The sequence below is a fragment of the Streptosporangium sp. NPDC002524 genome, from assembly GCF_040295985.1.
Classification (GTDB): Bacteria; Actinomycetota; Actinomycetes; order Streptosporangiales; family Streptosporangiaceae; genus Streptosporangium.
Map to the genome: position 1 here is coordinate 115344 of NZ_JBEOWK010000015.1, position 57211 is coordinate 172554.

Here is a 57211-nt window from a genome sequence, read left to right on the forward strand (position 1 = left end):
GCGGCAAGCCCTACATCTGGGGAGGCACGGGGCCCGCCGGTTACGACTGCTCGGGGATCATCTACATGGCCTACCGGAGCGTCGGCCTGACCATCCCGCGCACCACGTTCGGCCAGTGGCCGTTCGGCGTCGAGATTCCCGAGGGGGAGGAGCAGGCGGGGGACCTCGTCTTCTTCAACTCCGGGCCAGGAACCGGCCCAGACCGTCCCGGGCACGTGGGAATGGTGGTCTCTCCGGGCAAGATGGTCGAAGCGAGATGCCGGTTGTGCGGGCCGATCAAGGTCACCACCTACCGGGAGCGCACCGGGATCGTGGGATTCACCCGGCCGTTGCAACATCCCCAGATCCTCGCGCAACTCAAATCGCGGGAGCAGGGCTGACAGAATCGGGAGCCATGGAAAAGGTCGTTGTGGGCGCAGCCATCGTCGACGGTGACGGGAAACTGCTCGCCGCCCAGCGTGCCGACCCTCCCGAGCTGGCCGGAGGGTGGGAGCTTCCCGGGGGGAAGGTCGATCCAGGCGAGGACGAGCACACGGCACTCGTCAGGGAGTGCCAGGAGGAGCTCGGCGTACTGATCGAGGTGGGCGAGCGCGTCGGCGGCGACTGGGCGCTCGCCGGCGGTTACGTCCTGCGGGTCTGGCTCGCGGTGGTCGCCCAGGGCAAGCCCGAGGCGAGGGAGCACCTGGATCTGCGCTGGCTGGGCGCGGACGAGCTCTACGACGTCGCGTGGCTCCCCGCGGACCTTCCAATCGTCCGGGCGGTACAAGGTCGTCTCAACGATGGGCAAGGTCGGTTCAATAAGGATTGATCGACTCCGCAACGTGACATAACTGCTACTGGACGTGGCGATGTCGCGTGTCCGTACCCGGGGAACGGAGATATGCGGTGACCGTATGGTGGCGAAATGCTGGGTTAGTGTCCGCTGTTGGAGCGGGGGTGCTCGTCCTCGGAGCCTCGGGGGTGTACGCCGTCCAGATGGACGGGCAGGCCGCGCCGCCGCTCGACCTGGCGGCCGCCGCCGACTCCGGCACGTGGGCGCCGGGAAGCCGTGCCGATCGGACGATCACGTGGGCGCCGGGAAGCCGTGCCGGCCGGGCGATCGCGTCGGCGCCGGGAAGCCGTGCCGGCCGGGCGATCCGCTTCCGCATCCGCCTGCAAGGGCCGGGCGCCGACGCGCGGCTGGCGGTCCTGACGACCCCCGCCGAGGCTCTCGCGGGCATCGAGTGCCCTGAGGAGACCAGGTCCTCGGCGCCCGTGCCCAAGGGGGCGGGGGTGTGCGTGATCGGCGCCCTGCCCGCCCAGGGCGGCTCCGTCGACGTGCTGCTCGCCGTGCCGCGGCACCCGCGGGACGTCACGGTGACCGCCCTGGCCCGGATGAGCGGGCCCGACGGTGAGACGGTGAGGCAGCAGGCCCAGAGCACGATCAGAAGTTCCGACGCGGCGATGCGGCCGGGCGGGGGTGTCGCCGGGGGGCTGGAGACGCTGGAGCACGCCCGCGCCGCGCGGGAGGACAGGTCCGCGATCGACCGCGCGGTGGGGGCGCCAGGTGCCGCCAGCATGGTCCTCAGGGTTCCCCAGACGGCCGGGGAGGCCGGGGGTGCCCCTCTAGCCGCACCGGGCAGCCCGGAGGCCGTGGAGGCCGCAGAGGCGCGGAGGGCCGAGGAACGCACGTCGGCGTTCCTGCTCGATCTTCTCGGAAAGGCGTTCGTCCCGCCGCCCGCGAGGCCGGGCGCCGCGGGTACGGAGGCGAACGGCGCCGCCGCGCTTCCGGTCCCGGCGACCTCCGCGCTGCCCGCCGGGCCGCGGGTGCCGCCGAGGGCCGCCGCGCAGGGGAGCCCGCGATCGGGCGCCCTTCCCGGGCGGGCACTTCCTGGACAGGGGCTTCCTGGACGGGTGCCTCCCGGGCAGACGATCCCAGGACAGACGGTCCCCGGACAGACGATCCCCGGACAGACGGTCCCCGGACAGGCGGTCCCCGGGCAGGCGCTTCCCGGGGACGCGGGAGCGACGGGAGGCCCGGCGGACTCGCACGAGACGCGGATCACCGCGCAGGGCGGGCGTCAGGAGGCCGGTTCGACCGCCGCCGCTCCGGTGGCCCCCGCCCCCGTCCGGGTGCCGGGCGCGGCCACCGTCCCCGCCCCCGCTCGGGGGCCGGGCGCGGCATCGGCTCCCGGCCGTCCCGCTGGTCCGGTCACCCCCGGTCTTCCGCCGGAGGGGGCCCGGCTCCCAGGGGGGACGATGCTTCCCGACGGTGTCGCGGCTCCTGGCATCGCGCCCGGGGCCGGTGCCGGTGTGCCCGGTCAGGGACAGGTCGCCGTACCGCCGGCGGGAGTGCCCGCACCTCTCGCCCTCCAGGGACAGAACGGTAGGAACCACTCGGCCGTGGAGTCGCAGGCGGGTCACAAGGCGGCCGGACGGAAGGCGCGCGAGCAACGGCACGCGGCCGGCCGGCCCGGTGCGCGCGGGCAGAAGGGCCGGTCCGCTCTCCGGCACGCGGGTCCCGGCCAGCCGGGAGTCGCCCAGCCGGGAGTCGGCCTGCCGATGACCGGCCTGCCCGGGATGCCTGGAGTGCCCGGGACGCCTGGGATGCCTGGAGTGCCGCAGCCGGTTCCGGGGCAGGCGGGCCTGCAGGCGCTGGGGCCGGTCCAGCCGGGAGGCGGGCGGAAGGCCGGTCGTCCCGGAGCGCGCCGGCCGGTGGTCGGGCCGATGGTTCCCGGTTATCCGGGAGTCGTCCGGCAGCCCGCCGTGCCCGGACAGGGCGTGGGCCGGCCGATGATGCCCGGTTATCCGGGGATCGGGCAGCCGGGGATGGCGCCGGGCATGGGACAGCCCGCTATGCCGCAGGCAGGAGCGGGCGGGCCGATGGGCGCGCCCCTGCCTCCCGCCCAGCCGGGAGTGCCCCAGCCGGGAGCGGGCCAGCCGGGCATGCCTCCGGGCGGGGCACCGGCGCCGGGCATGCCTCCGGGCGGGCCGCAGCTGCCGGGCGCGGGGATTCCGGGCGCGCAGGGTCCCGGGATGCCGCCGGCCTCGATGGGGATGGCGGGGGCAGGCCAGATGCCCGGCCTCGTGAACGGCCTCCAGCTGCCGCAGGCGGGCGCCTTCCCCGCCGCGCAGGTGCCGCTGCAGGACCCACGCCCGCAGGGCGCGCCCCTCCCGCAGGACCTCGACGGCCCGAACGGACAGGTCCAGCCGGTCGCGGAGTCAAGCCCCCTGCTGACAGGGGTCACGGGTCTCCCCGCGGTGGGAGCGGGGGTGGGGACCCTCCTCGGTCTCCTGTGGCTGCAGCGGAGGATCCAGCGCCGTCGCCGGTCACGACACGTTTTGTAAAACGCGGTTTACTGTTACTTTTGCCCAACTAGTATTTCTTTGACGTGTTCAGGGTTGATTGCGCGGAGGGCACCGGTGACGCGAGTACGGCACAGGGCGGCTGTCTCCGCCGTTGTGATGTCCTTGGGACTCAGCGGCGTCGCCCTGCTCGCCCTGGCACCGCTCACCGGATCCTCCGCGGCCGGCGCGACCGTCAGGGTGATGGCCGTCAACCCCACGCAGATCGAGGGATGTGACGTCGACCCGGCGGGCCCCTGCGAGGAGGAGCCCACGCCGATCGTCACGGTCACGGTCACCGAGGACCCCCAGGGCGGTGGCGGTGGCTCCGGGGAGACGGCCGTGCCGCAGAAGACCGTGACCACGACGATCACGGTCCCGGCGTCGCCGAAGGCCAAGCCTCCCAAGACGTCCTCGACCCCGCCGCCGCCTCCGCCCGCGCAGGAGACGGCGGTCGTGCAGCCACCCCCGCAGGTCCAGACCACCCCGCCCCCGGTGACCCCGCCCGCCGACACCGGCCTGCCGGAGAACAACGAGCCCCAGTTCCCGGCGACCACCCCCGACCCGAACCAGCTTCCCGCGGTCCAGCCGACACCGTCCGACACCGCGACGCTCGACGAGAGCGCCTCCGGTTCCTCCGTGTACGAGATCCGCAACGCGGGTTCCGAGTTCGACGGGGCCACGCTGAGCCGCCAGCTCGGCATCCCGGCGCTGATCCTGGTGCTGCTGGTGCTGTTCGCCGTGCTGATCTTCGAGGGCAGGCTGCGCCGCCTGGCGCACGCCGCGGCCGTCCGCCGGGCCGGTCCGCGCGGGATGGGCCGCGACCCGATGGACCCGATGGCCTACCCCGGAGGCCCCGGCTACGGCCCCGGCCCCTACCAGGGCGGTACGGCCTACGCGCCGATCATCAGCTTCGTGCCCATGCAGATGTACGCCCCGGTCTACCCGGAGGGCTACACGCCCGAGCAGTATCCCCAGGGCTACGACCAGACGACGGCGTACCTGCCCGCGCCCGGCTACGAGCAGCAGCAGCCGGTCGCCGGCCACGGTGACCCGTACGACCCGCGGACCGGCCACGTGCAGCCGGGGCGGCCCGGGCAGGCGCCCTACGGCCCGGCGGTCCAGGACGGCTCGCCCGCCGCCTTCCAGAGCACCCCGGGGTCCGGTCCCGAGCCCGGCGAGGGGCGCCTTCCGCAGGGGCCTCCGGAGTTCCCGGGGGCGCCGTTCCCGCAGGAGCCTGCCCGGGGCAACGTGGGGGGCGACGGCCTGCGCGACGACTTCCGGTCGTTCGGTCCCACCGGTCCCGCTTCCGACCTCGGTCAGGGTCCCTCGGCGGATCGGCCCCTCCAGGGCGGTCCCCAGGAGGGCTCCACGCCGTTCGGCCGGGAACCGCAGGGCGACCGGAGCGGATCGGAGCGTCCCGCGACGGAGGGGAAGCCCTCAGGGCCCGAGTCGCAGGGCGACCCCGCCCAGGGCCCCGGCGAGACGGGCTCCGGTGAGCGGCCTTCCGCGGAGCCGACCCCGACGGCGGTCTACCCGCTCCCCGGCCAGGACACCGGCAAGAAGAAGCGCGGCCTCTTCCGCCGTTCCACCTGACCCTGACCGTCCTGGAGAGTGATCTCCCGGGCCCCGGCCGTGACGGAACGGAAAGCGAGGGCCTCAGCGCCGCGCCAGAGTCTCAGCGTCGCGGACAGCACGAGGACACCTACGTCGTACGAGCGCGTCGTCGCGGTCGCCGTGCCGGGCAGGCCCGCGAGATCACCCGTTCCCGGCGGAGACCGGGGCGAGGACGGCGGCCCCGGCGATCGTGGTTCCGGTGGCGGTGCCGAGCAGGCCGACGAGGTCGGGAACGATCCAGTGTCGGCGTGATACAGGTGGGCCGGTTTGGGCAGAGGGCGCGGGCATGACTTCTTCCGGAAAGATCATCTACCCTTCTCGCACCAGGACGGCGAGCCTCTTCTTCTCTGGGGCCTCTCTGTCCTAGAGAGGGTAGGAAGAGGGGACCGCCATGTCGACGGAGCGGGAAAGCCGCATAGAGATGATCATGGCTATGTCCGACCAGGGAAGCCTGACGGCCATGCGAGCGGTGCTGCTCCACGTCGGCGTGGCCGGTCGGGCCGGACTCAACGTGACCGACTTCAACTGCCTGGCCGTCCTCGACAGGGAGGGCCCCCTCACTCCGCACGACCTCGCCGTACGGATAGGGCTGACGCGCGGCGGCGCCATCACCGCGGTCGTGGACCGCCTGCAGAAGGCGGGGTACGTGCACCGCGGCCGGGCCGCCGTCGACCGGCGCCGCGTCCTCGTCGAACTGCTGCGCGAGGGGCCCTACCGCGCGCTGCAGGAGATCCTGGCGGACGTCAACCGGGCCTACGCCGACCTCGTCGAGAGCTACGGCGACGCGGAGCTGGTGATCATCCACGACTTCGCCGTCCGCGCCAACGAGATCATGCGGAAGCAGACGCAGCGGCTGTGGCGTAACTGAGAGCGGCGACGCGAGGGAACGACGGACGCCACGAGGGAGCGACGGCACGTACGAGAGAACGGCGACGGCGGAAACGGCCACACGAAGGAACGGCCACACGAAGGAACGAAGACGCGAGGAAACAAAGGGGAAACACGGCGGCGCCGCCCCCGGGAGAGCCCGTGGGCGGCGCCGCCGTGAGAGGTGAGAAGGCTCAGGTCTTCGAGCTGGAGCGCTTGAAGATCTTGTTGCCCAGCCAGACCAGCGGATCGTACTTCCGGTCGACGACGCGCTCCTTCATCGGGATCAGCGCGTTGTCGGTGATCTTGATGTGCTCGGGGCAGACCTCGGTGCAGCACTTGGTGATGTTGCAGTAGCCGAGACCGTGCTCCTCCTGGGCGGAGTCCTTGCGGTCGGCCACGTCGTACGGGTGCATGTCCAGCTCGGCGATCCGCATCAGGAAGCGCGGACCGGCGAAGTTGGTCTTGTTCTCCTCGTGGTCACGGATGACGTGACAGACGTTGTTGCACATGAAGCACTCGATGCACTTGCGGAACTCCTGGGACCGCTCGACGTCGATCTGCTGCATGCGGTACTCGCCCGGCTTCACGTCGGCCGGAGGGGTGAAGGACGGGATCTCCCTGGCCTTCTGGTAGTTGAAAGACACGTCCGTGACCAGGTCCTTGATCACCGGGAACGTCCGCATGGGCGTCACGGTGATCGTCTCCTCCTCGGTGAAGGTGGACATCCGGGTCATGCACCCGAGCTTCGGCCTGCCGTTGATCTCCATCGAGCAGGAGCCGCACTTGCCCGCCTTGCAGTTCCAGCGGACGGCCAGGTCGGGGGCCTGGGTGGCCTGCAGCCGGTGGATGATGTCGAGGACGACCTCGCCCTCGTTCACCTCGACCGTGAAGTCCTCGAGCTTGCCCTCGCCGCCCTCGCCCCGCCATACGCGGAACTTCGCCTTGTAACTCATGGTTACTCCTTGGCCAGCGCGTCAAAGGCGGCCAGCTCTTCCTCGGTGATGTACTTCTTCAGCTCGTCGCGGTCGAACAGCTCGATGAGGTCGTCCCGCATCGTCGGCTGCACCTGCTCCCGCACCGTGACACCGGAACCGTCCGGGGTGAGGGCGCAGAGCAGGATCTTGGTCCGCCACTCGGGGGACATGCCGGGGAAGTCGTCGCGCGTGTGACCGCCGCGGCTCTCCTGGCGCAGCAGCGCCGCCTTCGCCACGCACTCCGAGACCAGGAGCATGTTGCGCAGGTCGAGGGCGAGGTGCCAGCCCGGGTTGTAGATGCGGCTGCCGGCCGCGCCGACGCCCTGGGCCCGCTCCTTGAGCTTCTCCACCGCCTCCAGCGCCTCGGAGACCTCCTCGGCCTTGCGGATGATGCCGACCAGCTCGTTCATCGTCCGCTGCAGCTCGTGGTGGACCTCGTACGGGTTCTCGCCCGCGCGCTCCAGCGGGGCCAGCGCCTCCGCGCTCGCCTCGGCCACGGTCTCCTCGGAGATCTTCGGCCGGGCCGCCAGGCCGTCCACGTACGAGGCCGCTCCCGCTCCCGCGCGGCGGCCGAACACCAGCAGGTCCGACAGCGAGTTGCCGCCCAGCCGGTTGGAGCCGTGCATGCCGCCGGAGACCTCACCGGCCGCGAACAGGCCGGGCACGCCCGCCGCGCCGGTGTCGGCGTCGACCTCGACGCCGCCCATGATGTAGTGGCAGGTCGGGCCGACCTGCATCGCCTCCTTGGTGATGTCGACGTCCGCCAGCTCCTTGAACTGGTGGTGCATCGACGGCAGCCGCTTGATGATCTCGGCGGCCGGGAGGCGGGTGGAGACGTCGAGATAGACGCCGCCCTGGGGTGATCCGCGGCCCGCCTTCACCTCGGAGTTGATGGCCCGCGCGACCTCGTCGCGGGGGAGCAGCTCCGGAGGGCGGCGGTTGTTGGCCTGGTCGGTGTACCAGCGGTCGCCCTCCTCCTCGGTGGTGGCGTACTTGTCCTTGAAGACTTCGGGGATGTAGTCGAACATGAAGCGCTTGCCCTCGGAGTTTCGCAGCACCCCGCCGTCGCCCCGGACGGACTCGGTGACGAGGATGCCCCGCACCGAGGGCGGCCAGACCATCCCGGTCGGATGGAACTGGATGAACTCCATGTTGATCAGCTTCGCGCCGGCGAGCAGGGCGAGCGCGTGGCCGTCGCCGGTGTACTCCCACGAGTTGGACGTGACCACGTACGACTTGCCGATGCCGCCGGTGGCCAGCACGATCGCGGGGGCGTCGAACAGGATGAGCTTGCCGTTCTCCCGCCAGTAGCCGAAGGCCCCGGAGATCGCCCCGCTCTCGCCGGGCCCGTCCTCCTTGAGCAGGCGGGTGACCGTGCACTCCTGGAAGACCTTGATGTACGCCTCGGCGTCGCCGTGGAGCCTCTCGTCCTCCTGCTGGAGCGCGACCACCCGCTGCTGCAGGGTGCGGATCAGCTCCAGGCCGGTGCGGTCGCCGACGTGGGCCAGCCGCGGGTACTCGTGCCCGCCGAAGTTACGCTGGCTGATCTTGCCGTCCTTGGTGCGGTCGAACAGCGCGCCCCACGCCTCCAGCTCCCAGACCCGGTCGGGGGCCTCCTTGGCGTGCAGCTCGGCCATCCTCCAGTTGTTGAGGAACTTGCCGCCGCGCATGGTGTCGCGGAAGTGCACCATCCAGTTGTCGTCGCTGTTGACGTTGCCCATGGCGGCCGCCGCGCCGCCCTCGGCCATGACCGTGTGCGCCTTGCCGAACAACGACTTGCAGACGATCGCCGTCCGCTTGCCCTGCTGGCGGGCCTCGATGGCCGCCCGCAGACCCGCACCGCCGGCGCCGATGACGACGACGTCGTATTCGTGACGCTCGATTTCCACTGGAGATCCTTATGCGAACGAGAAGGCGATGATGCCCTTGGCGACCAGGCGCACGTACAGGTCGGCGCCCATGACGGAGAACATGGAGATCAGCGCGAGCTGCGAGTGCCTGGCGTTGAGCTTGGAGACGAAGCCCCAGGCCCGGTAGCGGATCGGGTGCTTGGAGAAGTGGTTCAGGCGCCCGGCCGTGATGTGCCGGCAGGAGTGGCACGACAGTGTGTACAGGTTGATCAGGACCGCGTTGACGATCAGGATCCAGGTGCCCAGACCGGCGGGCTTCTCGATCAGCGCCTTCACCGCGTCGTAGGCGAGGATGAGGCCGACGACGATCGCCGCGTAGAAGAAGTAGCGGTGGATGTTCTGCAGGATCAGCGGGAACCGCGACTCACCGGAGTACTTCTTGTGCGGCTCGTTCACCCCGCAGGCCGGGGGCGAGAGCCAGAACCCCCGGTAGTAGGCCTTGCGGTAGTAGTAACACGTGAAGCGGAACCCCGCGGGCAGGCCGAGGATCAGCAGGCCGGGAGGCAGGGTGTACCAGTCGCCGAAGGGCGCGAGGCCGAACAGCCGCGCGTCCGGCGGGCAGCTCGTCGCCAGACAGGGCGACGCGAACGGCGCGTGATACGGCGATACGAAGTAGTTTGTATCAAAGATCGCCCACGTGGCGTAGACGAGGAATGCCGTGAAAATGAGGAAAGTGACCAGCGGATAGCGCCACCACTGGTCGGTTCGCAGAGTGCGCTCCTTGATCTGCGCACGTTGCCTTCTGGCCGGGCTCTCGGCCGTTGTCTGGGTCATCGAGACCTCTCCACCTCCCGCGGACCCCGCTCGCCCAGGGGTCCGGGTTGTTTCAGTTGTGCCGCGCGTCCGGGGCATCGTCGCGCCGGCTCACACGTGCGCGCGCATGTTGGTGGGGGATACGTTACGACGACGTCTAGGGGTTGTGTGCAAGGGGTCTCTCACAATTTCACTGACCCGGTGTGATTCCTGTCACGTTCGCTTGGCAGGACCCCCTCGCCTGCGCCGTCTCACGAGGTGGACGATCACAGGGAGGTCTCGGGGGGCCGCAGGCACGGATGGGGCGGATGGGCAACCCCTGTTTTTCCGGCCCCCGCGGGCCGTCAGTAGTGCTGGCCGGAGTTGGGCAGCTTGACGACGGTCACGAAGAAGTCGTCGATCCGCCGGACCACGCTGATGAACTGATCGAAGTCGACCGGCTTGGAGACGTAGGCGTTGGCGTGCAGGTTGTAGCTGCGCAGGATGTCCTCCTCGGACTCCGACGTGGTCAGCACGACCACCGGGATCCCGCGGAGCTTCTCGTCGGCCTTTATGTCCTGGAGCACCTCACGGCCGTCCTTGCGGGGCAGGTTGAGGTCGAGCAGGATCAGGTCGGGCCGGGGCACGTCGGCGTACTCGCCCTCCTTGCGCAGGAAGGCCATGGCCTGCTCGCCGTCGTTGACCACGTGCAGCTTGTTGCGGACCTTGTTGAGCTCGAACGCCTCCCGCGTCAGCAGGACGTCGCCCGGGTCGTCCTCGACCAGGAGCACGTCGATCCAGCGCAGGTCGTTCATCGGTTCCTCCAGCGTGAAGACCCCGGCCTCCGGGCCGGGAAGAAGCGGCACGGTGCCGCGCGATTCGGTGAGGTGTCATGCGGTGACGGCAACCGGGGCACCGCATGATCGAGGCGTATGAGTGAGAGGCATATGAGTGTGACGTGTCCGGCGGTGGCGCCGGACACGTCACCGCGTGAGTGACCTGCGGCACCCCCGCCGCCGGACCGGTGGCGAGGTGGGACGCCCGCGCGGCCGGTACGGGGCCTCGAAGGAGTTCTCTTCCAGCGGGAACCGGCGGTGGAGCGGGAACTCTCACGGGTGACCGTGGGAATCCCCTCCCTTCGCCGAGGGGAGGTCGTCGGCCGCGTCTCCCGTCGGAAGGGTCCAGCGGAAGGTCGTGCCCGATGTGACGGTCCCTCCGACGTTCGCGGCGGGTCCGGTGCCGTCGCCGTTCGCGGTGGGCTCGGTGCCCTCGCCGTTCCCGGTGGGCTCGGTCCCTTGGCCGTTCCCGACGGCTTCGGTGCCGTCTCCGTTGTCCACCCAGATGCGGCCGCCGTGGTACTCGACGATCTTCTTGCAGAGCGCCAGCCCGATGCCCGTGCCCGCGTAGACGTCCCGCCCGTGCAGGCGCTGGAAGATCAGGAAGATGCGGTCGGTGTACTTGCTGTCGATGCCGATGCCGTTGTCGGTGCAGGAGAACTCCCACATCTCCCCGGCGCGCCGCACCCCGATGTGGATCACCGGCGGCTCCTGCGAGTGGAACTTGATCGCGTTGCCGACGAGGTTCTGGAAGAGCTGGGTGAGCTGCGCCCGGTTGCCGTACACCTCGGGCAGCTCGTCGTGGGTCACCGTCGCCTCGGTGTCCTCGATGGTCGCGCCGAGGTTGTTCAGCGCGGCCTTGAGCGGCAGGGTGGCGTCGATCCTGCTGCGCTCGCCGCCCATCCTGCCGACCCGGGAGAAGTCGAGCAGGTCGTTGATCAGCATCTGCATGCGCTTGGCGCCGTCGACGGAGAAGGCGATGTACTGCTTGGCGCGCTCGTCGAGCTGGTCGCCGTAGCGCTGCTCCAGCATCTGGGTGAAACTCGCCACCTTGCGCAGCGGCTCCTGCAGGTCGTGGCTGGCCACGTAGGCGAACTGCTCCAGCTCGCCGTTGGAGCGCTTCAGCTCCGCCGCCTGGTTCTCCAGCTTGCGCTGCGTCTCCGAGGACCGGCGCCACTCGGCGAGGATGCGGCGGCGCATCGCGTCGACGTGGCCCGACAGCTCGGACAGCTCGGCCGGGCGCTCCACCCTGAGCTTGTGGTCGAAATCCCCCTGGGCGACCGCGCGCACCTGCTGGTTCAGCTCGGCCAGCGGGCGGAGCACGGCGTAGCGCACGATGAGCACCGCGACGATCCCGGCCACGGCCAGCGCCGAGGCCACGCCGATGAGCGCGGCGTAGAGGGCCTGCCAGCCGAGGTCGAGCCGGACGACACCGGCCTCGTGCAGCCGGTTCAGGTGGTTCTGGAGACCGGTGAGGGACTGGCGGACGTCGTTGAACCGGGTGGCGTTGATGTTGGCGTTCTGCCGGGAGGCGTCGTTCTTCAGGGTCGGCACGGCGGCGATGACCGTCTCGGCGTAGTCGCGCCGCCAGGCCTCTCCCGCGGCCTTCAGCCGGGCCACCTCGGCACTGACCGCCTGCCGCTCCGGGATCCGGGGGAGCAGCGCGACGAGCGTGCCCACCGCGCTTTCCTCCGCGGCGACCGCGTTCCGGTAGTCCCGCAGGGAGGCTTCCTCGTTGGTCCTGCCGTACGTCCGCACCGCGCTCTCCTGCGAGGTCAGCGCGTTGGAGATCTCCAGGAGGCGCAGCGCGGCCGGGTCGACGACGTCGACCAGCGTCTCCCTCGCCTCCCGGGTCTCCTCGATCGACTTGATCGTGACGACGGCGGAGATCATGAAGACCAGCGCGATGCCCACCCCGGCGAGCGTGAACCAGCGCCCCACCGGAAGGTTCCCGAACCCCTTCGAGGGGGTGAACGCGGGCAGGGGGCGGGGGCTGGGACCGTGGCCCGAGCGCTCCGAGGGATCCAGGTGGTCCGGGTGGTCCGTGCGGCCGGTCATCGGTTTTCGCTCCGGGAGATGAGCACGGTCGCCAGGTCGTCGCTGAGCGCGTCGCGGTTCAGCTCGATGACGCGTTCGATGAGCCGGTCGAGCTCGATCCCGCCCTGCTCCTGGACGAGCCTGAGCAGGCCCTCGGTGCCGAGCAGGTCGGGCCCGCCGCCCACGGTGGCCTCGATCAGGCCGTCGGTGTAGAGGAGCAGCGACCAGTCGGCGCCGAGCGGGACGTCGATCGCCGACCACCGGACGTCCTGGAAGATCCCCAGCGGGGGGCCGGAGGGGGTGCCGGGCACCACGCCGATCACGCCGTCGCGGATCAGCAGCGGCGGCGGGTGGCCGACCACGTGCATCCGCGCCGCGCTGAGCGCGGGGTCGATCGTGACGATGCACAGGGTGGTGAAGATCTCCGCGGACTTGCGCTCCAGGCGGAGCACCGCCTCCAGGGTGGAGAGCAGCTCGTTGCCGGTGTGCCCGGCCAGGACCAGGGTCCGCCAGGCGATCCTGAGCGCCACGCCCAGCGCGGCCTCGTCGGGGCCGTGCCCGCACACGTCTCCGACCACCACGTGGACGGCGCCGTCGGGGCTCTGCACGGTGTCCCAGAAGTCACCGGCGAGCAGGGCGCGCCTGCGTCCCGGCAGGTAGCGGGCCTGATGCTCCAGGACCCCCGGGGCCAGCAGCGGGACCGGCAGCAGCCCGCGTTCGAGGCGGGAGTTCTCCTTGGTGAGCAGCTCGGCCTCGACCAGCCTGCGCTGGGCCAGGTCGGCGCGCTTGCGCTCTATCGAGTAACGGATCGCCCGCGCCAGCAGGCGGGCCTCCACGTCCTGCTTGACCAGGAAGTCCTGGGCCCCGGCGGCGACGGCCTCCACGCCGACGTGGGTGTCGTTCAGGCCGGTCAGCACGAGCACGGCGGCGTGCGGCGCCATCGAGAGCACCTGCTCCAGCGCCTCCAGGCCGGACGCGTCGGGCAGGGAGAGGTCGACGAGCACGCACTGCACGTCCTCGGTGAGACGCTCCCGGCTCTCGGCCATGCTGCGCACCCAAATGATCTTGGGTGGGTTGTCCGCCTCGCTGAGCAGCTCCTCCACGAGGAAGGCGTCGCCCGCGTCGTCCTCGATGAGGAGGAGCGTGAGCGTTTCATTGGCGGGGGCGGTCACTGACGCCTCTTCGTGGGATCGGGAGAACCTGTCGACGCTACGTAGAATAGTGTGACACCGGGACTTAGAGGGTGTTGATCAGTTCCTGTGATCCACGTGGCCGATATCGTGACCCGCCGCACGTCGGGAACGCGCCACGGCGGCCACCGGACACCGGTCCGCCCGTCGGGCGTCCAACGGCCACCAGCCCCGGCCGTACGGCCCGCGAACTCCCGGCTCCGGCCCTTCTGGGCGTACGCAGGCGTTGCCCGGCATCCGGCCCGCGGGCTCTGGGCGTCACGCGTGGCGGGCGCCCGCGTCACGGTGACGGTTTCCGCTATTTTTGCCCTTTTTTATCCGTCTTTGTCTGCCAGGTCTCGGTGATCAGCTCTCGGTGATCGGCTCTCGGTTGTCAGGTCTTGATGATCGGGTCTCGGTGATCAGGTCTCGGTGATCAGGTCGAGGCCCTGGGGGAGGCTGCCGTCGCGGGCGGCCTCGGTGAGGAAGAGGAGCAGGGTCGAGCGGAAGGCCTGGGCGGCGCGGGTGGGCTGGACGTCCTTGCGGTGCGCGATGGCTATGGTGCGGCGCAGCCCGGGGGGCGCCAGCGGCGTCCCGGCCAGTCCCGGGCGGCCGTCCAGCACCATCGAGGGGACCAGCGCGATCCCCAGCCCGGCCTCCACGAAGCGCAGCACGGCGTCCATCTCGCCGCCCTCCACCGCGAACCTGGGCTCGAACCCGGCCTGCCTGCACGCGCTGAGCGTCGCCTCCCGCAGGTCGTACCCGCGCCGGAACATCACCATCGGCCGCCGCCGCAACTCCTCGATGCGCACGTACGGCCGGCGGGCGTGATCGGCCGACGGGGAGGCGACGACGAGGTTCTCCCGCAGGATCTCCTCGGTGACGAGGGCGGGGTCGTCGCTGTGCAGCGGCATGATGATCAGCGCCAGGTCGAGCTGGCCGCGGGCGAGGGTACGGACCAGGTCGCGGGAGCCGCCCTCCTCCACGAACAGCTCGATGCCGGGGTAGGCGTGGTGGAACCTGGCCAGCGCGTCGGCGAGCAGCCCGGCGCAGAGCGAGGGGGTCGCGCCCAGCCTGACCCGCCCCCTGCGCAGGCCCGCGAGCTCGCCGACCTCGCTCCTGGCGGTCTCGGCGTCGGCCAGCATCCTGCGGGCCAGCGGCAGCAGCGCCTCGCCCGCCGGGGTCAGCGTGACGTTGCCCCGGGCGCGGCTGAACAGCGGCGCGCCGAGCTCGGCCTCCAGGGCCTTGATCTGCTTGCTCAGCGAGGGCTGGGCGACGCGCATCCCCTCGGCGGCCTGGGTGAAGTGCCGGGCCTCGGCGACCGCCACGAAGTAGGCGAGTTGCTGGAGCTGCACGTTTCCCTAGCGTAGAGGCTCCTTCGCGCGAGGCTCACCGGTACGCGCGTCGCCGGGGTGCGCGTCGCCGGGCGGACGGGGTCCTGGGCGCCGAGGATCCGGGCGGACGGAGTCCCGGGTGCTGAGTCCGGGCGGACTAAGTCCCAGGCACCGAGGATCCGGGTGGACGGAGTCCCGGGCACCGAGGGGCCGGGCGGATCGAGTCCCGGGTGCTGAGGATCTTGGATGTCCGGGGGCCGTAGCGCAGGGGCCGTCCGGTCTCGGATCCGGGGCGGGCGGTGGGGTGCGAGACGATGTGAGGCTGGCATCGGAAGGCTGTGAGATTGCTCGCACCGCGCCGGGGCCGCGGTCCCCCAAGTCGCAGGAGCGCAGAGTTAATAGCCACAGGCTATGGAAACCACATCCACGATGACTTGGACGCCGGTAAATCCTCCTACCTAGCGTGACAAACGTGACTGCCACGATTGAGCGCGGATCCGCCACCGCGCCGGTGAAACCCCCGGCGGACGCCCCCGTGAAGCCGAAACGGCCCACGCGGCGGGGCGGCTTCCTGAGCTCCTCCAACGGCAAGAAGGCCGTGATGGCCGTCACGGGTGCCCTGATGGTGCTCTTCCTTGTCGGCCACATGGCGGGAAACCTCAAGAGCTTCTTCGGCGCGGAGTCCTTCAACTCCTACGCGGCCTTCCTGCGGACCATGGGGGAGCCGATCCTCCCGCACCGCGTCCTGCTGACCGTCGTCGAGATCGGGCTGGTCGTCGCGGTCGGGCTGCACATGTGGGCGGCGATCTCCCTGGCCCGGCGGGCGCGCAAGGCCCGTCCGGTCAAGTACGCGGCCAGGCGGAAGTCCCGGGCGGACGGCTACGCGGTCCACACCATGCGCTACGGCGGCGTCGTCATCGTGCTGTTCGTGGTCTACCACCTGCTGGACCTGACGTTCGGCGTGGCCAACCCGGCGGGCGCGGCCTCCACCCCGTACGAGCGCCTGGTCGAGGGCTTCGCGCCGTCCCGCTGGTGGGTCACCCTGTTCTACGTGCTCGCGGTCGTCATGGTCGGCCTGCACCTGCGCCACGGCCTGTGGAGCGCCTTCCAGACGCTCGGCCTGGCGGGCCGCCGCAGCTACCGCGCGCTGAGGGCCGCCGCCACGGGCCTGTCGGCGCTGCTGGTCGTCGGCTTCCTCGCGGTCCCGGCCGCGGTCGTCCTCGGAGTGATCAAGTGAGCGGGGCCCGGCGTGACGGGCGCGACGGACACGACGGCGGCGTACGAGAAGCGGATCTTCCGCGTGGTGAACGAGGAGCGGATCTTCCGCGTGGTGAGCGAGGAGCGGATTTTCCGCGTGGTGAGCGAGGAGCGGTGAGCGGGTCATGACCACGGGATACACAGAGGGCACGCCGATCCGCGACACCAAGGCCCCCGAGGGCCCGATCGAGGATCGCTGGGAGAAGCGCAAGTTCGGCGCCAAGCTGGTCAACCCGGCCAACAAGCGCAAGCTCAACGTTATCGTCGTGGGCACGGGGCTGGCGGGCGGCTCGGCCGCCGCGACCCTCGGCGAGCTGGGCTACAACGTCAAGTCCTTCTGCTACCAGGACACGCCCCGGCGCGCGCACTCCATCGCGGCCCAGGGCGGCATCAACGCGGCCAAGAACTACCGGGGCGACGGCGACTCGATCTACCGGCTGTTCTACGACACGGTCAAGGGCGGCGACTTCCGCGCCCGCGAGTCCAACGTCTACCGGCTCGCCCAGGTCAGCGTGAACATCATCGACCAGGCCGTGGCGCAGGGCGTGCCCTTCGCCCGCGAGTACGGCGGCCTGCTCGACACCCGTTCCTTCGGCGGCGCGCAGGTCTCCCGTACCTTCTACGCCAGGGGCCAGACGGGCCAGCAGCTGCTGCTCGGCGCGTACCAGGCGCTGGAGCGGCAGATCGCGGCCGGGACCGTCGAGATGCACACCCGGCACGAGATGCTCGACCTGATCGTCTCCGACGGCCGGGCGCGCGGCGTCATCGTCCGCGACATGGTCACCGGCGAGATCGAGCGGCACCTGGCCGACGCGGTCGTGCTGGCCAGTGGCGGGTACGGCAACGTGTTCTTCCTGTCGACCAACGCCAAGGGCTGCAACACCACGGCGATCTGGCGGGCGCACCGGCGCGGCGCGATGTTCGCCAACCCCTGCTACACCCAGATCCACCCGACCTGCATCCCGGTCAGCGGCGACTACCAGTCGAAGCTGACCCTGATGTCGGAGTCGCTGCGCAACGACGGCCGCGTGTGGGTGCCGCTGGAGCGGGGAGACGCCCGCCCGGCCTCGGAGATCCCCGAGGAGGAGCGCGACTACTACCTGGAGCGCATCTACCCGGCGTTCGGCAACCTGGTCCCGCGCGACATCGCCTCCCGCGCCGCCAAGAACGTCTGCGACGAGGGGCGCGGCGTCGGCCCCGGCGGGCTGGGCGTCTACCTCGACTTCGCCGACGCGATCCGCCGCCTGGGCCGCGACGCGGTGGAGAAGAAGTACGGCAACCTCTTCGAGATGTACGAGCGCATCACCGGCGAGGACCCCTACGCCCAGCCGATGCGCATCTACCCGGCCGTCCACTACACGATGGGCGGCCTGTGGGTGGACTACGACCTGCAGTCCACGATCCCCGGCCTGTTCGTGATCGGCGAGGCCAACTTCTCCGACCACGGCGCCAACCGCCTCGGCGCGTCCGCGCTGATGCAGGGCCTGGCCGACGGCTACTTCGTGCTGCCGACCACGATCGGCGACTACCTCGCGAACGGCCCGTACGGCGAGGTCGACGAGGAGGCCGTGGCCGAGGCCGAGGTCGCGGTGCGCGAGAAGATCGCCAGGCTGCTGTCGAACGACGGCGACCGCACCGCCGACTCCTACCACCGCGAGCTGGGCAAGCTCATGTGGGACTACTGCGGCATGGAGCGCACCGAGGAGTCGCTGCGCAAGGCCCTGGAGCGGATCCCCGAGCTGCGCGAGGAGTTCTGGCGCAACGTGAAGGTCTCCGGCGAGGCCGGGGAGCTCAACCAGGCGCTGGAGCGGGCCGGGCGGGTGGCCGACTTCTTCGACCTGGCCGAGCTGATGTGTATCGACGCGCTGCACCGCACCGAGTCGTGCGGCGGCCACTTCCGCGCCGAGTCGCAGGACGCCGACGGCGAGGCCCTGCGCGACGACGAGCACTTCGCCTACGTCGCCGCCTGGGAGTACGGGGAGCAGGGCCCGATCCTGCACAAGGAAGATCTCGACTACGAGTACGTCAAGATGAGCCAGCGGAGCTACAAGTGAGCGCACCCGACGTAGTGAGCGAAGTGGCTCGCGAGGAACGAGCGATCCGCGCAGCGAATGAGGAGCGGTAAGCGAACCATGGGTATGAATCTCACACTCAAGGTCTGGCGGCAGCGGGGTCCCGAGGACAAGGGCCGCATGGTCACCTACCGGGTCGAGGACGTGTCCCCGGACATGTCCTTCCTGGAGATGCTCGACGTCCTCAACGAGCGGCTCATCCTGGAGGGCGACGACCCGGTCGCCTTCGACCACGACTGCCGCGAGGGCATCTGCGGCATGTGCGGCATGGTCATCAACGGTGTCGCGCACGGCGAGCAGGTGGCGACCACCACCTGCCAGCTGCACATGCGGCACTTCGAGGACAACGCGGTCATCACCATCGAGCCGTGGCGCGCCGCGCCCTTCCCGGTGGTGAAGGACCTGGTCGTGGACCGCTCGGCGTTCGACCGCATCATCCAGGCGGGCGGATTCGTCTCCGTCCCGGCTGGTTCGGCCCCCGACGCGCACAGCGTCCCGGTGAAGAAGGCCGACGCCGACTCGGCGTTCGACGCGGCCACCTGCATCGGCTGCGGCGCCTGCGTCGCCGCCTGCCCGAACGGCTCGGCCTCCCTCTTCACCGCCGCCAAGATCACTCACCTGGGCCTGCTGCCGCAGGGCCAGCCCGAGCGCGACTCCCGCGCACTGGCCATGGTCGAGCAGATGGACGCGGAGGGCTTCGGCGGCTGCACCAACACCGGCGAGTGCACGGCGGTCTGCCCCAAGGGCATCCCGCTGGACACCATCGCCCAGATGAACCACGACTACCTGCGAGCCGCCAAGTAGCGGCAGCGCCCGGATCGGCGTTCCCCGCCCTTCCCGCGCCCTTCCCGCGCCCTTCCCGCCCTGCGCGCGGTGGGCGGGGGCGTTCGTCCGGGTCGACGTCCCTCACGCCACGGGCGGGGCGCCGTCCGCGCGGCGGGCGGGAGCGTCGTCCGCGCCAACGTCATTCACGCCGACGTCATTCACGCCACGGGCGGGAGCGCCCGCCGCGTGGAAGGCGCGCCGGTAGGCCGCGGGTGAGGTGCCGAGCGTCGAGCGCAGATGCTGGCGGAGCGAGTTGGCCGTACCGAACCCGGCCCGCTGGGCGACGTGGTCGATCGGCAGGTCGCTGGTCTCCAGCAACCGCCTGGCCAGCTCCACGCGCTGGGCGGTCAGCCAGCTGCCGGGCGTCACGCCGACCTCGGCGCGGAAGCGCCTGGTGAAGGTGCGCACGCTCGTCCGGGCGTGGGCGGCGAGCTCCGGCAGCGGCAGCGGCCGGTGCAGCCGTTCCAGCGCCCAGGCGCGGGTGGGGGCGGTGGTGGCCGAGGACGGCCCGGGGACGGGGTGTTCGACGACCTGGGCCTGATCCCCGTCGCGCCAGGGCGGGACGACGCAGCGGCGGGCCACCTGGCTCGCCACCGCGCTGCCGTGGTCGCGGCGTACCAGGTGCAGGCACAGGTCCACTCCCGCCGCGACCCCCGCCGAGGTGAGGACGTCGCCGCCGTCCACGAACAGCACGTTCCGTTCGACCCTCACCCGGGGGAAGGCCCGCTGGAAGTGCTCGGCCTCCCTCCAGTGCGTGGTGGCGGACCGGCCGTCGAGGAGCCCCGCGGCCGCCAGTACGTACGAGGCCGTGCAGATCGCCACGATCCGGGTGCCCGGCCGGACGAGCGCGAGGGCCTCCGCCAGCCGCTCGGGCAGGCACCCGTGCTCGCGGACGGCGCCGAGCGCGGAGGAGGGCGGGATCACCAGCGTGTCCGCCGTGGCCAGAGCGCTCGCGTCGTGCTCGACGGCGATGGAGAAACCGGCGTCGCTGTTCACCGGGGCGCCGTCCAGGGTGCAGGCGATCACCTCGTAGAGCGGCTCGCCGTCCGGCCCCTCGGCGCTGCCGAAGATGCGCGCGGGAGTGCCCAGCTCGAACGGGATGACCCCCTCCAGGGCCAGGACGACGACGCTGTGCACGCTGTGCATGGCCAGATCCTGTCACATGATGGCCATCGGGCCGGTACCGGCCGGTTCTTTCCTCGCGCAGTCTGGTGCCCGGCCGCACGACACGGTGCGCCATGGGACGAGAAGAGGACGGCTGAACATGGGGGAGAGCGCGCCGGTGGGTGTGGACGACGGCTTGAGCGTGGACGAGAGCGCATCGGTGGGTGTGGGCGACAACTTGAGTCTGGACGAGAGCGCGCCAGTGAGCGCGGGCGACGGCTTGAGTCTGGACGAGAGCGCGGGCAGTGGCTTGAGCGTGGACGAGAGCGCACCGGCCTCCGCGCGGATGCGCGCGATGAGCCCGCGGTCCTGGGGCGGCCCCGAGGTGCTCGCCGAGATCGAGACGGACCGCCCGAGCGCCGGGGCGGGAGAGATCCTGGTCCGGGTGCACGCCGCGGGCGTCAACCCGACCGACTGGAAGGCCCGCGCCCACGGCGGCCTGGGCCTGTGGGGCGATCCGGTCGTGCTGGGGTACGACGTCTCCGGGACGGTGGCGGCCGTCGGGCTCGGCGTGACGCTCTTCCGGCCGGGTGACGAGGTGTTCGGCATGCCTCGCTTCCCGCACCAGGCGGGCGCCTACGCGGAGTACGTCGCCGCCCCGGCCAGGCACTTCGCCCGCAAGCCCGTCTCGATCGACCACGTGCGCGCCGCCGCCCTGCCGCTGGCCGGGCTGACCGCGTGGCAGTGCCTGACCGAGGTGGCCGGCCTGCGGGCCGGGCAGCGGGTGCTGGTCCACGCCGCGGCGGGCGGGGTCGGCCATCTGGCCGTGCAGATCGCCAAGTCGCTCGGCGCGTACGTGATCGGCACGGCACGGGCGGCCAAGCACCCGTTCCTGCTGGGCCTCGGCGCCGACGAGGTGATCGACCACACCCGCGACGACTTCGCCGCGAGGGTCCGCGACGTCGACGTGGTCCTCGACGCCGTCGGCGGCGACTACGGGCCGCGCTCCCTGCCGGTGCTGCGCCGGGGAGGGATCCTGGTGTCGCTCTCCTCGCCGGCCGACGTGCCGCCCGCGGAGGAGGCCGCGAGGTTCGGGGTCCGCTCCGTGTTCGCGCTCGTCGAACCCGACCACGCGGGCATGCGGGCCATCGCGGGGCTCGTGGAGGCCGGACGGCTCCGCGTCGAGATCGACGCCGTCTTCCCGCTGGAGCAGGCGGCCAGGGCGCACGAACACGGCGAGTCCGGCCGTACCACCGGCAAGATCGTGCTGACCGTCACCGGCGCGGACCGGTGACCCCGCGGCCGGAGGGCGGGAAGCCACCGGAGCGCAAGGAGTCACCGGGGCGTGGGCGGTAACCGGAGGCCGGGAATCACCGGGGCGTGGGCGGTCACCGGAGGCCGGGGAGCCTCCGGAGCGCAGGAAACCGCCGGAGTGAGGGGAGGCGAGGACGCGGGCGGGACGCGTCTCGCCGTCACCCCAGCTCGGTGACGACCTCCTGGCGCAGCCTCGTGAAGTCGAGGCCCGCGTCGGCCAGCACCTTGCTGCCCAGCCCCTCGCCCTCGCGCATGAGGCCCAGGAGGAGGTGGCCGTCGCCGATGTAGTTGTGCTTGAGGTTGACGGCCTCGCGCAGGGACAGCTCCAGGGTCTTCTTCGCCCGGGGGCTGAAGGGGATGTGGAAGCCGCCGAGCACGCGGCCCCGCCGGTCGGTGCGGGGCCTGCGGTCCAGGGCGCCGGGCCCGAAGGCCGCCTCGACCTTCTCCCTGATGGCCGAGAGGTCGATGCCGATCGACTCCAGCGCCTCGGCGTCGAGCGCGTCGCCCGGCTTCTGCGGGGTGAGGCGGACGACCGACCGGTAGGCGCCGTCGTGGTCGAGACCGTGACGGCCCAGCACCCGCGCCGACAGGCTCTCCGGCTGGTCGAGCAGGCCGAGCAGGATGTGCTCGGTGCCGATGATGTCGTGCCGCAGTCTGTGGGCGTTCTCCTGCGCGAGGGTCACCGCCTGGCGGGCCTCACGGTGGAACCGTTCGAACATCGCTATCTCTCCCGTCTCAACAGACCTCTGCCGCCCGCGTACTTCTTGTGCACCGCCTGCCGGGTGACCTCCAGGCAGTGCGCTATCTCCTGCCAGGACCAGCCCTGCTCGCGTGCGTTCTCCACCTGGAGGGCCTCCAGCCGGTCGACCAGCGTCCGCAGTGCCCGCACGGCCCTCAGGCCCACGGCCGGATCGCGGCTACCGGCGTCGGATGCCAGCTGCGCCGTATCGCTCATGGTGTCAATTTAGGTTGACGCGAGCCGCTTGTCAACTCCAATTGACGGCGACACGCCGGAGGGCCGAAAATGATTTGCCTGGTCAGGGCGGAGTTTGTAACCCTTGCTGAGACATGCGCTCCTTACCCACCGCCGACCCCGGCGTTCCCGATGCCCGCAGCCCGGTCAGCTACCTGCGGTGGGTGGCCCGCATGCAGAGGGGCCCGCTGCTCCTCGGCATCGTCTACGCCGTCCTGTGGTGGCTCGCGATGGCACTCGTGCCGTACGCCATGGGCGAGGGGATCGACGCCATCACGGCCAGGGACGTCTCGTCCCTGACCACCTGGGGCGGGGTGGTGCTCGCCCTGGGGATCACGCAGGCCGTCACGGGCATCCTGCGCCACCGGATGGCCGTCTACAACTGGCTCGCCGCCGCCTACCGGACCGTCCAGGTCACCGCGAGGCAGTCGACCAGGCTGGGCGCGACCCTGCCCAAGCGCATGTCCACCGGCGAGGTGGTCAGCGTCGGCAACTCCGACATCGCCCACATCGGCAACGCGATCGACATCCTGATCCGGGGCGTCGGCGCGATCGTCGCCATCGTCGTCGTGACCGTCATCCTGATGAGCAGCTCGCCGCCGCTGGGCCTGACGGTCCTGGTGGGCCTGCCGCTCATGGCGGTCGCCGTCGCACCCCTGCTCAGGCCGCTGCACCGCCGCCAGAACGCCCACCGCGACCTGCAGGGCGACCTCTCCACCCGCGCCGCCGACATCGTCACCGGCCTGCGGGTGCTGCGCGGCATCGGCGGCGAGCGGGTCTTCGCCGACCGCTACGGCACCGAGTCCCAGCGGGTGCGGCACGCGGGCGTGCGGGTGGCCTCCGTCGAGTCCATGCTGGAGGGCGCGCAGGTCCTGCTGCCGGGGCTGCTGATCACCGCGGTGACCTGGCTCGGCGCGACCTTCGCGATGCGCGGCGAGATCAGCGCAGGTCAGCTCGTCGCCTTCTACGGCTACGCCGCCTTCCTGATCGCCCCCGTACGCACCCTCACCGAGGCCGCCGACAAGCTGACCAAGGGGCACGTCGCCGCCCGCAGGGTGGTGCGCATCCTCTCGCTCAAGCCCGAGGTCGAGGGCGGCACCGGCCGCTCCGAGGGCGGCCTGCTGCGCGACGTGGCCTCCGGGGTCGCCGTGCGCCCCGGCATGCTCACCGCCGTCGCGGCGGCCCTCCCCGAGGAGGCGGCGGCCATCGCCGACCGGCTCGGCCGCTACGGCGAGGGCGACGTCGACTTCGGAGACGTGGCGCTCGCGACCCTGCCGCTCTCCGAGGTGCGCCGCCGGATCCTCGTCGCCGACAACGACGCCAAGCTGTTCGCCGGGGTGCTCAGGGACGAGCTCGACGTCACCGGCCGGGCCACCGCCGAGGAGCTCGGCCAGGCGCTGAGCGCCGCGTGCGCCGAGGACATCGTCGAGGCGCTGCCGGGCGGTCTCGACGGGCGCGTCGCCGAGGCGGGCCGGGAGTTCTCCGGAGGCCAGCAGCAGCGGCTCCGGCTCGCCAGGGCGCTCACCCTCGACCCGGAGGTGCTCATCCTCATCGAGCCCACCAGCGCGGTCGACGCCCACAGCGAGGCGCGCATCGCCGACCGGCTCGCCAAGGCGCGCGCCGGCAAGACCACGCTGGTCTGCACGACCAGCCCGCTGGTGCTCGACCGCACCGACCATGTCGTCTACGTCGAGGGAGGCGTCGTGCGCGCCGAGGGCACGCACCGGGAGCTGCTCGCCGCCCACCCGGGTTACACCGCCGTCGTCACCAGGGGGGAGGAGTCATGAGCAGGCAGATCCTGCCCGTCGCCGACCAGGCGCAGGTCCGGGCGTACGCCCGCAGGCTCACCCTGAAGTACCCCCGCGACCTGACCGTGGCCCTGCTCCTGCACGCCCTGGCCGCCGTCGCGGGCCTGGCGGTGCCGTGGCTGCTCGGCGGCCTCGTCCAGGGCGTCCACGACGGCTCCGGGATCGACGTCACCCAGGTCTCGCTCGCCATCGGCGGCTTCGTGGTCGCCCAGGCGGTGCTGGTCAGGTTCGCCGTCTACGCCTCCTCCAGGCTTGGCGAGAAGGTCCTCGCCGAGCTGCGCGAGGAGTTCGTCGGGCGGGTGCTCGGCCTGCCGCTGTCCACGGTCGAGCGCGCCGGGTCCGGCGACCTGATCTCGCGGACCTCGCGCGACGTCGACTCGCTGTCGCGCACGGTGCGGCACGCCGTGCCCGAGACGCTGATCGCGCTGGTCACCTGCGTGATCACCGTCGGCGCGCTGCTGCTGGTCGGGCCGCTGCTCGCGCTGCCCTCGCTGCTCGCCGTCCCCATCCTGTGGATCTCCACCCGCTGGTACCTCAAGCGGGCCAGAGACGGCTACCTGCGCGAGAGCGCGGCGTACGCCGACATGACCGACGGCCTGGCCGAGACGGTCAACGGCGCCCGCGCCGTGGAGGCCCTGGGCCTGCAGCGGCGGCGCCACCGGCGCACCGACGCCGACATCGCCGAGTCGTGGGCGGCCGAGCGCTACACGCTGGGGCTGCGCACGGTCTGGTTCCCCTCGGTCGAGCTCGGCTACGTGATCCCGATCGTGGCGACGCTGGTCATCGGCGGCCTCTTCTACATCCGGGGCTGGGTCTCGCTGGAGCAGGTCACCGCCGCCACGCTCTACGTCCAGCAGCTCATCGACCCGCTCGACCGGCTGCTCATGTGGATCGACGAGCTCCAGGTCGGCGGCGCCTCCATGGCCCGCCTGCTGGGCGTCGCCGAGGTGCCCGACGACCGCGAGACCGGCTCCACCGTCCCCCAGGGCAGCGAGCTGAGGGCCGAGGGCGTCCGCTACGCCTACCGCGAGGGCCACGACGTGCTGCACGGCATCGACCTCACGGTGAGGCCGGGCGAGCGGCTCGCCATGGTCGGCCCGTCGGGGGCCGGAAAGTCCACGCTGGGGCGCCTGCTCGCGGGCGTCCACGGCCCCCGCACCGGCACGGTCACGGTCGGCGGCACCCCGCTGGTCGAGCTGCCCCTGGACGACCTGCGCGGCCATGTCGCCCTGGTGACCCAGGAGCACCACATCTTCCGGGGCACCGTACGCGACAACGTGCTCATCGCCCGGCCCGACGCCGACGACGCCCGGGTCCGCGAGGTGCTGGAGGCCGTCAACGCCTGGGAGTGGGTCGAGACCCTGCCCGACGGGCTCGACACGGTCGTCGGCTCCGGAGGCGAGCCCGTCCCCGCCGCCCAGGCGCAGCAGCTCGCCCTGGCCCGGCTGGTCCTCGCCGATCCGCACACCCTCGTCCTCGACGAGGCCACCTCGCTGATCGACCCCCGGGCCGCCCGCCACCTGGAGCGCTCACTCGCCGCCGTCCTCGACGGCCGTACGGTCATCGCCATCGCCCACCGCCTCTACACGGCCCACGACGCCGACCGCGTCGCGGTGGTCGAGGACGGCCGCATCAGCGAACTCGGCTCCCATGACGAGCTGGTCGCGGCGGGGGGCTCGTACGCGGCCCTGTGGAGCAGCTGGCACGGCACGTCCCGGTGAGACGACGTCTCCTCGTAAGGTCTCCTGTCCCCGAAGGACATGTCCTGTAGCAGAGGTAACGATGCGACTGCCTCGTGGTGGGGAAGCCGGTTTCCGGGGGTCACCGGCTGAGGCCAGGTCGGTGGCCCTCCGCCTACCCGGGCGAGGTCTGATGGAGACCCGTGCCGAACGGCACCTCGGCGACGGGGCGCCAGTCCCACGAGGTCTCCGGGCCGTCCTGAACGACGAGACTGATGCCGCCTATGGTGACCTCGCGGTCCGGCAACCGTCGCCCCAACGCCGTGATGATCGGAGCCGACGGCCCGTTCGCTGAGCTGTACGCCACCGTGACATGGGGCGTCCACGGCTCATGGGCGAGCACACCGTCTTGACCGGTAGCCGCGTAGGTCGCCGCCCGTACCGCTTCGAGCATCGGGAGGAGGCGCTCGGCGGGCCGTGCCTCCAGCACGATGGCTTCGGGGTGGTACAGCACGCGACCCAAGGTCACGGTGATCGGCGATATCCGCGCGAGCAGCTTCGCAGCCTCCCGCACCATCACGTCCATCTGGTCGCCGATGATCTCGTGGGAGAACCCCGCGATGAGCGTGGTCAGGTGAAGAAATTCAGACGGGACAAAATCCAGGCCGGGGATCCCCTCAAGCCGTTCGTGAGCCTCCCGCACGATGGCACGCACCTCGGGATGATCCCGGAGCATGACATGCCAGTAGAGCTGTCCCTGTCCCGGGGGCAGCATCCGACGCCTCTGCCAGCGGTTGACCATGCGTTCCGGTAAGGGGCTCACACGTTCTCCTCGCCGACTGCGGACATGAAAATCCGGGCCTGCTCTCGGAGACCGGCCATGAACAACACCTCATCGTCCAAACAGTGCTTCTCTTACTGTGAGATGAAAACCTACTCGAACTGGGAATACGCGCGTGGTCGTGGGAGAGCGCTAGGAACCACCTGAGAGCGCTATACGGGAAACCGTCTGCCACACATATGCGCCTGGGCGTCGTTCAAGGACAACAAGTGAAGTTTGCCTGACGGTGACATCGACGCTGGGGAGAGCATTCATTCTTTCAACTGCCGCGACAACTTGATTGGCGGGAACGCCGTCGGTGTTGCAATATGCTATTGCCACGTGCGAGTGAAACTCGGCTCCTTTGACGGGCGCGTTTGAATAAACAGAAAGAGTCGCCTCGCGAAGAGTGTCGCGCAGGTTCCTCACTGTATCCGTGGGTGAAGCGCTAAATCCTATCGCTCCAGGAGTGCCGCCCAGGTGGCCGATGGTGACAGTGAACGGCGCTGTTTCCTCGCAGGCGCGTACGGCGGCAGCTTCGATGGATCTCAGCTGATTTGGCGAGATGTCATCTTCGAATGCGATGCGGTCGAGTGTAAGATGCAGGCCGCTCGGGGGTGTCAAGTCATAGTATGGAAAAGAAATTGCCTTTTGGCAGTCCTTCACCATGGATATCAGGGTCGGCGAATTCTCAAACTCCAGATACCAGTAGTAGGCGCGTGGGGTGGCGGGGCGCGCCCAGTGGTTGGTAAGTCGCCGGAGCGTCAGGAAGCGTTCGTCCAGTTTTCCGGCGCTGGGAGATGCCTCACTGTACGCCTCGTTCATCAACGGATCTCCCGCGTGGATACGGCTTGGCGAATCTCAGCGACCTGTCGTACCTCGCCCCATCGTTGACTAGCATCCCGGATGAACTCCATGGCGCGCTGCTGAATCGAGATTATCGGGCGGTTCGCCGAGATGCTCAGCGCGTCAAGAACGAGAGCCGATGCGCGTTCCATATCTGCTTCTTTCGATATGATCATCGAAACAGCGGAATCTATCATGACGAGAGAACGACTCCAAGGCGAATCTGAGCTGTTGATGTCGGGTAGGGCCAAATCGACATACTTCTGGACCTTCTCCGGGATTTCAAGGGAGACATAGGCGGTTGCTGCGTTACTTGCCGTCTGGGCTGCGCTGTAGCATTCGAATGTGATACTGGAAGGGAGTCCGGGGGGTACGTCATTGCGTGACATCAGCTCGTACGCTTCGCCAACGGCGCGATGAACACCCTCTACATCTCCAAGCTTTCCCATTGCGCGAGCCATGCAGTTCACGGTAAGTCTCACGCTTTGTGGTCCGAACTTTGCATGACCGAGACCGTCCATGGCCAAACGGAGCGCCTCATCGTAATCTTGAGCGTAGTATTCGCAGAAGCTTTGCAGACCCCGTGCCCACGCCTGCAGGTTGGAATCCTGGGCGAAGTCGCCGAGCTGGAACGCCTCAGCGCAATACGCTCGTGCCAGGGGAAACTTTCCGCGACCGACAGCTATGTACCCGAGCAGGCCGGACGTTCCGCTCGCGATTTCAAATAATTGCTGACGCTCCCTCGGATGATTGCATTCTCCAATAAGCTCATCGAGCCAAGATCGCTGATCGAGGAGAGCGGGAACGAGATCCGAGTGGTCAAACCTTTCGTATCGGGACACGATGCGCTGGAGATTGCCCCGTAATTGACGAATGACCTCCGGGGCGACCGCCTTATTCATTTTGTGTATCCGGCGGAGAACGTCGGACACATCCTCCGTTGTTCTTTCTCCGAGGTCGAGCGCTTCGGTTTGCCGTGCACCCCTTTCCTTTTCTGTGAAAGCCAGTAGTTCGCCGTTGGCTTTAAGGGCCGAGTCGAGAGAGGCTATTATCTGGTGGCTCGGCAGTCGCTGGTCATCATTCTCCAGGGCCGAGATGTAACTCTTGCCAACGTTCGCGAGGCGAGCCACATCCCGCGTTGACAAATTTCCGCGCAGTCGACGTAACGCGCTGCCGAATGTCTCCGTGCTCATGCTTCCGCTCCCCTCACTGTCCGCTGCTGTCCACAGGCACTGCGGACAGCAGCGGACAGCCAACCCCTGGACCATGACCCCTGGTATTGAAAACGTTACTCGCGGACGTGACACGCCGGTCGGTGTTTTTCGTCGCCAGACAAACAATGGAGCCCGCCACGGCATCGCACACCGGGACGGCACCTTGAGCAGGAAGCGAGTCCTGAACCATGGTCAAGGTCAGAGCCATCCGGATCCGCTGGAGTGCGGGATTGGGGCGGAGTGGCGCTCCCGTAGGAAGACGTGGTGCTTCCCGGGTGTGTGCTGTTCCCTCGGCTGCCGTCAAGCCACTGGCCGAGAAGCAGAGTGACGGCCGCAGCGGTGATGCTCGATCCGGAGGGCGGCTCTCCGCGCTGTGTCGTGCTGCGGAACTGGCCGCCCTGCTGAACGATGTTCACGGCATCTCGGCTGACGTCCATGAGCTTCGCTCCGGCAAGGCCGTGGTGTCGGTCTACTACGGGCTGATGGCCTACACCGATGGTGAGAGGTTCTGGTGGACCGGCCCTGAGCGCGGCCACTCCAGTGGTCTTCTGCCCTTCTCCGAGACGGAACCGGGCCTGGCCGCCGAACGGCTCGCCGGGCACTACGCGACTCTGCGGGCCCGTCCCGTCGTCACGTTGCTGGGCGGTGAACTGCCGTTGCTGGCCGACGTGATGCTGGCCGAGCATGTCGTCCCGCGCTGACGCCGACGCGGTGCCGCCCGCCGAGCGGATGCGGGCTCGCGCTCAAGGGGACCGCGAACCAATCCCACGTACGGAAGGGAGCCGGTTGTGATCCCTTCCCACGGCACACCGGTGGGTGACCGGCTGAACGCGGCCACCTGGCGGTCCGCCGCTGTCGTCGCTCTCCAGCGTCTGCGGACCGAGCTGCACACCCACCGGATCTACCCGGCGATCTCGTACGACGAGGGACAGCCTCGCCTCGTGGTGAGTGCTGAGCTGACCGTGTGGGCCGACCGTGCCGGGACCGTCTTCTGCTGGGGTGCCGTTCATCAGGACGAGCCCGCCGAACACGTTCCGGTGGACGACCTGGTACGGGCCGCGGGCCGGATCGCCGGACGGCTCGGTGGGCACTACGCCGAGCCGGTGGACCCGCTGTAGCAGCGTGACGGCAAGGAGAACGCCGACTCCGTGCCGTCGCGTCCGACTCCCCGCGAGCGGTGGTGCGCAACCAGGGGCCGCTCGCGGGGTCCTATGCTCTGCCCGTTTTTCGGGACGCGGGTCAGCGGGCGGTGAGGATCGGGACCTTGCGCTGGATGAGGGTGGCGAGGGCGGCGTGGCCCTGCCTGCTGAGGTGCAGTACCGCGACGTCGCCCTCCTGGCCGGGGGCGAGGGCGTCGAACCCTCGATAGAACGGGGTGGTCGACTCGCACAGCGAGTGCCCGGCGAATTCGGGGCGCAGGGTCGTCGAGTTCAGGTGCGGGCCGACGAACCGGACGTCGATCCCGCGTGCCCTGGCGGCCCGCGCGGTCCGGGACAGGGTCGCGTCCAGCGCGCCGGAGACCTTCGCCCCCGCCACGCGCTCCTCGGGGGTGAGGACACCGGCGTCGCAGATCGGGTCGAGCGGTACGCCGGTGGCGTTCTGGCCACGGGTGACGGCCCTGCCGTACCCGGTCAGGACGATCCGGGCGCGGGGGCTGCGGCGCTTGATCTCGGTGAGGAGGCCGCTCAGGGACCGCTTCAGGGCGGGCAGGCGGTCGAGGATCGCCGTGGTGGGCGCGCCGGTGCAGTCAGCCTGGACGCACACGCCGCCGTACCCGGCGAAGTCGATGTCGTTGCCGCCGATGTTCAGCGTCACCAGATCGGTGTCCCTGCGGAGCGCGCCGAGTTGCGGGGGCTCCCCCTTGAACGGCTGCCGCAGATCCTGGACGGCCGCGCCGCTGCACGTGACGTTGGTGAACCTCACGGTCGTGCCGCGCCGCCGGAGCTCCTCGACGAGGATCGTCGAGGCGGAGTTGCGGCTGCGGTAGCAGGTTCCCTCGGTGCCGGGCTCGTAGTCCCCGGCGCCGGTGCCGGACGCGTAGGAGTCGCCCAGCGCCACCACGTCGAAGGACGGTGTGACACCGGCCACCGCCGCTCCCGCGGGCGCCGCCGCGCCCACCGTTGTCCCGGCTGCCATGACGAGGCCCGCGAGGCCTGCGACGATTCTTGTGCGAGTGACCATCATCAGTGGTTGATCCTCCCGTGGAGACGACGAGGGCCACGGTGACGAGGAGCGCCCTGACCCCGTGACCCCGTGACCCCGTGGCGCTTCCCCGTGAACCGTGCCCTTGAGAACCGTGCCTTTGCCGAACGTGAATTCGTGCCGGTGCGTTCATCGTCTGGAAGACGGAGAACGTCGCTGTTTTTACACCATTCACGATGGTTTGGGGATTGATAGTACGGTCGTCGCGTCGCGGAAACCCGGACAAGGGATGGATTCGGTATAGCGGGCCGTCCGCAACGAAGGAGGGAGACGCATCCGGCGCCGACCGGGCGATGCGCCGGGCGAGGTGTCGTCTCGCGGTGGTGTGCCCTGGTATGTCTCGCGGTGGTGCCCTGGTATTTAGAGCCGCTTCGGGGGCAAAAGTCCGTCAGAGCAGGAAGCTACACTCTCGCCCCATGGGTATAGGCCGCATCCTCTATCTCACCTTTGGCTGCATGGTGCTGTTCATCGCTTTGATGCTTGTAACAAGCGAGAACGATCCCGAGAACATGCAACGGGCACAGGTCTTCGCGCTGGGGGGCATCGGGCTGATGATCGCCGGAGCCGCCTGCGGCGCCGCCGAGCGCCGGACCGCTCGCCCTCCACAGGCTCACCCGCAGCCCCCGGCCCAGCAGCCCTACCCTCAGGGCCACAACCCTCAGCAGGGCTACGACCCTCAGCAGGGGTACGCCCCCCAGGGCTACACCGCCCCGCAGGCGTACAACCTCCAGCAGGGCTACACCGCTCCCTACCCTCCCGGCCAGGGCCACTGACGCGACGTACACCGGGGGACGAGCCGGGCCACCCCCCCGAAGCCCGAGAAGGGCTTCGGCGACGGTGGCCGGCGGGTGGCTCACCGCCGGGTCAGGACGGGACCCGCTGACGAGGGAGGCTGCTTCCGAAGGCTCAGGACAGGGCCTTCCGAAGCAGCCTCAGAACGAAGCGGGCTCAGAACGAAGCGGGCTCAGAACGAAGCGGGCTCAGAACGAAGCGGGCTCAGAACGAAGCGGGCTCAGGGCGAAGCGGGCTCAGGACAACGCCTTCTTCAGGAAGTCGACCTGGAGCAGCAGCAGGTTCTCCGCCACGGCCTCCTGCGGGGTCATGTGGGTGACCCCCGACAGCGGCAGCACGTTGTGCGGGCGGCCCGCGGCCAGCAGGGCCGAGGACAGGCGCAGGGTGTGTGCGGCGACCACGTTGTCGTCGGCCAGGCCGTGGATCAGCAGGAGGGGACGGTCCAGCTTCTCCGCGTCGGCGAACAGGGACGAGGCGTCGTAGTGGCCCTCGTCCGGGTGGCCGAGGTAGCGCTCGGTGTAGCAGGTGTCGTACAGGCGCCAGTCGGTCACCGGGGCCCCGGCGACGGCCGCGTGGAACACGTCGGGGCGGCGGAGCACGGCCAGGGCGGCGAGGTAGCCGCCGAACGACCAGCCCCGGATGGCGACCCGCGACAGGTCCAGGTCGTCGGGGAACCGCGCGGCGGCGCCGTGCAGGGCGTCGACCTGGTCGTCCAGGACCGGGGTGGCCAGGTCGTGCAGGACGGCCCGCTCGAACTCGGGGCCGCGCCCCGGGGTGCCCCGGCCGTCGGTCACGACCACCGCGAAGCCCTGGTCGGCGAACCACTGGCTGGTCAGGTACGCCCCGGCCGCGGCCAGCACGCGCTGGGCGTGCGGCCCGCCGTACGGGTCCATGAGGACCGGCAGTCTCGCGGAGCCGGGCACGTGTCCGGTGGGCAGGAGCACGGCGGTGGCCAGGTCGCGCTCGCCCGCCCTGATCAGGGAGACCCGCAGGTCCAGGCTGGGGCGTTCGGCGTGCGAGGCGATGTGCCCGCGGGGCGTGCCGTTGTGCAGGACGCGGGTGGCCGAGCCCTCGCTGCCGAGGGTCTGGCCGGTGATCACGAGGGTGCCGCCCGCGGTGTGGCCGCTGTAGACGCCGCCCTCGGCCGGGCTGACCAGGGTGATCTGACCCCGCCGGTAGGCCCAGACGGCGATCTCGGTGGGCTCCCCGCTCGCCCGGAAGAGCACGGTCTCGCCGTCGATGTCGAGGATCTCGCGGACCTGGAGGGTGGGCGGCGTGACGGGGGCGTCGCCGACGATCAGGCGGTGGCCGCCCTCCGAGGTGGCGGCCCAGACGAGGCTGCCGTCGGACAGGTGACCGGGGACGCCGGTGACGATGTCGACCCAGGCGGGGTCGGTGTCCTCGCGTACGACCGTGGAGGCGCCGGTGGCCGGGTCGACGTCGAGCAGCCGCATGGTCCGCTGGTCGCGGGTCATGGTGACGATCGACAGGCCGTGGGCGTCCCAGGCGGCGTTGACCAGGTATTCGTCGTCGAAGGGCACCGCGACACGGGCCCCGCCGAGGGTGAGGACGAAGAGCTCGACCCCGGCGTTGGCCGTGCCCGCGGAGGGGTAGCGCTGCTCGGTGCCCGGCCGGGCCGGGTTGGCCGGGTCGGCGATGTGCCAGCGCTGCACCGGCGACTCGTCGGCCCGCTCGACCAGGATCGCGTCACCGGACGGGGACCACCAGTAGCCCCGCATGCGGTCCATCTCCTCGGCGGCGATGAACTCGGCCAGGCCGTACGTCACCTCCGGGGACTCCGGGCGGGCCAGCGCGTGGTCGACCTCGTCCTCCAGGTCCTGGATGTGGAACGCGCCGCCGGTCACGTAGCCGACGTGGACGCCGGTGGGGGACATCCGGGGGTCGATCACCGGCCCGGCGGTCTTCAGCCGCCGTACGAGGGCGGTCTTCAGGTCGACGACGTAGAGGCCCCCGGAGAGCGCGAACGCCGCGACGGTCACCGCGGAGTCGGTGCTGTACGCGACGACGCCCCCGGCCTGTTCCCGGCTCCGCTCGCGGCGCGCCCGCTCCTCGGGCGGCAGGTCCTCCTCGTCGGCCGCCAGGGCGCGCGGGTCGACGATCAGCCGTTCCGCGCCGCTGAGGACGTCGTACTCCCACAGGCAGGTCACCGGGTCGAAGCCGCCCCTGCTCCGGAGGAACACGACGCGGTCACCGCCCGGGGAGATCGTGAAGCCGCGCGGCACTCCGAGGGTGAATCGACGGGTTCTGGCGTGCAGGCGAGGGAAGCTCTCACTCATACGAGCCATCTTGCCAGTTCCGCATCGAGTGTCTTGTTTTCGAGGTGCGGACGGACCGGGAACGCGGCGCTCTGTCCGATGCGCGGCATCGATACCCTCGGACGCATGACTGATCGGCGCCTGATGCTCGTGCACGCCCATCCGGACGACGAGACGATCGGCAGCGGAGCCACCATGGCCAGGTACGCCGCCGAGGGCGCGCACGTCACGCTGGTGACCTGCACCCTGGGGGAGGAGGGCGAGGTGATCCCCCCGGAGCTCGCCCACCTGGCCGCCGACCGCGACGACACCCTGGGCGAGTACCGCGTCGGGGAGCTCGCCGCGGCCTGCGCGGCGCTCGGCGTCACCGACCACCGGTTCCTGGGCGGCCCCGGCCGTTGGAGGGACTCCGGAATGATGGGCGTCGCCGCCAACCACCGGGCGAACGCCTTCTGGCAGGCCGACCTGGACGAGGCGGCGGGCGAGCTCGCGAGGATCATCCGTGAGGTACGGCCCCAGGTGCTCGTCACCTACGACGAGAACGGCTTCTACGGCCACCCCGACCACATCCAGGCCCACCGCGTCGCCCGGCGGGCGGTCGAACTGGCCGCCGACCCGGCGTTCGACCCGTCCGGCCTGTCCGATCCGTCCGACCCGTTCGACCCGTCAGGCCCGTCCGGCCCGTCTGAGTCGTCTGAGTCGTCCGGCCCGGGGGCCGGTGCGGTGTCCGGCGAGGGCGGGCCGTGGCGGGTCGCGAAGTTCTACCACACCGCCGTGCCCAGGTCCGTGATGTACCGGACCGAGGAGGCGATGCGCGAGAGGGGCGCCCCCTTCCTCGCCGAGCCCGTCGACGACCTGCCGTTCGGCTGCCCGGACAAGGACGTCACCACCGAGATCGACGCCCGCGCCCACATCGGCCGGAAGATCGAGGCGATGCGGGCGCACGCCACCCAGATCAGTGTGAGACCGCCCTGGTTCGCCCTGTCCAACAACGTCGGCCAGGAGGTGCTCGGGGTCGAGCACTTCATCCTCCGCTCCGGCGTGCCGGGTCCCGCCGGTCCCGGGGCGCCGGTCGAGGTGGGAGGGATCGGCGAGCCGTACGACCGCGAGGACGACCTCTTCGCCGGGATCCACTAGCCTCGGTGCTTGTGATGGAGCAGGTGCCAGCCGTGCGCGAACCCTCGGAGACGATCGTCACCGTGGCGGCCAACGCCGTGCTCGTCATGCTCGGGCTCCTGCTGGGCGTCCTCGGCGGGTTCCAGCACTCCTGGTACGTCAGGCCCGTCCCGGTCTCCGCCATCGGCTGCGTCGCCCTGCTGTTCGCGGTGACCTACTGGGCCGGGCGGACGACGCGCGGCAAGGCGGCGCCCCTGGCGTTCGCGGCGGGCTGGGCGCTGGTCACCGTGATCTGGACCGCCGGACGGCCGGAGGGCGACCTGGTCATCGCGAACGACCTGTCCGGCTACCTCTACCTCTACGGGGGCCTGGCGGCGATCGCGATGGGGGTCCTGCTCTCGCCGTCGGCCACCGTGGCCGGGTCGTGGCTGCTCACCCCGCACGGATACGGCTCGGCACCGCAGACACCGCCCGTCCCGCAGGCACCGCCCGTCCCACAATCCCCGCCCGTACAGCAGGCACCGCCCGTCCAGCAGGGCCCGTCCGGCCCGCAGGTCCCGCCGGGCCCGGCCGCTCCCTGACGACCTCCTCACGGGACGAAAAACCAGGAAAAAGCCACTGTCGCCGGTCGCCAGGATGACGCACAATCCCGATATGCGGCGGTTGCATCGGGTACGGCGGACGCTCAACTACGCCAATCTGTCCACCCCACTGGGCCTGCTCCTGGCGCGCGTCGGCCGTGCCAGGGTGACCGCCGGGCCCGACGGGCTGCTCCTGGCGTACGGCTACCGCTTCCGGTTCCCGATCGCCTCGGCGTTCACCGTGGGCAACGTGGTGCTGACCAAGCACCCGGAGGGGTTCCTCACCGGGGCCCTGCTCAGGCACGAGGACCGGCACGCCTCCCAGTACATGTGCTGCGTGGGCCTGCCGATGCTCCCGCTCTATCTCGTCGCGGTGGTCGTCTCCATGATGATCTGCGGCAACCAGGCCTCGTGGAACCTCTTCGAGCGGCTGGCGAACCTGGAGGACGGCAACTACACCCGTAGATCTCCCTGGTGGTTTCACACTAGACCGCCGCAAAAGGAATGAATCTCTCTGTGGGGGGATCTACAAGGGGTGAGCTGTTGATGACCGAAGGGGGCCGCCCATGTCACAGACGTCCCACCCAGAAATCGCCTCCCACGTGCCCGCGGAACCCGGCGGCCTTCTCGAAGAGCCCGCACGGCGTCCCGGATGGTCGGCTCGCTTCACCACGCGGCCGGTGCGCGCGCTCAGGCGGCTGGGCCGGACCGCCGGACGGGTGGTCAGGGACCAGTCGGCCGATCGAGGGGCCTCCGGGCCCGAGGCGGCCCTCCGCCCTCCGGAACTCCCCGGGCGATCCGCGACCCTGGTGCCCTCCGCGCGAACGGCATCCCCCGTGCGAATGGCATCTCCCGCGCGGCCGGTGCCTCCCGCACGGCCCGCGCCTTCCGCACGGCCCGCGCCTTCCGCACGGTCCACGTCCTCCGCACGGCCCGCGCCTCCCGTACGGCCGGCGCCGCCGGGACGGCCCGAGCCCCTGCCGCCGAGGTCCTGGCCGGGGGGTTTCAAGGACCGGCTGACCTCGCCGGTCCCGACGTTCCAGGAGCTGCTGGCGGTCGCCTGGCACGGCACGCTCCGGCCCGGCGTCGGGGACGAGGACCGCATCCCGGTCCACCGGGACGGGCTTCCCCTCGCCACGGGGACCGACGCGGTCGTCACCTGGGTGGGGCACGCGACGTACGTGGTGCAGATCGGCGGGCTCACCATCCTCACGGACCCGGTCTGGGCGAGGAAGATCGCCGGTATCCACCGGCCCCGGCTCACCCCGCCCGGCGTGGCGTGGGCGGACCTGCCCCGGATCGACGCCGTGGTGATCAGCCACAACCACTACGACCACCTGGACGCGCGGACCGTGCGGCGGCTGCCGCGCGGCACGCCCGTCCTCGTACCGGCGGGGCTCAGGTCCTGGTTCACCCGGCGCGGGTTCCGCGACGTCACCGAGCTCGACTGGTGGGAGAGCACCTGGGTGGGGGGCGTCCGCTTCGACTTCGTCCCGGCCCACCATTGGAGCCGCCGGTCGGTCTGGGACACCTGCAAGACCCTCTGGGGCGGCTGGGTGATCGCCTCCGACGACCAGACGATCTACTTCGCCGGGGACACCGGGTACGGCGAGCGCTTCGCCCAGATCGGGGCCCGCTACCCGGGCGGCGTCGACCTCGCCCTGATGCCGGTGGGGGCCTTCGAGCCCCGCTGGTTCATGAAGGCCGCGCACGTCGATCCCGCGCAGGCCGTACGGGCGTGCCAGGACGTGGGGGCCCGCCGGATGGCGACCATGCACTGGGGCACGTTCGTGCTGTCCGGCGAGACGCTCCTCGCGCCGGTGGAGGAGGCCAGGGTGGCCTGGGCGGAGGCCGGACGGGACCGCGCCGACCTGTGGGACCTCGCCGTCGGGGAGTCCCGGGTCCTCACGACCTGACAACCTGAAGACCAGGGCCCTTACGTCCTCACGCCCTGACGCTCCGGTGTCTCGTGCCCCGAAAACCGTCTCGTGCCCTGAGAACGGCCCCGGGGCGGAGGCCGGGGTGGCGAGGGCCCCGGGACGTCGCGGCCCGGGAGACCCCGCGCCGTCAGGGGTGGAGCGTCAGGGTGTGGGTGGCGGCCTTCGCGATGGACTCCTGGCGGGCGAGCATGGGAGTGGTCTCGCCGCCCGCCCACAGCGGCGCCTGGTCCCAGTAGTTGTCGTGGAACGCGTGGCCGGAGGCGCCGGTCAGGTTGATCCACCGGGATTTGTCCAGGTCCGCCAGGTCCACCACCATCCGCATGGACGGCAGCCAGCTCACCGCGTAGCCGTCCTGCGCGTCCCACCCGGCGGCGTTGACCGCGTCGTCGCTGCCGGACACCGGGAACGGCCCCCGGTTGAACAGCCACTCGACCGGGCCGATCCCCGAGGTGCCGAAGGTCTGGTGGACGAGCTCCAGGGAGTGCAGGTCACCCCAGCGCCAGTCCTTGACGTCCGGGCCGAGCAGGCCGTTCAGCTCGTCGTAGGCCAGCGCCATCGCCCGCCGCAGCATGTCGTCGCGGGTCTCGGCGCCCGGGGTGGCCGTGTCGTTCCAGAACGCGTCGTCAGGCCGGTCGAGCATGACCCGGACGACCTCGAACCAGCGGTCGCCGCCCTGGGACCTGGCGCCCTCGGGGAGATCGTCGTTGAAGGTCTCGATGAGCAGGTGCCGCCAGACGGCGTTGAAGTACATCGCGGGACCCGACTCCATGCCCTGCGCGCGGTCCCACGAGCGCAGCAGCTCGCGGGCGTCCTTGGCGGGCCCGGCCATCTCGACGTCCAGCAGCTTGGGCACCAGGAACCGGGCGAGGCCGTTGTCGCTGTCCTGCTGCAGCTCGCTCATCGCGGCCACGTCCACCTTGCCGCCGTCCTTCGTCGCCTCGCGGAGGCGGTCCAGGATGCGCTGGGAGCGGTAGCCGTACGCCCAGTCCTTGGTGAGGGTGTACGGGTAGCGGGCAGGGTCGACGACCGCGTTGTTCGCGGTCACGATGTAGCCCTCCGGCGGGTTGTAGAGGCTGGGCAGCTCGTTGAAGGGGATCGTCGACTGCCAGGCGTACTCGCCGGTCCAGCCTGGCACCGGCCAGGTGCCGTCGCCGCGGGTCCGCACCGGGATCCGCCCGGGGGCCTGGTAGCCGATGTTGCCCGCGGTGTCGGCGTAGATCAGGTTCTGCGCGGGCACCTCGAACCTGGAGGCCGCGCTCCTGAACTGCTGCCAGTCCTGCGCGGTGTTCAGCGCGAAGATCGCGTCGGCGGTCCTGCCCGGCTCCAGGGCCGTCCACTTGAGCGCGACCGCGTCGGCCTGCTCCTCGAAGACCGCCTTCATGCCCGGGAGCGTGTCCTTCACGTTCTCCATGACGTCGGAGATGATCGGCCCGTGCATGGTGTCGCGCACCTTGAGCCGTACGTCGGCGCCCCCGGCCACCTTGATCGTCTCGGTCCTGGTGGTGAGCGGCTTCCAGTCGCCCATGAACAGGTACGAGTCGTCCTTGACCCGTTCCAGATAGAGGTCGGCGACGTCCGGGCCCAGGTTGGTGAAGCCCCAGGCGATCTTGTCGTTGCGGCCGATGACCACCCCCGGCACGCCGGAGAAGGTGAACCCGGTGACGTCGAACGGGCACTCGGCGCTCTTGACGCGGCAGTGCAGCCCGGCCTGGTACCAGACCGAGGGCATGCCGGGGCCCAGGTGGGGGTCGTTGGAGAGCAGCGGTTTGCCCGACGCGGTGTGCGCGCCGCCGACCACCCACGAGTTCGAGCCGATGCCGTGCCCGCCCGCCGGGTCGCCCATCAGGCTCGGCACCGCGCGCATCGCCTCGGCCGCCCGGGTCAGCGCCACGGTGGCCGGGGCCACCCCGGACGGCTCGCTGTCGACCTTCTTCGGCTCCCGCGCCTGGTCGAACCCGCGCTCGCCGACCGAACCCCGGGTGACGATCGGCGGGTGGGTCTCGTACGGGTAGCCGGGCCAGAGCTGCTCCACCCGGCCGCGCGGCAGCTTGCTCGCCGCGAGCGCCCGGCCGATCTCGTCGGACATGTTGGAGCGCAGGTCCCAGGCCATCGCCTTGAGCCAGGCCAGCGAGTCGACCGGGGTCCACGGCTCGGGCCGGTAGTCCGGGCTGGTCGCCCGCAGCAGCACGTACTCCAGGCTCCTGTCGGCGAAGCCGTCGTTCCGCGCCATCCAGGCGTTCACCCCGGCGGCGTAGGCGTCCAGGTAGCGCCGGGTCCGCTCGTCGAGCAGGGGCAGCTCCGCCTCGGCCACCTTCCGCCAGCCCATGGTCCGGATGACCCTGTCCTCGGTCAGCGTCGCCGGGCCGAACATCTCCGACAGCCGCCCAGCGGTCACGTGGCGGCGGAAGTCCATCTCGAAGAAACGGTCCTGGGCGTGCACGTAGCCCTGGGCCAGGAACAGGTCGTCGGGGGAGTCAGCGTAGATGTGCGGGATCCCCGTCTTATCCCGATATACGGTGACTTTTCCTTTTAAGCCGCTCACCTTGAGCTCGCCTCCGAGCTGCGGGAAGGACGCCCGCACGCTCCACACGCCCGCTCCGGCGACGAGCAGCCCGAGCACCAGGAACACGGTGAGCACCCGCGCCAGCCACGTGAGCGGGCGGGGCATCCAGGCATACGGGCGGAACCTCACAAAAACCTCCTAGGCGACATGCTCCCGCAAGTGTGGCAGCACCCCCGTGGTGTCCGCGCTGGGGTAATTGTGAAGATGCACTCATGAGACTTTCCACGGCCGACCTGGTCGATCTCCACGGCTCGGCGGTCGCGAGCTGCCTGACCCAGTTCCGCTCCTACGGCCCGAGCCCCCGGTTCGCCGGGCCGGTCGCGACCGTCCGCTGCCTGGAGGACAACGCTCTCGTCAAGCGGGTCCTGGCCACCCCGGGCGAGGGCCGCGTGCTGGTCGTGGACGGCGCGGGATCCCTGCGCACCGCCCTCATGGGCGACGTCATCGCCGCCTCCGCCGTCTCGTACGGCTGGTCCGGCGTCGTCGTCAACGGCGCCGTCCGTGACACGGCCGCCCTCGCCGGACTGGACCTGGGGGTCAAGGCCCTCGGCTCGAACCCGGCCAAGAGCGCCAAGGAGGGCGTCGGCGAGCTCGACGTGCCGGTCACCTTCGGCGAGGTCGTCTTCACCCCCGGCGCCTGGCTCTACAGCGACGAGGACGGCATCCTCGTCAGCCCCACGGAACTCTCCTGAGGATCTTCACGCTGAGGGTCTTCACGCTGAGGGTCTTCACGCGACTGAAGGTCTTCACGCGACGCTGATGGACCCCTCCCTGTCAGCCCCACGGAACTCCCCTGAGGGTCTTCACGCTGAGGGTCTTCACGCGACCGAGAGCCTTCACGCGACGCTGACACGCTCTTCCCACGACACTGATGGGCCCCTCCCTGCCAAGGGGCCTTCTTGCTCATGCTCACTCTCGAAAGAGTCCCCGCGTCTTCGCGGGCCGCTCCGGCGGCCGGGAGCCGGTCGTCAGATCGGGCCGATTCCCCAGTGGTGCACGGCGCGGTCGCCGGGGGCGAGCCGGATGACGTCCTCGCCGGTGCGGAAGGCGTTCGGCGGGCAGGTCATCGGCTCCACCGCGAGCCCCTGGCGGCGGTGGCCCTCCGGCAGGGTGTCGCCGGTGTAGAGCTGGATCCACTCGATGCCCTCGCCCGCCCACAGCTCGACCCCGGTCCCGTCCGGGGCGGCCAGCGTGACCCGCACCCGCCCGTCGGCGCCGCGCTCCAGGCCGGTGAACGCGGTGTCGAGCTCCGTCCCGCCGATCGGGCGGGCGGTCCTGAAGTCGTACTCGGTGCCCTCGACGTCGTGGCGGCCGGTGGGGATCTTCCGCTCGTTCACCGCGATCCACTGGCCGGCGGGGAGCCCGAGTACGGCGTCGTCGAGGGCGCAGAGGGTGCCGACGGACAGGTAGGGGTGGGCCCCGAAGCCGTACGGCGCGTCGCCGGCGCCGACGTTCTCCGCGCTCACCTCGATCTCCAGACCGGCGGCGTCCAGGGCGTACCGGATGGAGAGGTCGAGGACGTGCGGGTAGCCGAGCTGGGGGAAGAGCCGCAGCCCCAGCCGGATCGAGGCGTCCTCGTGGGACAGGACCCGCCAGGGGAACGACCGGGAGAAGCCGTGGATCGCGTTGCCGGTCTTGGGCTCGCTCAGCGCGAGCTGCCGGTCCTCGCCGTCGAAGGTGTAGCGGCCGTCCTCGACCCGGTTGGGCCAGGGAAGCAGCGGCAGCCCCGCCCCGCCGAGCGGGGGCTGGTCCTCGGGGAAGTCGACGACGAGCGGCCTGCCGTCCAGGGCGAGGCTTCTGAGCCCCGCCCCGAGTTCGGTGATGACGGCCTGGAAACCGCCGGCCGCGATGGTGTGTTGAGCCCCGGTGGGCACGATGTATGTCACCCGGCAATTCAACACCTATTGCCCGCCGCTTCCCGTCGACACCGCTCCGGTCCCCGCGCACCACCCGCCCGCGTCGCCGGTCTCCAGGGTCTGGCACGTTCCTTCGGGCTTACAGCACCGTCTCCAGGACCGTTGACTGGACGGCGAAGCCGTTGGTCCGGTAGAAGCGGACGGCGGCCTCGTTGCTCGCGTAGGCGGTCACCCCGGCGTAGCGGGCGCCGTGCAGGCGGGCCCACTGCCGGAACTCCTCCACGAGCCTGGCCCCGATCCCCTGACCGCGGTAGGACGGCTCGACGTACATGCTGCCCAGGGTCGCCACGGTGACCGGCCGCATCGCGGTGGGCCCGGACAGGGCCCCGGTCAGGTGGCCGACGATCCGGCCACCGTCCTCGGCGACCATCACCAGGCGGTCCGGGTCGTCCAGCGCGTCCACGAAGCGGGCCCGCCCGTGCTCCTGGGGCCACTTCACGTTCAGGGCCGGGTCGCGGGTCCCGGCGTCCTCGGCGAACAGCGCGGAACTGCAGGCGACGATCCCGTCCAGGTCGGCGATCGTGCCGGGTCGTACGGCGACGACGATCTCACTCATGATCAGGACGCTATCGGTCGCGACCGACATTACGAGTGATCTGCTGCTTTCGCCCCTCCCGGTCTCGGGGTCCGTCCCCGCCCGCCCCCTGGAAGCCGGGGCCCGACGGTCACCGTTTCGCGACGAGGTCAGGCCATGCGACCCTGACCGTCGAAGGCCGCGTAGTCGTCGCCCGAACCGCTTTTTCTTCGCCGCCGATCGCTCCGGCCGAAACGAACCGCGAGCACCAGCAGCGTCGACAATCCGCTGAACACGTAACTGCCCATCAGCAATGTCAGCCACGTTCCGGCGCGGGACGGATACATGAGAAGTGTCGCCAGGGTGATGTATCCCGGCAGGAGAAAGACGAACCACAGGAATCCCACGCCCACCTTCTCGAGCGTGGTGTCCACGCGCCGGGCGCGATATGCCCAGAGCACCAGGAGCGGTACGCACCAGACCCAGTGGTGCGGCCAGGAAACGGGTGAGACGAGCAGCCCCACAATGGCGCAGACGGTGATTCCGGCGAGCTCGCCCGCCTTCTTCGCGGTCCGTGCGGCGACCAGGATCCCGCCCGCGCCGACCACCGCGCACAGGGCGAGCCAGAGGGGCGTGGTGGGCCAGGAGCCGGGCATGAGCAGGAGCATGCCGCGAATCGATTGGTTGAAGAAGACCGTTTCCGGCGCGGTGACCACCCGTTGCGTGTCGAAGAACGTACCACCCCAGTAATCACGCGAATCGGCCGGCAGCAGCAGGAACCCGAGGGCCACCGTGCCGAGAAAACCGAGGCCGACCATCAGGGCGGCCCGGAAGCGACGCGTGACGAGAAGATAGGGGATGAATATCAGCGGGGTGAGCTTGATGCCTGCCGCGATGCCCGTTATCACGCCACGCCACTTCTCTTTGCCGTACGTCAGGTCCACGACTGTCGCCAGCAGCAGAATGATGCCTATCTGCCCGTTCCACAGCGTTATCACTATCGGATACAGGGGAAGTGCCGCGATAACGATGAACAACGTGTGAGTTGCCCGGCGACCACGGTTTCTCACCGAGACGCGGCCGACGAGAATCCATATCACCGCCTCGAGGGCGAGTATGGAGACCAGCACCCAGAGGGCGACGGCGATCTCCATGTCGACCAGGGCGAGAGGCGTGAACAGCATCGCCGCGAACGGCGAATAGGTGAACTGCAGCCAATACCTGCCCACGCTCAAGTCGTAGAGGGACGCACCCTGCAGTACCGCCGCCCCGCCCTCCCGGTAAACCTCCAGGTCGACCCAGCCCGCCGCATGGGTCACGTTGAAGGCGAAGGCCGCCAGCGCGCCACCCAGCGCGATCAACAATGCGCACGTTATCTGGAAAGAGCCGTCGGCTCTCCTGCCCAGACGAACGCGCGGACCGGCTGACACCGAAGAGGACACGGCGACTCCCGACTTGGCTACGGTGCACGCTAGTCACGCCGGCTTGTCCAAAGCTTGTCGTGCCCCACCTGTGCCGGCCGTTCGCCTGCTGCCCCACCTGTGCCGGCCGTTCGCCTGCTGCCTCACCCGTGCCGGCCGTTCGCCTGCTGCCTCACCTGTGCCGGCCGTTCGCCGGTCGGGGCTCCAGTCGCCGCTCGGGGCTTCGGTGCGGCCAGGCGGGAGCGTCTCCTTCCCGGTGGCAGGCGGGGATCACGCGTGTCGAGGTCGTCTGTCGGCGGGTGTGCCCGGTGGCGGCCGGCACTGTCGGGGCCCGCGTCAGCCGGGTGGCAGGGCGGGCGTGCTCCCGCCGTCAGGACCAGGTCTGGCCCTCCGGGGTGTCGACGACCTTCACGCCGAGGGCCGCTAGCTCGTCGCGGAGGCGGTCGGAGGCGGCCCAGTCCTTGGCGTCGCGGGCCCCCGAACGCCGCTCCAGCAGCTCGGCGGCGCCCTCGGGCAGGGGCTTCGGCCTCACCGTCCTGCCGATGTCGAGGGAGAGGTCCAGGGCGAGGATCTGGTCGAGGTGCAGGAACGCCTCGAAGCGGGAACCGGGGGAGATCGAGCCGTCGCGCTCCAGCTCGCGCAGGAGCCGCAGCGCCAGCGGGGTGTCGAGGTCGTCGTCGAAGGCGGCCTCGATCCGGGAGACCCGGTCGGCGGGCATCGGGCCGCTCGGCGACTCCGACCACTCGGCCACCTGGCCGCGCCAGCGCCGCAGGGTCTTGTCGGCGGCCCGCAGGGTGTCCCAGGTGAGGTTCATCTGCTGGCGGTGGCGGTGCTCCAGCAGCGCGAGCCGCACGGCCAGCGGGTCGAGGCCCGCCTCCGCCACGTCCTTGAGCAGCACCACGTTGCCGGTGGACTTCGACATCTTGCGCCCGTCGAAGAGCAGGTGCTCGCCGTGGACCCAGTGGCGTACCACCTCGTGCCCGGCGGTGGCGTCGGACTGGGCGCGCTCGTCCTCGTGGTGCGGGAAGCGCAGGTCGATCCCGCCGGTGTGCAGGTCGATGTGCTCGCCGAGGAACCGCAGCGACATGGCCGAGCACTCGATGTGCCAGCCGGGGAAGCCGCGGCCCCACGGGGTCTCCCAGGTCAGCCCCTGGTCAGAGGGCTTCCACAGCGCCCAGTCGGCGTGGAACCGCTTGCGCGGGTCGACGGCCTCGATCCGGTGCCCCGGCCTCAGCTGGTCGAGCCGGTTGCCGGAGATCTCCCCGTACGTCGGGAAGGAGGCGGCGTCGAAGAAGACCGACCCGTCGGGCACCGCGTACGCGTGCCCCTTCTCGATCAGCTTGGCGATCATCTCGACCATCAGGTCGATCGTCTCGCTCGCCCGGGGCGAGTGCTCGGGCGGGCGGATGTTCAGCGCGGTCGTGTCGGCCACGAAGGCGTCCTCGTAGAACCGCGCGACCTCCAGGACGCTCCGGCCCTCGGCCCTCGCCTGGGCGAGCACCTTGTCCTCGCCCGTGGGGTCGATCTCGGTGTCGTCCACCAGGTGCCCGACGTCGGTGATGTTGCGGCAGGCCACCACCCGGACCCGCTGCCGCTCGCTGACCCGCCTGATCAGGTCCGCCAGCAGGTACGACCGCATGTTGCCCACGTGGGCCGACCTGTAGACGGTCGGGCCGCAGGTGTACATCCGCAGGGAGCGGCTCCCCTCGGGAACGATCCGCTCGACCCGGCGATTCCGCGTGTCATACAGGCTCAGCATGTGTCGAGCCTACGCAATCACGCCCGATCCCACAGCGACCCGAGCCCACAACGACCTGATCTCGTGGCGACCCGGGCCCAGGGCGTGCGAACGCGTACGGACGCGGTCCAGGTCCGGGGCACGACGCCCCGGCCTTCCCGGTCTTCCCGGCCCTCTGAGCCTTCGAGGAGTCAGCCTTCGAGGAGTCAGCCTTCGAGGAAGGCGAGGATCTCGCGGTCGCCCCGGTCGCGCAGGCGGGCGATCACCTCCTCGCGGGTGCACCCCTCCGACAGGCCGATGCGGGCGCCGATCAGGCGGACCCCCTCGGCCTCCGACGCCACCGGCGCCGTGTAGCCGATCAGGTGCAGCGCCCGGTTCAGCGCGGGCAGGGACGGCGAGGCCGCGGGCAGGTAGCGGGTGAGCAGCTCGCCGCCGTCGGAGACCGTGAGGAAGACGTGGTCGCCCTCGGAGGCGTTGGCGGCGATCAGGACGGGGCGGATGGACCCCATGGTCGGCTGGTTGTGCCAGCTGATCACCACGTCGCCCGAGGGGGTGGAGGCGGTCAGCTGGCCGCCGGGGGCCATGCCCAGGTGCGCGGCGAAGCCGGTCGGCAGCGGGGACCCCGAGCCGCGCAGGTGCTCGGCGTTGACGTCCACCCGGTGCCACCAGCGCCCGTCGCGGCTGCGGAAGCAGCGCCGGGTCTCCGAGACGTCCCGGCGCGGCTGGTAGTCGGCCTGCTCGGCCCCGGCCACCCTGATCCACCCGCGCTGCGTGCGCTCGAAGCCGGGCCCGCCCGCGTACGCGCGGACCGAGCTCTCGCTCACGTCGTAGCGCCCGGTGAGGTTGGTGACGATCGTGTTGACCGACGCCTCGCCGTTGGACCGCTCGATCTCCCTGACGATCATCTCCCGGATGCCCAAATACTGCTCGCCGCCCCAGCGCGACAGCCCGTACTTGTTCCGGTCGACCCTCAGGAAGCGGTCGTCGGCGGTGAGCTGGTTGCGGATGCCGACGAGGCTGTAGTCCTCGCCGATGCGCTCCTGGATCTCCTCGGGGGTCAGCGGGCCGCCCGCCACCGCGAGGACGGCCTCGGCCTTGTCGTTGACGCTGCGCGGCCACGGGACCACGTGGTTCTCCAGCACCCGCAGCTGGGGCACCGCGATGAGCCAGCGCTCGGCCACGTCCTCGCGGATGCCGAGCTGGCTGGCCAGCGTCACGGCCTCGTCCAGCGGGCGCGGCCCGTCGGTGAACAGCTGCCGGGTCTTCTCCCTGAGCTCGTCGGCCCCCCCGGCGACCAGCCAGCCGTCCACCTGCTCGTAGCCGGTCAGCAGGGTCCGTACGAACCGCCAGGAGGGGATGCCCAGGGTGGCCAGGTCGGTGCGGTGCCACGGCACGGCGGCGGCCAGGTCGTCGGCGGGCACGGCGGAGCCCAGGCGGCCCCGCAGCCACGACACGTGGGCGATCAGCGGCGCCGCGTCGTCCTTGGCGAGCCAGGCCTCGACGTGGTCGCGCAGGTCGCGCTCGATCTGCCGGATGCGCTCCCTGGTGACCGAGAACCGCTGGGCGAGATCGTCGAGCGTGGCCCGCTGGGAGGCGTACAGCCGGTCCCTGGCGATGGCCCGCTGCCGCTCGTCCAGCGTGGCGAAGACCTCGTCGATCAGCTCGGGCAGCGGCCGGTCGGGCCTGGAGGGGCGGATCCTGGCGACGCTCTCCTCGGTGACCGGTTCGAGGAGCCGCTCCAGCACCCCGGTGAACAGCTTGTGCACCACCTCGCGGCCGAGCCCCTCGGGCGTGCGGACGCTCGCGGCGGGGTCGGCGAACCTGAGCAGGGGGAGAACGTCACCGAGCATCAGGTGACCCCAGCACGCCAGGGCGAGGTCGGTCAGGCGACCGGCGACCTCGGACGTCCCGATGGTCGAGCAGGCGGTGTCGAGCGGAAGCGCCTGCCACCACGCCTCGGGGAGGCGGGGGTCGGTCGCGATAGGCGCTACCTGGCCGGGAGAGGTCCAGCGCAAGGGTGGCGCGATGTCGCTCAGGCTGAGGTTCATTGAGGTCCAACCGGCAAAGGGGAATATATCCGCAGTTCAGACTATGTGGTCAGGTAGGAAGGAAGGGACTTGCCCGTCCGTAATGAGAAACGTAGAGGAGTTCCCTCGCCCGGGTACAGGCCACGTAGAGCAGGCCGCGCTCCCGCTGGAGATCGTGTGCCCTGGCCGCGGGGTCCTCGCCGACCGGGGTGAGGGCTTCGGGGTCGGGGACGATCCCGTCGGCCACGCCGATCACCGCGACCCGCCGGAACTCCAGCCCCTTCATGCCGTGCAGCGTCGTCACCCGTACCCCCAGATCACGCAGAGCGGCCCGCGCGTCACGCACGAGGCCGGCGGTCCTGGCGGCCACCGCTATCTCCTCGGGCGTCACACCCTCATTCACCCACTGTCCCACCTGTGCCACCAGACCCGTCAGCTCATCCTGCGGTGAATCGTAGGCGCGGACCATCGGCCGGAGCCCGTGCCGGGTGCCCCTGAAGCCGTAAAGCTCCTGCACACCCTTGACGAGCCCGTCCGCGGGCCCGCCCCCGCGTAACCGCACCCCCCAGGAAAGGATCTCCCGGGGGAGCCGGTACGACACCCGCAGGCGCTGCTGGATCGCGTCGATCCCCACGGCGCCGAGCGTCACCCGCGTGTCGAAGATGCGCTGGTGCGGGTCGCCCACGACGAACAGGTCGTCGCGGGCGTGCGGCACCGCCGCCCGCAGCAGCCGCCACTGCGCGGGGTGCAGGTCCTGCGCCTCGTCCACCACGATGTGCCGGTACGGCTCCCGCGCCGGCTCCGTCTCCTCCAGCAGGTCCCCCGTCGTCTGGCCGAGCAATACCGACGCCTCGGAGGCGAGCTGCAGCAGGGTCCGCTTGCCACGTTCCCGCAGCTGCCCGGTGACGTGCTCGACGGCCTTCCACACGCAGGTGCGGTCCTCGGCCGCCAGCTCGACGCTGCGGCCCGGCCGGGGGGCCTCCAGGTACTCGTCCAGGGTCTGTAAATTCTGCGCGAGGATCACCTGCTCCCACTCGCGCAGCAGGAACGCCGGGCTGTGACCGCTCTCGGTCTCCTCCCAGAGCGCGGTCAGCTCGGCGGCGCCGACCAGGGCGGGCGGGCGGCCCTCGGCCTCGGCGACGATGCGGTGGGCCAGCCGGTCCACGTTGCCGACCTCGATCCGCTTGCGGATCACCTCGTCCTCGATCAGCTGGTCGAGCCTGGCCGCGAGCTCGGCGCTCAGCCCCTGGGAGAAGGTGACGAGCAGGATCTGCCCGGCCGCGCGCCCGGCCAGGTAGGCGGCCCTGTGCAGCGCGACGAGCGTCTTGCCGGTGCCCGCGCCGCCGGTGACCAGCGTCGGCTGCTGGTAGGACTCCCAGTACGCCAGCCGGTGCTGCGGCGGGTACAGGAACACGCACCAGCCCGGCGCGTCGAGCACGCGGTTCAGCTCGCGCGGGTCGTCGGTGAAGACGGCGCGGTCCGGGCTGCGCAGGAGCGCGGCGCCGAAGTCCTCGGGATTGATCGGCTCGGGGTCGGCGGCGACGGCGCGGCAGTTCTCCAGTTCCCGCCAGGCCCCGGCCATCGACTCGCCCCTGGCGAGCGCCGCCAGCGGCTCGTACTGCGTCGGGGGCAGCAGCGGTTCGAGCGCCTCCAGGGTGAGCTGGTCGGTGATCTGCCTGACCAGCGGCAGGAACCGGCCGTCGACCCCCAGCTCGGCCAGGTCGCTGTCGCAGAAGTCGGAGAACAGCCGCGTCGCGGACGCCTCGGCCGCCCTGCGCACCGCGGGCCGCACCTTGTCCAGCGCCTCGGCGTCCCACATCTCGACCACGCCCAGCGCCGTGTTGACGCCGAACCGGTAGCGCTGCGCGTACGCCCACGCCTCCGCGTCCGGCAGCACGGTCAGCAGCCAGTAGACGTCCCGCTGCTTGACCACGACGCCCCGGTGCCGGTCGGCCAGCCTCAGGGTCGCCACCCGCGGGTCCCGTGCCCCCCTGACCCGCTCGGGGTGCGGGGCGCCCGCCACGTTCTGCAGGAACCGGCGCGCCGAGACCACGACGTCCCGGCGCACCGGCTGGGCCAGGGCGCCGAGTTCGACGGGGAAGTCCGGGGAGATGGCGAGGCGGGGCATGGGTCAGGCCAACAGTGACAGGAGATCGCGGTCCCCGCGTTCTCGCAGCCGGGTGAGGAGCTCGGGGGCGGCCACGGGTCCCGTCATGCCGACCCGGGTGGCGATGACCCGCCCGGCCTGCTCGGGGGTGCCGCCCGTCGCGGTGTAGCCGACGAGCCGCAGTGCCCGCGCCGTCGCCTCCACCTCCTCGCCCGCCGCCGGCAGGTGCCTGGCCCGCAGCACGCCCTCGTCCGACAGGGTGAGGAACAGGTGGCTGCCCTCCTTCGCGCCCACGTCCTCCAGGAGCGTCATGAGCGACTCCAGCACGGGCCTGTCCTGCCAGCTGAGGACGAGCTCCCCGACCGCGCTGCTGACCGTGCGGCCGTCACCGGGCGACATCCCGAGGTAGGCGGCGAACCCGCTGGGCAGCGGGCACTCGGCGCCCCCGAGGTGCTCCCGGGTGACGTCGATCCTCAGCCACCAGCGGCCGTCCGGCTGCCGGAAGCAGCGCCTGGTCAGCGAGACGTCCTTCAGCGGGCGGAACGGCGCCTTCCTCGGCTCCTGGCCGGGTTCCCCGCCGTTTCCGTCGTGGGGTTTCTCCGCGGTCAGGGAGGGGGCGCCGTTCGAGCGCTGGGGAGGCCGCTCGCCCGCGCCGAGGATCCGGAGCTGCGGGACGTTCTCCAGCCACTCCTTGGACACCTCGGGGTGGATGCCCAGCGAGGAGACCATGTCGAGGGCCTTGTTGATGGTGAGCGGCGGCTTGGCGCCGCTGATCATGTCGCGGGTGCGGTGGCGCAGCTCGGTGATGTCGCCCTCCACCAGCCACTCGTCGACCAGGTGGTACTCGGGCAGGCCGGCGAGCACGAACTGCCAGGCCGGTACGTCGAGGGAGTGCAGCTCCAGGGTGTGCCAGGGGGCCGCGTTGATCAGCCGCTCCCTGGGCGCGGCCTTGCCGAGGATCCCCTTCACCTCCTCCAGGTGCTCCCGGTACGGGGCGGCCTCGTCGGAGGCGGTCCACTCGGCGAGCTCCCGGCGCAGGTCGACCTCGATGTCGCCGATGACCTCCGGGGGCACCGCGAAGAGCTTGGCGAGCGCCTCCACGGTCGCCGGGGCGTCGCTGAACAGCCTGTTCTGCGCCACCGCCCAGCGCTTGTCCTCCACGTTGGCGAAGACGCCGTCGACCAGCGCGTGCAGGCTCTTCCGCACCGGAGGGCGCACGTCCCTGCGGGCTCCGGCGTCCTCGTGATCTCCGGCGTCCTCGTGGCCTCCGGCGTCCTCGTGGCCTCCGGCGTCCTCGTGGTCTCTCGCGCCTTCGTGGTCGTCGTCGTCCTCGGCGCTCTCGTGGTGCTCGGGGCTCTCGTCGCTTTCGTCGTTTTCCGCGACCTGCTGGGGGGCGTCGGCGGGTACGGGGTCGTTCGCCGGATCGTCCTCGCGGCTGTCCGCGTAGCCGTCCGCGTGACCGTCCTCGTAGCCGTCCGCGCGGCTGTTCTCGTGGTCGTCACCGGGTTCGTCCTCGGTCTCGTGGACGGGGCCGGTCCCGGCGGGCGCGGCCTCGGGCTCCCCGAGCACGGCCTCGGGGACCTCAGAAGCGGTCTCCGGCTTCCTGGGAGCGGTCTCAGGCTCCCCGTGAGCGGCCTCGGCGGCGAACCCGGCCCCGGCGGCCTCCCTGTCGTCCCCGGCGGCCTCCCCGTCCTCGGGGGCGGTCGTGAACCGCTCCTCCCACGGGGGCATGCTCGCCGGCCGGTTCTTCCTCGCGGAGGCGGGCTGGAAGAGCGACCCGGGGGCCTCCTCGGGCCCGGAGCCCGGCTGGCGGGCCTCGGGCACCGGCAGGGCGCCGCGCTCCCGGGGGGGCTTGCGCTTCGGCAGGACTATGGGCTCGGCGAGGGCCTCCGGCTCCGGCGCGTTCTCCGCGTACTCCGATGCGTTCCCGGCATGGTCGGGCGCGTCCTCGGAGCGGGAGGCCACCGCGACGGGCGGAGCGTCCTGGACCGGGAGGTCTCCGGCGACGGGTTCGCTCGCGGCGGGGGCGGGGGAGGCCACCGGCTCGGGAGAGGACCCGGAGACCTCAGGGGACCCGGAGAGCTCAGGAGACCCGGGGACCTCAGGGGTCCCGGAGATTTCCGGAGATTCGGAGATATCGAGGGACTCTGAGGAGGAGACGGGCGTCCGGGACGCGGGCATCCCGGCCGCGTGCGCCACCGGGGCCGCAGCCGGGACCGGGATCGCAGCCGGGACCGGGACCGCGGACGGGGCCGCGTGGGCGGGGGCCGCCAGGCGCGCGAAGACCGCCGTGAAGAGGGCCTGCAGCAGCGGGACCGGCTGGATGAACGGCTGGTCGCGCAGGTCGTGGCCGGTCAGCGAGAGAAGGCCCGGCCAGGACCCGGCCCGGTCGAGGGCGATGGCCGTGTAGGGCTCGTCCGCGTCGTCCGGGTCCAGGACGTGCAGGGCGGGGAGCACGTCCCCCACGGCGGCGGCCGGCCAGTGGTTCAGGGCGACCGAGGCGAGGATGTCGGCCAGCCTCTCCGGGCCCAGCACGGCGAGCACGCGGGCCATCGGCAGGCTCCGCCACCAAGCGTCCGGTAGGTCGGGCTGTTCGCGCAGAAGTGGGATCGTGGCCGCGTCGCTCCAGCGCAGCGGCGGCACGAGGTCACTCAGACAGAAGTTCATCCGTTCCCTTCACCAGCCCCTCAAGCCGCCCGAGTCACTCCATGTGGCCGGGGAACGAGACTCATGGAACAGACCATAGTCTGGCAAATCGCCGCGGCGCATTGGGTCGGTTCAGCGGCGTACGGCCGCGAACCGCAGCCGGACGTAGTCGGCCATCCAGCCGCTCTCCCGCCGCAGGGCGGGGGCGGCCAGCTCGTTCACCCGGCGGAGCAGCGGGTCGACCATCTCCGCGGGCACCTTCTTGAGCAGCGAACCCGCGAACATCCGAACCCAGTCGGCCGCCCCGCCGGGGCACTCGTCGAGCGGGGTCGGCCGGTCGAAGTATTCCAGCAGGCGGACGGTGAAGCCGCCCTTCTCCAGCCGCGTGGCGTATTCGGCGGGGGTGGGGAAGTACCACGGCAGGTCGGGCTCGCGCAGCCCGTACTCCCGCCAGGCGGTGGACAGGGCCGCCGTCAGCGCGGCGCAGTTGCCCGCGCCGCCCATCTCGGCCACGAACCGCCCGCCGGGGGTGAGGGCCTCGCGGACGCTGGTGATCACCGCGTCCGGCTCCCGGCCCATCCAGTGCAGGGCGGCGTTGGAGAAGACCGCGTCGTACGGCTGGGCCACCGTGAAGTTACGGCCGTCGCCGACGATGAAGTCCAGTCCCGGATGCTGGGCCAGGGCCTTCTCGATCATCGCCTGCGAGCCGTCGATGCCCAGGACGCGGGCACCACGGGAGGTGATCTCGGCCGTCAGCACCCCCGTGCCGCAGCCGAGATCCACGATGCGCTCCCCCGGTTGCGGGTCGAGGAGCTCGACCAGGGGGGCGCCGTGCGCCGAGACGTACCCGAAGCTGCTGTCATACGCGCGAGCGTTCCACCTCATCGAGCTCGGGGTGTCGTATCGCAAGACGATCAGCTCACATTCTGAGACGCGAGGCCTCTGTCGGCCTCTCCAGACACTTTAGAGCCTCTGGGAAGTCACGACATATCAGTCTCAGCAGCCTCAGGTTCATCTCACCTTCTTCGCCCATTCGCGCTGGAGGTAGGACCTGGCCCTGTCGATCTCCGGGACGGAGAGGATCACGGGCTTCGCGCTGGTCGCGGGCAGTTTCGCGGCCAGCTCGTGGTCGAGGGTGCCGCGCATCTGCAGGGCCTCCATCCTGACCGGGCGGGCGTAACCCTTCAGAAACAGGTTCTGGCCCCTGTCGGAGAACAGGAACTCCTGCCAGAGCCGCGCCGCGGCCGGGTGCGGGGCCTGCTTGTTGATGGCCTGGACGTAGTACGAGCCGAGCACGGCGTCACCGGGGATCGCGACCTTCCACGCCTTGTCGGCGGCGGCCCGCTCGGCGTTGTGGTAGTCCCAGTCGACGAGCACCGAGGCCGCCTTGGGGGTGGCCGCGAGGTTGCCCTCGCCCTTGAGGCGGTGGAAGAACTCCACGCCCCGCTCGGCCCTCGCCTCGCCTCCCCTGAGGGAGACGGCCATCACCCCGTTGAAGGCCGCGGCCACCTCCCGCGGATCCCCGGGCAGCGCGACGCTGTGTCCCGGCTTGAGCAGGTCCGAGAAGGACGCGGGGGCCGCGACCTTGCTCGGGTCGTAGCCGATGGACATGTAGCCGCCGTACCCGGCGTACCAGAGGCCCCTGTGGTCCTTCAGGCGGTCGGGGATGTCCTGCCAGCCCTGGACCCGGTACGGGGCGAAGAGGGCGGACCTGGCCGCCGCGACGTCCATGCTCAGGTCGAACACGTCCGGCTTGAGCTCCGCCGCCGCCGCGATCTCCCTGGCGCTGCTGGCGTCGGGCTCCAGCTGGTGGACCTTGATCCCGTACTCCTCGGAGAAGGTGTCGATGATCTCGCCGTAGTTCACCCAGTCGCGCGGCAGCGCGATCACCGTGAGAGCCCCCTCCTTCCTGGCCGCCTCGACGAGGCGCTCCATCGTCGAGAAGCCCTCCTTCAAGGAGGCGCCCTGCGTGTTGAGAGGTGGGAATTGGACGTTCTGAGGAGCCGGGGCGCCACATCCGGCGATCGTGGCCGTGAGGATCACGGCGGCTGCGGCGCTGGTACGTACGGTCACGAACGGCATACTCTCCGCTGCGATTCGCCCGGTCGAGCAGGCGCGGCCCTTCGCGACCCTTATTGGCGAACGGCTTACACGTGTCTTGGCGAGTGGCTTACCCGGGGAGGCCCGACCGGCTCACCCGGAGAGGCCTGGCCAACTTTTCCGGGGAGAACCGGCCACCGTCCGCGCATGCCACGCGGGCACGGGCGCGAAGGATCCGGAACGTCACACACGCGCCGGAGGATTCCGGCGTCCAGGCTCGTCACGGGCACCGGGGCGCACGTCACGCGCACGGGCGCGGGGATTCCGGGACGACCTTCGCCGCGACGAGCGTCTCCTCGTCGATTTCCACCAGGGTGCCGTTTCGCCTGCGTACGCCGAGCACGCCGTCACGCCAGAACTCCAGCTCACCCACCGCGTCGCGGAACCCCTCGGGAACCCTTCTCCGAGTGGTGACTCTTTTGCCCACGTCGGAAGGGGTTAGGGTGATGTTCAGGCGAGCGCTGAAACCAAGGGCCATCGGCTTTTGCCCCCTCCCGTTTCAGACACATGGCAGGCACGGCAATACTAGGGCTTAGCAACTCGCGGTCGAAGTCGTGCCTAGGTGCGTAAAGAAGAAGGAGCCCGAGGTGACCTACGTCATCGCGCAGCCTTGCGTGGACGTCCTGGACAAGGCGTGCATCGAGGAGTGCCCCGTCGATTGCATCTACGAGGGTGAGCGGATGCTTTACATTCACCCCGACGAATGCGTCGACTGCGGCGCGTGCGAACCCGTCTGTCCGGTGGAGGCCATCTTCTACGAGGACGACCTGCCCGAGCAGTGGAAAGACTTCTACAAGGCGAACGTGGAGTTCTTCGACGACATGGGGTCGCCCGGTGGCGCCTCCAAGGTCGGCAAGATCGAGAAGGACCACTCGGTCGTCGCGGCCCTGCCCCCGCAGGCCGAGAGCCACTAGAACGAGAGCCACCGGGAGCGGGTGCCGGAGGGGACGGCCGTCGTGGCCGTCCCCTCCGGCGACCGCCTCCGGCGGACCCGCCCCAGCGAAGGACGACGGCTGATCACCATGAACGTCACTCCCGACCGGTCAGAGGCCGTGAGCGCCCCGGCGAGGCTGCGATGAACGGCCTGCCGGACTTCCCGTGGGACCGGCTCACGCCGCTGAAGGAGCTCGCGGCGTCGCACCCCGACGGGATCGTCGACCTGTCGGTGGGCACCCCCGTCGACCCGGTGCCCGCCGTCGTGCGGCAGGCTCTCGCGGACGCCTCGGACAGCCCCGGATACCCGCTGACGTACGGCACCGAGCGCCTCCGCTCGGCCGCCGCCGGGTGGCTGCGGCGCAGGCACGGCGTGATCGTCGACCAGGCGGCCGTGCTGCCGCTGATCGGCTCCAAGGAGTTCGTGGCCTGGCTGCCGACGCTGCTCGGCCTCGGCCCCGGGCAGCGGGTGATCCTCCCCGAGCTGGCCTACCCCACCTACGACGTGGGGGCGCGCCTCGCGGGCGCCGAGCCGTACGCCACCGACGGGCTGCTCACGCTCGGGCCCGAGCGGGTGCCGCTGGTCTGGGTCAACTCCCCGTCCAACCCGACCGGCAGGGTCCTGCCCGCCGAGCACCTGCGCAAGGTGGTCTCGTGGGCGCGCGAGCACGGCGCGGTCGTGGCCTCCGACGAGTGCTACATCGAGCTGGGCTGGGAGGAGCGGCCGGTCTCGATCCTGCACCCGGACGTCTGCGGCGGCTCGCACGAGGGCCTGCTCGCGGTGCACTCGCTGTCCAAGCGCTCCAACCTGGCCGGTTACCGGGCCGGGTTCGTCGCGGGCGACCCCGCGCTGGTCAAGCGGCTGCTGGAGATACGCAAGCACGCTGGCATGATCATGCCCGCGCCGGTCCAGGCGGCGATGGCCGTGGCGCTGGACGACGACGGGCACGCCGAGGAGCAGCGGGCCCGCTACGCCGCCCGCCGCGCGGCGCTGCGCCCCGCGCTGGAGACGGCCGGCTGGAAGATCGAGCACTCCACCGCGGGCCTGTATCTGTGGGCGTCCAACGGTACGGGCTGCTGGGACCAGGTCCGCGCCCTGGCCGGCCTGGGGATCCTCGTCGCGCCCGGCGACTTCTACGGCACCGCGGGCGACCGGCACATCAGGATCGCCGTCACGGCCGGTGACGAACGCATCAGTGCGGCGGTGCGCCGCCTCCAGTAGGATCGCGCGGCATGACCCCCGAGGTCGCCGTGATACTCGGATTGAGTGTGGCCACGCTCGTCCTGCTGCTCGGCGCGTTCTTCGCGACGACGCGCCAGGACAGGAAGGCCGGCGATTCCGAGCGTTCCGGCGAGACCCCCCTCCTCCCGGTTGAGGCCGCGCAGCCGCGGGCCCAACCGTCGACGGGCCGTGTCGGCATCGACTACCCCGACCCCCGCACGATCAAGGTCGGCGACACGATCGACTGCCAGGGGGTGCGCAGCCGCGTCCTCGGCGCCCTGTACCTCTCGTGGCAGGGCACCCAGTGGACCGAGTACCTCCTCGACGACGGCACCCGGCACTACCAGTGGCTGTCGATCCAGATGCGCGCGGGCCTGACGGCCGCCGACCCGCCGCACCTGG

48 protein-coding genes and 3 pseudogenes (2 of these 51 only partly in view) are annotated in these 57211 nt (G+C 70.9%); 23 read left to right on the plus strand and 28 right to left on the minus strand.

Going from position 1 to position 57211, the window contains the following annotated elements; genetic code table 11:
- The 4 genes from ABT053_RS25420 to ABT053_RS25435 all read left to right on the plus strand — a co-directional run.
- Positions 1-380: the 3' portion of a C40 family peptidase gene (locus ABT053_RS25420; RefSeq protein WP_350971934.1), read on the plus strand. The gene continues 718 nt to the left of window position 1, outside the view; only the last 380 of its 1098 coding nucleotides appear in the window; its start codon lies beyond the left edge, outside the window; the stop codon is at positions 378-380.
- 14 nt (positions 381-394) lie between these two features.
- The gene (locus tag ABT053_RS25425; protein ID WP_350971936.1) at positions 395-808 is read left to right on the plus strand and encodes a (deoxy)nucleoside triphosphate pyrophosphohydrolase; all 414 of its coding nucleotides are present in this window, start codon (positions 395-397) and stop codon (positions 806-808) included.
- Between the two features lie 107 nt (positions 809-915).
- Positions 916-3327 (plus strand): YML083C domain-containing protein, encoded by a 2412-nt coding sequence (locus ABT053_RS25430; RefSeq protein WP_350971938.1) that lies wholly within the window; start codon positions 916-918, stop codon positions 3325-3327.
- Between the two features lie 117 nt (positions 3328-3444).
- Positions 3445-4920, plus strand: coding sequence for a chromosomal replication initiator protein DnaA (locus ABT053_RS25435; RefSeq protein ID WP_350971939.1), 1476 nt, complete (start codon positions 3445-3447; stop codon positions 4918-4920).
- 162 nt (positions 4921-5082) lie between these two features.
- Here ABT053_RS25435 and ABT053_RS25440 read toward each other — a convergent pair whose 3' ends face one another.
- The gene (locus tag ABT053_RS25440; RefSeq protein ID WP_350971941.1) at positions 5083-5229 is read right to left on the minus strand and encodes a hypothetical protein; all 147 of its coding nucleotides are present in this window, start codon (positions 5227-5229) and stop codon (positions 5083-5085) included.
- Between the two features lie 145 nt (positions 5230-5374).
- On the opposite strand from ABT053_RS25440, the gene ABT053_RS25445 reads away from it, so the two are divergent.
- Entirely contained in the window at positions 5375-5809 is a 435-nt protein-coding gene (locus tag ABT053_RS25445) for a MarR family transcriptional regulator (RefSeq protein ID WP_350971942.1), read from the plus strand.
- Between the two features lie 193 nt (positions 5810-6002).
- On the opposite strand, the gene ABT053_RS25450 is transcribed toward ABT053_RS25445, so the two are convergent.
- The 7 genes from ABT053_RS25450 to ABT053_RS25480 form a co-directional block, all read right to left on the minus strand.
- Positions 6003-6764: a succinate dehydrogenase/fumarate reductase iron-sulfur subunit gene (locus ABT053_RS25450; protein ID WP_350971943.1), complete on the minus strand. Its 762-nt coding sequence runs from the start codon at positions 6762-6764 to the stop codon at positions 6003-6005.
- Positions 6765-6766: 2 nt separating this feature from the next.
- A complete protein-coding gene (locus ABT053_RS25455) occupies positions 6767-8674 on the minus strand; it encodes a fumarate reductase/succinate dehydrogenase flavoprotein subunit (RefSeq protein ID WP_350971944.1) in 1908 nt (635 codons plus the stop codon).
- A 9-nt stretch (positions 8675-8683) separates the two neighbouring features.
- The gene (gene sdhC, locus ABT053_RS25460; RefSeq protein WP_350971946.1) at positions 8684-9469 is read right to left on the minus strand and encodes a succinate dehydrogenase subunit SdhC; all 786 of its coding nucleotides are present in this window, start codon (positions 9467-9469) and stop codon (positions 8684-8686) included.
- Between the two features lie 323 nt (positions 9470-9792).
- Positions 9793-10242, minus strand: a complete 450-nt coding sequence (locus ABT053_RS25465) for a response regulator (protein WP_350972169.1) — start codon at positions 10240-10242, stop codon at positions 9793-9795.
- 294 nt (positions 10243-10536) lie between these two features.
- Positions 10537-12321, minus strand: coding sequence for a sensor histidine kinase (locus ABT053_RS25470; protein ID WP_350971947.1), 1785 nt, complete (start codon positions 12319-12321; stop codon positions 10537-10539).
- Positions 12318-13472 (minus strand): PP2C family protein-serine/threonine phosphatase, encoded by a 1155-nt coding sequence (locus ABT053_RS25475; protein WP_350971949.1) that lies wholly within the window; start codon positions 13470-13472, stop codon positions 12318-12320. Before ABT053_RS25475 ends, ABT053_RS25470 begins: the two co-directional genes overlap by 4 nt.
- 419 nt (positions 13473-13891) lie before the next feature.
- Positions 13892-14824: a LysR family transcriptional regulator gene (locus ABT053_RS25480; protein ID WP_350971950.1), complete on the minus strand. Its 933-nt coding sequence runs from the start codon at positions 14822-14824 to the stop codon at positions 13892-13894.
- A gap of 451 nt (positions 14825-15275) precedes the next feature.
- On the opposite strand from ABT053_RS25480, the gene ABT053_RS25485 reads away from it, so the two are divergent.
- The 4 genes from ABT053_RS25485 (at position 15276) to ABT053_RS25500 (ending at position 18936) form a co-directional block, all read left to right on the plus strand.
- On the plus strand, positions 15276-16040 hold the full coding sequence (locus ABT053_RS25485; RefSeq protein ID WP_350971952.1) for a succinate dehydrogenase cytochrome b subunit: 765 nt from the start codon (positions 15276-15278) through the stop codon (positions 16038-16040).
- 12 nt (positions 16041-16052) lie between these two features.
- Positions 16053-16178: a hypothetical protein gene (locus tag ABT053_RS25490; protein WP_350971954.1), complete on the plus strand. Its 126-nt coding sequence runs from the start codon at positions 16053-16055 to the stop codon at positions 16176-16178.
- Between the two features lie 7 nt (positions 16179-16185).
- Complete coding sequence (locus ABT053_RS25495) at positions 16186-18114, plus strand: fumarate reductase/succinate dehydrogenase flavoprotein subunit (protein ID WP_350971955.1); 1929 nt, start codon at positions 16186-16188, stop codon at positions 18112-18114.
- An 84-nt stretch (positions 18115-18198) separates the two neighbouring features.
- A complete protein-coding gene (locus ABT053_RS25500) occupies positions 18199-18936 on the plus strand; it encodes a succinate dehydrogenase/fumarate reductase iron-sulfur subunit (RefSeq protein WP_350972171.1) in 738 nt (245 codons plus the stop codon).
- A gap of 102 nt (positions 18937-19038) precedes the next feature.
- Here ABT053_RS25500 and ABT053_RS25505 read toward each other — a convergent pair whose 3' ends face one another.
- Positions 19039-20103, minus strand: coding sequence for a GlxA family transcriptional regulator (locus tag ABT053_RS25505; protein WP_350971957.1), 1065 nt, complete (start codon positions 20101-20103; stop codon positions 19039-19041).
- Positions 20104-20407: 304 nt separating this feature from the next.
- On the opposite strand from ABT053_RS25505, the gene ABT053_RS25510 reads away from it, so the two are divergent.
- Positions 20408-21355 (plus strand): NADP-dependent oxidoreductase, encoded by a 948-nt coding sequence (locus tag ABT053_RS25510; RefSeq protein WP_350972173.1) that lies wholly within the window; start codon positions 20408-20410, stop codon positions 21353-21355.
- 193 nt (positions 21356-21548) lie between these two features.
- On the opposite strand, the pseudogene ABT053_RS43500 reads toward ABT053_RS25510, so the two are convergent.
- The 3 genes and pseudogenes from ABT053_RS43500 to ABT053_RS25520 form a co-directional block, all read right to left on the minus strand.
- A pseudogene (locus tag ABT053_RS43500) lies at positions 21549-21740 on the minus strand (Clp protease N-terminal domain-containing protein); the annotation flags it as partial.
- 198 nt (positions 21741-21938) lie between these two features.
- Positions 21939-22094, minus strand: a pseudogene (locus tag ABT053_RS43505) (Clp protease N-terminal domain-containing protein); the annotation flags it as partial.
- A gap of 2 nt (positions 22095-22096) precedes the next feature.
- Entirely contained in the window at positions 22097-22330 is a 234-nt protein-coding gene (locus tag ABT053_RS25520) for an RNA polymerase subunit sigma-70 (RefSeq protein WP_329085846.1), read from the minus strand.
- A 113-nt stretch (positions 22331-22443) separates the two neighbouring features.
- Here ABT053_RS25520 and ABT053_RS25525 point away from each other — a divergent pair, with 113 nt between their 5' ends.
- Both ABT053_RS25525 and ABT053_RS25530 read left to right on the plus strand, forming a co-directional pair.
- The gene (locus ABT053_RS25525) at positions 22444-24135 is read left to right on the plus strand and encodes an ABC transporter transmembrane domain-containing protein (RefSeq protein ID WP_350971960.1); all 1692 of its coding nucleotides are present in this window, start codon (positions 22444-22446) and stop codon (positions 24133-24135) included.
- The gene (locus ABT053_RS25530; protein ID WP_350971962.1) at positions 24132-25877 is read left to right on the plus strand and encodes an ABC transporter ATP-binding protein; all 1746 of its coding nucleotides are present in this window, start codon (positions 24132-24134) and stop codon (positions 25875-25877) included. Before ABT053_RS25525 ends, ABT053_RS25530 begins: the two co-directional genes overlap by 4 nt.
- Positions 25878-26010: 133 nt before the next feature.
- Here ABT053_RS25530 and ABT053_RS25535 read toward each other — a convergent pair whose 3' ends face one another.
- The 3 genes from ABT053_RS25535 to ABT053_RS25545 all read right to left on the minus strand — a co-directional run bounded on the left by ABT053_RS25535 (position 26011) and on the right by ABT053_RS25545 (position 28694).
- The gene (locus ABT053_RS25535) at positions 26011-26550 is read right to left on the minus strand and encodes a 2'-5' RNA ligase family protein (RefSeq protein WP_350971964.1); all 540 of its coding nucleotides are present in this window, start codon (positions 26548-26550) and stop codon (positions 26011-26013) included.
- A 258-nt stretch (positions 26551-26808) separates the two neighbouring features.
- A complete protein-coding gene (locus ABT053_RS25540; RefSeq protein ID WP_350971965.1) occupies positions 26809-27480 on the minus strand; it encodes a 2'-5' RNA ligase family protein in 672 nt (223 codons plus the stop codon).
- Positions 27480-28694, minus strand: a complete 1215-nt coding sequence (locus ABT053_RS25545; protein WP_350971967.1) for a helix-turn-helix domain-containing protein — start codon at positions 28692-28694, stop codon at positions 27480-27482. The genes ABT053_RS25540 and ABT053_RS25545 overlap by 1 nt, the downstream gene beginning before the upstream one ends.
- Before the next feature lie 296 nt (positions 28695-28990).
- Here ABT053_RS25545 and ABT053_RS25550 point away from each other — a divergent pair, with 296 nt between their 5' ends.
- A complete protein-coding gene (locus tag ABT053_RS25550; protein ID WP_350971969.1) occupies positions 28991-29416 on the plus strand; it encodes a hypothetical protein in 426 nt (141 codons plus the stop codon).
- 87 nt (positions 29417-29503) lie between these two features.
- Entirely contained in the window at positions 29504-29833 is a 330-nt protein-coding gene (locus ABT053_RS25555) for a hypothetical protein (protein WP_350971971.1), read from the plus strand.
- A 121-nt stretch (positions 29834-29954) separates the two neighbouring features.
- On the opposite strand, the gene ABT053_RS25560 is transcribed toward ABT053_RS25555, so the two are convergent.
- Positions 29955-30851, minus strand: a complete 897-nt coding sequence (locus ABT053_RS25560; protein WP_350971973.1) for an SGNH/GDSL hydrolase family protein — start codon at positions 30849-30851, stop codon at positions 29955-29957.
- Positions 30852-31333: 482 nt separating this feature from the next.
- On the opposite strand from ABT053_RS25560, the gene ABT053_RS25565 reads away from it, so the two are divergent.
- Positions 31334-31690 carry a hypothetical protein gene (locus tag ABT053_RS25565; RefSeq protein WP_350971975.1) on the plus strand — a complete coding sequence of 119 codons (357 nt, stop codon included), beginning with the start codon at positions 31334-31336 and terminating at the stop codon, positions 31688-31690.
- A gap of 255 nt (positions 31691-31945) precedes the next feature.
- On the opposite strand, the gene ABT053_RS25570 is transcribed toward ABT053_RS25565, so the two are convergent.
- Complete coding sequence (locus ABT053_RS25570) at positions 31946-34006, minus strand: S9 family peptidase (RefSeq protein WP_350971976.1); 2061 nt, start codon at positions 34004-34006, stop codon at positions 31946-31948.
- A 105-nt stretch (positions 34007-34111) separates the two neighbouring features.
- Between ABT053_RS25570 and mshB the strand changes: the two are divergent.
- The 4 genes and pseudogenes from mshB to ABT053_RS25590 all read left to right on the plus strand — a co-directional run.
- Positions 34112-34606, plus strand: a pseudogene (gene mshB, locus ABT053_RS43510) (N-acetyl-1-D-myo-inositol-2-amino-2-deoxy-alpha-D-glucopyranoside deacetylase); the annotation flags it as partial.
- 548 nt (positions 34607-35154) lie between these two features.
- On the plus strand, positions 35155-35682 hold the full coding sequence (locus ABT053_RS25580) for a DUF6113 family protein (protein ID WP_350971979.1): 528 nt from the start codon (positions 35155-35157) through the stop codon (positions 35680-35682).
- 73 nt (positions 35683-35755) lie between these two features.
- The gene (locus ABT053_RS25585) at positions 35756-36190 is read left to right on the plus strand and encodes a hypothetical protein (protein WP_350971980.1); all 435 of its coding nucleotides are present in this window, start codon (positions 35756-35758) and stop codon (positions 36188-36190) included.
- Positions 36191-36524: 334 nt separating this feature from the next.
- Positions 36525-37598 carry an MBL fold metallo-hydrolase gene (locus tag ABT053_RS25590; RefSeq protein WP_350971982.1) on the plus strand — a complete coding sequence of 358 codons (1074 nt, stop codon included), beginning with the start codon at positions 36525-36527 and terminating at the stop codon, positions 37596-37598.
- Between the two features lie 151 nt (positions 37599-37749).
- On the opposite strand, the gene ABT053_RS25595 is transcribed toward ABT053_RS25590, so the two are convergent.
- On the minus strand, positions 37750-40290 hold the full coding sequence (locus ABT053_RS25595; RefSeq protein ID WP_350971983.1) for a penicillin acylase family protein: 2541 nt from the start codon (positions 40288-40290) through the stop codon (positions 37750-37752).
- A 107-nt stretch (positions 40291-40397) separates the two neighbouring features.
- Here ABT053_RS25595 and rraA point away from each other — a divergent pair, with 107 nt between their 5' ends.
- On the plus strand, positions 40398-40877 hold the full coding sequence (gene rraA, locus ABT053_RS25600; protein WP_350971986.1) for a ribonuclease E activity regulator RraA: 480 nt from the start codon (positions 40398-40400) through the stop codon (positions 40875-40877).
- A gap of 276 nt (positions 40878-41153) precedes the next feature.
- On the opposite strand, the gene ABT053_RS25605 is transcribed toward rraA, so the two are convergent.
- From ABT053_RS25605 to ABT053_RS25650, 10 genes are all read right to left on the minus strand, one after another.
- Positions 41154-42071, minus strand: a complete 918-nt coding sequence (locus ABT053_RS25605; RefSeq protein ID WP_350971988.1) for an aldose 1-epimerase family protein — start codon at positions 42069-42071, stop codon at positions 41154-41156.
- 109 nt (positions 42072-42180) lie between these two features.
- Positions 42181-42657, minus strand: coding sequence for a GNAT family N-acetyltransferase (locus tag ABT053_RS25610; RefSeq protein ID WP_350971990.1), 477 nt, complete (start codon positions 42655-42657; stop codon positions 42181-42183).
- Between the two features lie 128 nt (positions 42658-42785).
- Positions 42786-43979: a glycosyltransferase 87 family protein gene (locus tag ABT053_RS25615; RefSeq protein ID WP_350971991.1), complete on the minus strand. Its 1194-nt coding sequence runs from the start codon at positions 43977-43979 to the stop codon at positions 42786-42788.
- 427 nt (positions 43980-44406) lie between these two features.
- Positions 44407-45795 carry a cysteine--tRNA ligase gene (cysS, locus tag ABT053_RS25620; RefSeq protein WP_350971994.1) on the minus strand — a complete coding sequence of 463 codons (1389 nt, stop codon included), beginning with the start codon at positions 45793-45795 and terminating at the stop codon, positions 44407-44409.
- A 185-nt stretch (positions 45796-45980) separates the two neighbouring features.
- Positions 45981-47822 (minus strand): sigma factor-like helix-turn-helix DNA-binding protein, encoded by a 1842-nt coding sequence (locus ABT053_RS25625; protein WP_350971995.1) that lies wholly within the window; start codon positions 47820-47822, stop codon positions 45981-45983.
- 49 nt (positions 47823-47871) lie between these two features.
- Positions 47872-49929, minus strand: coding sequence for a UvrD-helicase domain-containing protein (locus ABT053_RS25630; RefSeq protein WP_350971997.1), 2058 nt, complete (start codon positions 49927-49929; stop codon positions 47872-47874).
- 3 nt (positions 49930-49932) lie between these two features.
- The gene (locus tag ABT053_RS25635; protein ID WP_350971999.1) at positions 49933-52575 is read right to left on the minus strand and encodes a hypothetical protein; all 2643 of its coding nucleotides are present in this window, start codon (positions 52573-52575) and stop codon (positions 49933-49935) included.
- 111 nt (positions 52576-52686) lie between these two features.
- Positions 52687-53439 (minus strand): class I SAM-dependent methyltransferase, encoded by a 753-nt coding sequence (locus tag ABT053_RS25640; RefSeq protein ID WP_350972001.1) that lies wholly within the window; start codon positions 53437-53439, stop codon positions 52687-52689.
- Between the two features lie 126 nt (positions 53440-53565).
- Positions 53566-54489, minus strand: coding sequence for an ABC transporter substrate-binding protein (locus ABT053_RS25645; protein ID WP_350972003.1), 924 nt, complete (start codon positions 54487-54489; stop codon positions 53566-53568).
- A gap of 406 nt (positions 54490-54895) precedes the next feature.
- A complete protein-coding gene (locus tag ABT053_RS25650; RefSeq protein ID WP_350972005.1) occupies positions 54896-55081 on the minus strand; it encodes a putative acetyltransferase in 186 nt (61 codons plus the stop codon).
- 160 nt (positions 55082-55241) lie between these two features.
- Here ABT053_RS25650 and fdxA point away from each other — a divergent pair, with 160 nt between their 5' ends.
- From fdxA to ABT053_RS25665, 3 genes are all read left to right on the plus strand, one after another.
- A complete protein-coding gene (gene fdxA, locus ABT053_RS25655; RefSeq protein WP_350972007.1) occupies positions 55242-55568 on the plus strand; it encodes a ferredoxin in 327 nt (108 codons plus the stop codon).
- A 161-nt stretch (positions 55569-55729) separates the two neighbouring features.
- Entirely contained in the window at positions 55730-56809 is a 1080-nt protein-coding gene (gene dapC / locus ABT053_RS25660; RefSeq protein WP_350972009.1) for a succinyldiaminopimelate transaminase, read from the plus strand.
- 11 nt (positions 56810-56820) lie between these two features.
- Positions 56821-57211, plus strand: the 5' portion of a protein-coding gene (locus ABT053_RS25665) for a DUF4178 domain-containing protein (RefSeq protein WP_350972010.1). 287 nt of this gene lie beyond the right edge of the window; the window shows 391 of its 678 coding nt (coding positions 1-391); it begins with the start codon at positions 56821-56823; its stop codon lies off the right edge, out of view.

What these genes read in the sequence shown, in the direction of transcription:
- ABT053_RS25545 (WP_350971967.1), bottom strand. Translation starts at nt 28,694, where the DNA reads ATGAGCACGGAGACATTCGGCAGCGCGTTACGTCGACTGCGCGGAAAT.
- ABT053_RS25500 (WP_350972171.1), top strand. Translation starts at nt 18,199, where the DNA reads ATGAATCTCACACTCAAGGTCTGGCGGCAGCGGGGTCCCGAGGACAAG.
- ABT053_RS25445 (WP_350971942.1), top strand. Translation starts at nt 5,375, where the DNA reads ATGTCCGACCAGGGAAGCCTGACGGCCATGCGAGCGGTGCTGCTCCAC.
- ABT053_RS25560 (WP_350971973.1), bottom strand. Translation starts at nt 30,851, where the DNA reads ATGGCAGCCGGGACAACGGTGGGCGCGGCGGCGCCCGCGGGAGCGGCG.
- ABT053_RS25470 (WP_350971947.1), bottom strand. Translation starts at nt 12,321, where the DNA reads ATGACCGGCCGCACGGACCACCCGGACCACCTGGATCCCTCGGAGCGC.
- ABT053_RS25525 (WP_350971960.1), top strand. Translation starts at nt 22,444, where the DNA reads ATGCGCTCCTTACCCACCGCCGACCCCGGCGTTCCCGATGCCCGCAGC.
- cysS (WP_350971994.1), bottom strand. Translation starts at nt 45,795, where the DNA reads ATGCTGAGCCTGTATGACACGCGGAATCGCCGGGTCGAGCGGATCGTT.
- ABT053_RS25440 (WP_350971941.1), bottom strand. Translation starts at nt 5,229, where the DNA reads ATGCCCGCGCCCTCTGCCCAAACCGGCCCACCTGTATCACGCCGACAC.
- ABT053_RS25450 (WP_350971943.1), bottom strand. Translation starts at nt 6,764, where the DNA reads ATGAGTTACAAGGCGAAGTTCCGCGTATGGCGGGGCGAGGGCGGCGAG.
- ABT053_RS25590 (WP_350971982.1), top strand. Translation starts at nt 36,525, where the DNA reads ATGGCATCTCCCGCGCGGCCGGTGCCTCCCGCACGGCCCGCGCCTTCC.
- sdhC (WP_350971946.1), bottom strand. Translation starts at nt 9,469, where the DNA reads ATGACCCAGACAACGGCCGAGAGCCCGGCCAGAAGGCAACGTGCGCAG.
- rraA (WP_350971986.1), top strand. Translation starts at nt 40,398, where the DNA reads ATGAGACTTTCCACGGCCGACCTGGTCGATCTCCACGGCTCGGCGGTC.
- dapC (WP_350972009.1), top strand. Translation starts at nt 55,730, where the DNA reads ATGAACGGCCTGCCGGACTTCCCGTGGGACCGGCTCACGCCGCTGAAG.
- ABT053_RS25465 (WP_350972169.1), bottom strand. Translation starts at nt 10,242, where the DNA reads ATGAACGACCTGCGCTGGATCGACGTGCTCCTGGTCGAGGACGACCCG.
- ABT053_RS25610 (WP_350971990.1), bottom strand. Translation starts at nt 42,657, where the DNA reads ATGAGTGAGATCGTCGTCGCCGTACGACCCGGCACGATCGCCGACCTG.
- ABT053_RS25435 (WP_350971939.1), top strand. Translation starts at nt 3,445, where the DNA reads ATGTCCTTGGGACTCAGCGGCGTCGCCCTGCTCGCCCTGGCACCGCTC.
- ABT053_RS25570 (WP_350971976.1), bottom strand. Translation starts at nt 34,006, where the DNA reads ATGAGTGAGAGCTTCCCTCGCCTGCACGCCAGAACCCGTCGATTCACC.
- ABT053_RS25625 (WP_350971995.1), bottom strand. Translation starts at nt 47,822, where the DNA reads ATGAACCTCAGCCTGAGCGACATCGCGCCACCCTTGCGCTGGACCTCT.
- ABT053_RS25635 (WP_350971999.1), bottom strand. Translation starts at nt 52,575, where the DNA reads ATGAACTTCTGTCTGAGTGACCTCGTGCCGCCGCTGCGCTGGAGCGAC.
- ABT053_RS25565 (WP_350971975.1), top strand. Translation starts at nt 31,334, where the DNA reads ATGGGTATAGGCCGCATCCTCTATCTCACCTTTGGCTGCATGGTGCTG.
- ABT053_RS25595 (WP_350971983.1), bottom strand. Translation starts at nt 40,290, where the DNA reads ATGCCCCGCCCGCTCACGTGGCTGGCGCGGGTGCTCACCGTGTTCCTG.
- ABT053_RS25520 (WP_329085846.1), bottom strand. Translation starts at nt 22,330, where the DNA reads ATGAGCGATACGGCGCAGCTGGCATCCGACGCCGGTAGCCGCGATCCG.
- ABT053_RS25585 (WP_350971980.1), top strand. Translation starts at nt 35,756, where the DNA reads ATGCGGCGGTTGCATCGGGTACGGCGGACGCTCAACTACGCCAATCTG.
- ABT053_RS25505 (WP_350971957.1), bottom strand. Translation starts at nt 20,103, where the DNA reads ATGCACAGCGTGCACAGCGTCGTCGTCCTGGCCCTGGAGGGGGTCATC.
- ABT053_RS25530 (WP_350971962.1), top strand. Translation starts at nt 24,132, where the DNA reads ATGAGCAGGCAGATCCTGCCCGTCGCCGACCAGGCGCAGGTCCGGGCG.
- ABT053_RS25495 (WP_350971955.1), top strand. Translation starts at nt 16,186, where the DNA reads ATGACCACGGGATACACAGAGGGCACGCCGATCCGCGACACCAAGGCC.
- ABT053_RS25630 (WP_350971997.1), bottom strand. Translation starts at nt 49,929, where the DNA reads ATGCCCCGCCTCGCCATCTCCCCGGACTTCCCCGTCGAACTCGGCGCC.
- ABT053_RS25425 (WP_350971936.1), top strand. Translation starts at nt 395, where the DNA reads ATGGAAAAGGTCGTTGTGGGCGCAGCCATCGTCGACGGTGACGGGAAA.
- ABT053_RS25640 (WP_350972001.1), bottom strand. Translation starts at nt 53,439, where the DNA reads ATGAGGTGGAACGCTCGCGCGTATGACAGCAGCTTCGGGTACGTCTCG.
- ABT053_RS25510 (WP_350972173.1), top strand. Translation starts at nt 20,408, where the DNA reads ATGCGCGCGATGAGCCCGCGGTCCTGGGGCGGCCCCGAGGTGCTCGCC.
- ABT053_RS25645 (WP_350972003.1), bottom strand. Translation starts at nt 54,489, where the DNA reads ATGGAGCGCCTCGTCGAGGCGGCCAGGAAGGAGGGGGCTCTCACGGTG.
- ABT053_RS25540 (WP_350971965.1), bottom strand. Translation starts at nt 27,480, where the DNA reads ATGAACGAGGCGTACAGTGAGGCATCTCCCAGCGCCGGAAAACTGGAC.